The 57,061-nt window shown below is 40.5% G+C and carries 58 protein-coding genes and 5 tRNA genes (1 of these 63 cut by a window edge); 33 read left to right on the plus strand and 30 right to left on the minus strand.

Features of this window, described 5'->3' with window-relative positions; genetic code table 11:
* Window positions 1–114: 114 nt before the first annotated feature.
* Complete coding sequence (locus C1E24_RS02535) at window positions 115–1,002, minus strand: AraC family transcriptional regulator (protein WP_138478462.1); 888 nt, start codon at window positions 1,000–1,002, stop codon at window positions 115–117.
* Window positions 1,003–1,158: 156 nt separating this feature from the next.
* Here C1E24_RS02535 and exaC point away from each other — a divergent pair, with 156 nt between their 5' ends.
* Window positions 1,159–2,679: an acetaldehyde dehydrogenase ExaC gene (exaC, locus tag C1E24_RS02540; protein ID WP_138478463.1), complete on the plus strand. Its 1,521-nt coding sequence runs from the start codon at window positions 1,159–1,161 to the stop codon at window positions 2,677–2,679.
* Window positions 2,680–2,765: 86 nt separating this feature from the next.
* Here exaC and C1E24_RS02545 read toward each other — a convergent pair whose 3' ends face one another.
* From C1E24_RS02545 to C1E24_RS02555, 3 genes are all read right to left on the minus strand, one after another.
* Window positions 2,766–3,680 (minus strand): M14 family metallopeptidase, encoded by a 915-nt coding sequence (locus C1E24_RS02545; RefSeq protein ID WP_138478465.1) that lies wholly within the window; start codon window positions 3,678–3,680, stop codon window positions 2,766–2,768.
* Between the two features lie 101 nt (window positions 3,681–3,781).
* Window positions 3,782–4,189 (minus strand): hypothetical protein, encoded by a 408-nt coding sequence (locus tag C1E24_RS02550; protein ID WP_138478467.1) that lies wholly within the window; start codon window positions 4,187–4,189, stop codon window positions 3,782–3,784.
* An 87-nt stretch (window positions 4,190–4,276) separates the two neighbouring features.
* Complete coding sequence (locus C1E24_RS02555; RefSeq protein ID WP_240721923.1) at window positions 4,277–5,131, minus strand: hypothetical protein; 855 nt, start codon at window positions 5,129–5,131, stop codon at window positions 4,277–4,279.
* Window positions 5,132–5,283: 152 nt separating this feature from the next.
* On the opposite strand from C1E24_RS02555, the gene C1E24_RS02560 reads away from it, so the two are divergent.
* A complete protein-coding gene (locus C1E24_RS02560) occupies window positions 5,284–5,676 on the plus strand; it encodes a hypothetical protein (protein WP_138478468.1) in 393 nt (130 codons plus the stop codon).
* 4 nt (window positions 5,677–5,680) lie between these two features.
* On the opposite strand, the gene C1E24_RS02565 is transcribed toward C1E24_RS02560, so the two are convergent.
* Window positions 5,681–6,691, minus strand: a complete 1,011-nt coding sequence (locus C1E24_RS02565) for a GlxA family transcriptional regulator (RefSeq protein ID WP_138478470.1) — start codon at window positions 6,689–6,691, stop codon at window positions 5,681–5,683.
* Between the two features lie 113 nt (window positions 6,692–6,804).
* Between C1E24_RS02565 and C1E24_RS02570 the strand changes: the two genes are divergently transcribed.
* Window positions 6,805–8,706 (plus strand): beta-ketoacyl synthase N-terminal-like domain-containing protein, encoded by a 1,902-nt coding sequence (locus C1E24_RS02570; protein ID WP_138478472.1) that lies wholly within the window; start codon window positions 6,805–6,807, stop codon window positions 8,704–8,706.
* A gap of 136 nt (window positions 8,707–8,842) precedes the next feature.
* On the opposite strand, the gene C1E24_RS02575 is transcribed toward C1E24_RS02570, so the two are convergent.
* Window positions 8,843–10,033 carry a class I SAM-dependent methyltransferase gene (locus C1E24_RS02575; RefSeq protein WP_138478474.1) on the minus strand — a complete coding sequence of 397 codons (1,191 nt, stop codon included), beginning with the start codon at window positions 10,031–10,033 and terminating at the stop codon, window positions 8,843–8,845.
* Window positions 10,034–10,126: 93 nt separating this feature from the next.
* Between C1E24_RS02575 and C1E24_RS02580 the strand changes: the two genes are divergently transcribed.
* The 9 genes from C1E24_RS02580 (at window position 10,127) to C1E24_RS02620 (ending at window position 19,339) form a co-directional block, all read left to right on the plus strand.
* Entirely contained in the window at window positions 10,127–10,771 is a 645-nt protein-coding gene (locus tag C1E24_RS02580) for an HD domain-containing protein (RefSeq protein WP_138478476.1), read from the plus strand.
* 233 nt (window positions 10,772–11,004) lie between these two features.
* Window positions 11,005–12,015: a LacI family DNA-binding transcriptional regulator gene (locus C1E24_RS02585; protein WP_138478478.1), complete on the plus strand. Its 1,011-nt coding sequence runs from the start codon at window positions 11,005–11,007 to the stop codon at window positions 12,013–12,015.
* A gap of 246 nt (window positions 12,016–12,261) precedes the next feature.
* Window positions 12,262–12,504: a YdcH family protein gene (locus C1E24_RS02590; protein WP_138478480.1), complete on the plus strand. Its 243-nt coding sequence runs from the start codon at window positions 12,262–12,264 to the stop codon at window positions 12,502–12,504.
* 323 nt (window positions 12,505–12,827) lie between these two features.
* Window positions 12,828–13,739: an N-acetylglucosamine kinase gene (nagK, locus tag C1E24_RS02595; protein ID WP_138478482.1), complete on the plus strand. Its 912-nt coding sequence runs from the start codon at window positions 12,828–12,830 to the stop codon at window positions 13,737–13,739.
* The gene (gene nagA, locus C1E24_RS02600) at window positions 13,739–14,863 is read left to right on the plus strand and encodes an N-acetylglucosamine-6-phosphate deacetylase (protein ID WP_138478483.1); all 1,125 of its coding nucleotides are present in this window, start codon (window positions 13,739–13,741) and stop codon (window positions 14,861–14,863) included. Before nagK ends, nagA begins: the two co-directional genes overlap by 1 nt.
* Before the next feature lie 65 nt (window positions 14,864–14,928).
* On the plus strand, window positions 14,929–16,056 hold the full coding sequence (nagX, locus tag C1E24_RS02605) for a transmembrane glucosamine N-acetyltransferase NagX (protein WP_138478485.1): 1,128 nt from the start codon (window positions 14,929–14,931) through the stop codon (window positions 16,054–16,056).
* A 248-nt stretch (window positions 16,057–16,304) separates the two neighbouring features.
* Window positions 16,305–17,099: a glucosamine-6-phosphate deaminase gene (nagB, locus tag C1E24_RS02610; protein WP_138478487.1), complete on the plus strand. Its 795-nt coding sequence runs from the start codon at window positions 16,305–16,307 to the stop codon at window positions 17,097–17,099.
* 121 nt (window positions 17,100–17,220) lie between these two features.
* Window positions 17,221–18,141 carry an NAD(+) diphosphatase gene (nudC, locus tag C1E24_RS02615; RefSeq protein WP_171040737.1) on the plus strand — a complete coding sequence of 307 codons (921 nt, stop codon included), beginning with the start codon at window positions 17,221–17,223 and terminating at the stop codon, window positions 18,139–18,141.
* Window positions 18,142–18,169: 28 nt separating this feature from the next.
* Window positions 18,170–19,339: a cystathionine beta-lyase gene (locus C1E24_RS02620; RefSeq protein ID WP_138478489.1), complete on the plus strand. Its 1,170-nt coding sequence runs from the start codon at window positions 18,170–18,172 to the stop codon at window positions 19,337–19,339.
* Between the two features lie 99 nt (window positions 19,340–19,438).
* On the opposite strand, the gene C1E24_RS02625 is transcribed toward C1E24_RS02620, so the two are convergent.
* Both C1E24_RS02625 and C1E24_RS02630 read right to left on the minus strand, forming a co-directional pair.
* Window positions 19,439–20,587, minus strand: a complete 1,149-nt coding sequence (locus tag C1E24_RS02625; protein WP_138478491.1) for an RNA polymerase sigma factor — start codon at window positions 20,585–20,587, stop codon at window positions 19,439–19,441.
* On the minus strand, window positions 20,584–21,534 hold the full coding sequence (locus C1E24_RS02630) for an alpha/beta fold hydrolase (RefSeq protein ID WP_138478492.1): 951 nt from the start codon (window positions 21,532–21,534) through the stop codon (window positions 20,584–20,586). Before C1E24_RS02630 ends, C1E24_RS02625 begins: the two co-directional genes overlap by 4 nt.
* Window positions 21,535–21,662: 128 nt before the next feature.
* On the opposite strand from C1E24_RS02630, the gene ybaK reads away from it, so the two are divergent.
* A complete protein-coding gene (gene ybaK, locus C1E24_RS02635; RefSeq protein WP_138478494.1) occupies window positions 21,663–22,130 on the plus strand; it encodes a Cys-tRNA(Pro) deacylase in 468 nt (155 codons plus the stop codon).
* Window positions 22,131–22,178: 48 nt separating this feature from the next.
* Entirely contained in the window at window positions 22,179–23,402 is a 1,224-nt protein-coding gene (locus C1E24_RS02640; RefSeq protein ID WP_138478496.1) for a hypothetical protein, read from the plus strand.
* 88 nt (window positions 23,403–23,490) lie between these two features.
* On the opposite strand, the gene C1E24_RS02645 is transcribed toward C1E24_RS02640, so the two are convergent.
* On the minus strand, window positions 23,491–25,377 hold the full coding sequence (locus tag C1E24_RS02645) for a phytase (protein WP_171040739.1): 1,887 nt from the start codon (window positions 25,375–25,377) through the stop codon (window positions 23,491–23,493).
* Between the two features lie 846 nt (window positions 25,378–26,223).
* Between C1E24_RS02645 and C1E24_RS02655 the strand changes: the two genes are divergently transcribed.
* A tRNA-Pro gene (locus C1E24_RS02655) sits at window positions 26,224–26,300 on the plus strand.
* 39 nt (window positions 26,301–26,339) lie between these two features.
* Here C1E24_RS02655 and C1E24_RS02660 read toward each other — a convergent pair.
* Both C1E24_RS02660 and C1E24_RS02665 read right to left on the minus strand, forming a co-directional pair.
* Entirely contained in the window at window positions 26,340–26,762 is a 423-nt protein-coding gene (locus C1E24_RS02660; RefSeq protein WP_138478500.1) for a hypothetical protein, read from the minus strand.
* Window positions 26,763–26,987: 225 nt separating this feature from the next.
* On the minus strand, window positions 26,988–28,280 hold the full coding sequence (locus C1E24_RS02665; protein ID WP_138478502.1) for an anti-phage deoxyguanosine triphosphatase: 1,293 nt from the start codon (window positions 28,278–28,280) through the stop codon (window positions 26,988–26,990).
* Window positions 28,281–28,512: 232 nt separating this feature from the next.
* Between C1E24_RS02665 and C1E24_RS02670 the strand changes: the two genes are divergently transcribed.
* The 5 genes from C1E24_RS02670 to C1E24_RS02690 all read left to right on the plus strand — a co-directional run bounded on the left by C1E24_RS02670 (window position 28,513) and on the right by C1E24_RS02690 (window position 32,274).
* The gene (locus C1E24_RS02670) at window positions 28,513–29,337 is read left to right on the plus strand and encodes a glucosaminidase domain-containing protein (protein ID WP_138478504.1); all 825 of its coding nucleotides are present in this window, start codon (window positions 28,513–28,515) and stop codon (window positions 29,335–29,337) included.
* A complete protein-coding gene (locus tag C1E24_RS02675; RefSeq protein ID WP_138478505.1) occupies window positions 29,327–29,989 on the plus strand; it encodes a DUF2987 domain-containing protein in 663 nt (220 codons plus the stop codon). Before C1E24_RS02670 ends, C1E24_RS02675 begins: the two co-directional genes overlap by 11 nt.
* Before the next feature lie 207 nt (window positions 29,990–30,196).
* Entirely contained in the window at window positions 30,197–31,024 is an 828-nt protein-coding gene (locus tag C1E24_RS02680) for an AraC family transcriptional regulator (protein ID WP_138478507.1), read from the plus strand.
* Window positions 31,025–31,163: 139 nt separating this feature from the next.
* Entirely contained in the window at window positions 31,164–31,964 is an 801-nt protein-coding gene (locus C1E24_RS02685) for an AzlC family ABC transporter permease (protein ID WP_240721924.1), read from the plus strand.
* The gene (locus C1E24_RS02690) at window positions 31,957–32,274 is read left to right on the plus strand and encodes an AzlD domain-containing protein (RefSeq protein ID WP_138478509.1); all 318 of its coding nucleotides are present in this window, start codon (window positions 31,957–31,959) and stop codon (window positions 32,272–32,274) included. The genes C1E24_RS02685 and C1E24_RS02690 overlap by 8 nt, the downstream gene beginning before the upstream one ends.
* Before the next feature lie 252 nt (window positions 32,275–32,526).
* Here C1E24_RS02690 and asnB read toward each other — a convergent pair whose 3' ends face one another.
* The 7 genes from asnB to C1E24_RS02725 form a co-directional block, all read right to left on the minus strand.
* Complete coding sequence (gene asnB, locus C1E24_RS02695) at window positions 32,527–34,188, minus strand: asparagine synthase B (RefSeq protein WP_138478511.1); 1,662 nt, start codon at window positions 34,186–34,188, stop codon at window positions 32,527–32,529.
* A 217-nt stretch (window positions 34,189–34,405) separates the two neighbouring features.
* A complete protein-coding gene (gene pcp / locus C1E24_RS02700; protein ID WP_138478513.1) occupies window positions 34,406–35,089 on the minus strand; it encodes a pyroglutamyl-peptidase I in 684 nt (227 codons plus the stop codon).
* Window positions 35,082–36,104 (minus strand): DUF979 domain-containing protein, encoded by a 1,023-nt coding sequence (locus tag C1E24_RS02705; RefSeq protein ID WP_138478515.1) that lies wholly within the window; start codon window positions 36,102–36,104, stop codon window positions 35,082–35,084. Before C1E24_RS02705 ends, pcp begins: the two co-directional genes overlap by 8 nt.
* The gene (locus C1E24_RS02710; RefSeq protein ID WP_138478517.1) at window positions 36,101–36,829 is read right to left on the minus strand and encodes a DUF969 domain-containing protein; all 729 of its coding nucleotides are present in this window, start codon (window positions 36,827–36,829) and stop codon (window positions 36,101–36,103) included. The genes C1E24_RS02705 and C1E24_RS02710 overlap by 4 nt, the downstream gene beginning before the upstream one ends.
* Before the next feature lie 4 nt (window positions 36,830–36,833).
* Window positions 36,834–37,769 carry a biotin-dependent carboxyltransferase family protein gene (locus C1E24_RS02715; protein WP_138478519.1) on the minus strand — a complete coding sequence of 312 codons (936 nt, stop codon included), beginning with the start codon at window positions 37,767–37,769 and terminating at the stop codon, window positions 36,834–36,836.
* Window positions 37,769–38,416 carry a 5-oxoprolinase subunit PxpB gene (pxpB, locus tag C1E24_RS02720; protein WP_138478521.1) on the minus strand — a complete coding sequence of 216 codons (648 nt, stop codon included), beginning with the start codon at window positions 38,414–38,416 and terminating at the stop codon, window positions 37,769–37,771. Before pxpB ends, C1E24_RS02715 begins: the two co-directional genes overlap by 1 nt.
* Before the next feature lie 141 nt (window positions 38,417–38,557).
* Window positions 38,558–40,072 carry a leucyl aminopeptidase gene (locus tag C1E24_RS02725; protein WP_138478523.1) on the minus strand — a complete coding sequence of 505 codons (1,515 nt, stop codon included), beginning with the start codon at window positions 40,070–40,072 and terminating at the stop codon, window positions 38,558–38,560.
* 220 nt (window positions 40,073–40,292) lie between these two features.
* Here C1E24_RS02725 and msrA point away from each other — a divergent pair, with 220 nt between their 5' ends.
* Both msrA and C1E24_RS02735 read left to right on the plus strand, forming a co-directional pair.
* Complete coding sequence (gene msrA / locus C1E24_RS02730) at window positions 40,293–41,489, plus strand: peptide-methionine (S)-S-oxide reductase MsrA (protein ID WP_240721932.1); 1,197 nt, start codon at window positions 40,293–40,295, stop codon at window positions 41,487–41,489.
* Between the two features lie 172 nt (window positions 41,490–41,661).
* Window positions 41,662–42,693, plus strand: coding sequence for a sensor domain-containing diguanylate cyclase (locus tag C1E24_RS02735; protein WP_138478527.1), 1,032 nt, complete (start codon window positions 41,662–41,664; stop codon window positions 42,691–42,693).
* Window positions 42,694–42,725: 32 nt separating this feature from the next.
* Here C1E24_RS02735 and C1E24_RS02740 read toward each other — a convergent pair.
* From C1E24_RS02740 to C1E24_RS02755, 4 genes are all read right to left on the minus strand, one after another.
* A tRNA-Val gene (locus C1E24_RS02740) sits at window positions 42,726–42,802 on the minus strand.
* 13 nt (window positions 42,803–42,815) lie between these two features.
* Window positions 42,816–42,892: transfer RNA gene (locus C1E24_RS02745), tRNA-Val, on the minus strand.
* A 102-nt stretch (window positions 42,893–42,994) separates the two neighbouring features.
* Window positions 42,995–43,996 (minus strand): DUF3080 family protein, encoded by a 1,002-nt coding sequence (locus tag C1E24_RS02750; protein WP_138478529.1) that lies wholly within the window; start codon window positions 43,994–43,996, stop codon window positions 42,995–42,997.
* Window positions 43,974–45,323 carry an MATE family efflux transporter gene (locus C1E24_RS02755; protein ID WP_138478531.1) on the minus strand — a complete coding sequence of 450 codons (1,350 nt, stop codon included), beginning with the start codon at window positions 45,321–45,323 and terminating at the stop codon, window positions 43,974–43,976. The genes C1E24_RS02750 and C1E24_RS02755 overlap by 23 nt, the downstream gene beginning before the upstream one ends.
* 137 nt (window positions 45,324–45,460) lie before the next feature.
* Here C1E24_RS02755 and C1E24_RS02760 point away from each other — a divergent pair, with 137 nt between their 5' ends.
* Complete coding sequence (locus tag C1E24_RS02760) at window positions 45,461–46,090, plus strand: riboflavin synthase subunit alpha (RefSeq protein WP_138478533.1); 630 nt, start codon at window positions 45,461–45,463, stop codon at window positions 46,088–46,090.
* Between the two features lie 18 nt (window positions 46,091–46,108).
* Here the strand turns inward: C1E24_RS02760 and C1E24_RS02765 are convergent, their stop codons facing one another.
* Together C1E24_RS02765 and C1E24_RS02770 are read right to left on the minus strand one after the other, a co-directional pair.
* Window positions 46,109–46,312: a CPXCG motif-containing cysteine-rich protein gene (locus tag C1E24_RS02765; protein WP_138478534.1), complete on the minus strand. Its 204-nt coding sequence runs from the start codon at window positions 46,310–46,312 to the stop codon at window positions 46,109–46,111.
* An 81-nt stretch (window positions 46,313–46,393) separates the two neighbouring features.
* The gene (locus tag C1E24_RS02770) at window positions 46,394–47,251 is read right to left on the minus strand and encodes a fructosamine kinase family protein (RefSeq protein ID WP_138478536.1); all 858 of its coding nucleotides are present in this window, start codon (window positions 47,249–47,251) and stop codon (window positions 46,394–46,396) included.
* Between the two features lie 157 nt (window positions 47,252–47,408).
* Between C1E24_RS02770 and C1E24_RS02775 the strand changes: the two genes are divergently transcribed.
* Entirely contained in the window at window positions 47,409–48,101 is a 693-nt protein-coding gene (locus tag C1E24_RS02775) for a DUF445 domain-containing protein (RefSeq protein WP_138478538.1), read from the plus strand.
* Between the two features lie 69 nt (window positions 48,102–48,170).
* Here the strand turns inward: C1E24_RS02775 and C1E24_RS02780 are convergent, their stop codons facing one another.
* Complete coding sequence (locus tag C1E24_RS02780) at window positions 48,171–48,536, minus strand: DUF3718 domain-containing protein (protein ID WP_138478540.1); 366 nt, start codon at window positions 48,534–48,536, stop codon at window positions 48,171–48,173.
* A gap of 599 nt (window positions 48,537–49,135) precedes the next feature.
* On the opposite strand from C1E24_RS02780, the gene C1E24_RS02785 reads away from it, so the two are divergent.
* The gene (locus tag C1E24_RS02785) at window positions 49,136–50,518 is read left to right on the plus strand and encodes an amidohydrolase (RefSeq protein WP_138478542.1); all 1,383 of its coding nucleotides are present in this window, start codon (window positions 49,136–49,138) and stop codon (window positions 50,516–50,518) included.
* 9 nt (window positions 50,519–50,527) lie between these two features.
* Window positions 50,528–51,766 (plus strand): amidohydrolase family protein, encoded by a 1,239-nt coding sequence (locus tag C1E24_RS02790; protein WP_138478544.1) that lies wholly within the window; start codon window positions 50,528–50,530, stop codon window positions 51,764–51,766.
* Window positions 51,767–51,830: 64 nt separating this feature from the next.
* Here C1E24_RS02790 and C1E24_RS02795 read toward each other — a convergent pair whose 3' ends face one another.
* Genes C1E24_RS02795 through C1E24_RS02815 form a run of 5 tightly spaced genes read right to left on the minus strand, consistent with a single transcriptional unit; the run spans window position 51,831 to window position 53,857 of the window.
* A complete protein-coding gene (locus C1E24_RS02795) occupies window positions 51,831–52,160 on the minus strand; it encodes a TusE/DsrC/DsvC family sulfur relay protein (protein ID WP_138478546.1) in 330 nt (109 codons plus the stop codon).
* A gap of 1 nt (window position 52,161) precedes the next feature.
* Window positions 52,162–52,428, minus strand: a complete 267-nt coding sequence (locus tag C1E24_RS02800) for a hypothetical protein (RefSeq protein WP_138478548.1) — start codon at window positions 52,426–52,428, stop codon at window positions 52,162–52,164.
* Complete coding sequence (tusC, locus tag C1E24_RS02805) at window positions 52,425–52,784, minus strand: sulfurtransferase complex subunit TusC (protein ID WP_138478550.1); 360 nt, start codon at window positions 52,782–52,784, stop codon at window positions 52,425–52,427. Before tusC ends, C1E24_RS02800 begins: the two co-directional genes overlap by 4 nt.
* Window positions 52,781–53,134, minus strand: coding sequence for a sulfurtransferase complex subunit TusD (gene tusD / locus C1E24_RS02810; RefSeq protein WP_138478552.1), 354 nt, complete (start codon window positions 53,132–53,134; stop codon window positions 52,781–52,783). Before tusD ends, tusC begins: the two co-directional genes overlap by 4 nt.
* A 54-nt stretch (window positions 53,135–53,188) precedes the next feature.
* Entirely contained in the window at window positions 53,189–53,857 is a 669-nt protein-coding gene (locus C1E24_RS02815) for a Bax inhibitor-1/YccA family protein (protein WP_130253620.1), read from the minus strand.
* Window positions 53,858–54,121: 264 nt separating this feature from the next.
* Here C1E24_RS02815 and C1E24_RS02820 point away from each other — a divergent pair.
* The 7 genes from C1E24_RS02820 to prc all read left to right on the plus strand — a co-directional run.
* A tRNA-Ser gene (locus tag C1E24_RS02820) sits at window positions 54,122–54,212 on the plus strand.
* A 40-nt stretch (window positions 54,213–54,252) separates the two neighbouring features.
* Window positions 54,253–54,343: transfer RNA gene (locus C1E24_RS02825), tRNA-Ser, on the plus strand.
* Between the two features lie 155 nt (window positions 54,344–54,498).
* On the plus strand, window positions 54,499–54,873 hold the full coding sequence (locus C1E24_RS02830; RefSeq protein ID WP_058029961.1) for a hypothetical protein: 375 nt from the start codon (window positions 54,499–54,501) through the stop codon (window positions 54,871–54,873).
* Between the two features lie 131 nt (window positions 54,874–55,004).
* Complete coding sequence (locus tag C1E24_RS02835; protein ID WP_138478554.1) at window positions 55,005–55,463, plus strand: GAF domain-containing protein; 459 nt, start codon at window positions 55,005–55,007, stop codon at window positions 55,461–55,463.
* Window positions 55,463–55,741 (plus strand): hypothetical protein, encoded by a 279-nt coding sequence (locus C1E24_RS02840; RefSeq protein ID WP_130253618.1) that lies wholly within the window; start codon window positions 55,463–55,465, stop codon window positions 55,739–55,741. Before C1E24_RS02835 ends, C1E24_RS02840 begins: the two co-directional genes overlap by 1 nt.
* A 14-nt stretch (window positions 55,742–55,755) precedes the next feature.
* Window positions 55,756–56,409, plus strand: a complete 654-nt coding sequence (gene proQ, locus C1E24_RS02845) for an RNA chaperone ProQ (RefSeq protein WP_138478556.1) — start codon at window positions 55,756–55,758, stop codon at window positions 56,407–56,409.
* A gap of 10 nt (window positions 56,410–56,419) precedes the next feature.
* Window positions 56,420–57,061, plus strand: partial view of a carboxy terminal-processing peptidase gene (gene prc, locus C1E24_RS02850; protein WP_138478558.1) — the start only. The gene runs 1,395 nt beyond the window's last position; the window shows 642 of its 2,037 coding nt (coding positions 1–642); its start codon is at window positions 56,420–56,422; the stop codon falls past the right edge of the window.

The raw sequence follows: 57,061 nt of genomic DNA on the forward strand, positions 1-57,061 counted from the left end.
GCAAGGCTAAAATTTTGCTATTTAGTTGTTCTAAATAAGAAATTTTTAACGAAGCTAGCGTCAGTTTTAGTCCTTCAAAATGATTGAGTATTATTGAGGATTGGTATACTTTAGTTAGTTCTTTTGAAATGCCTTTGGAGAAACACCAAAGGCATTTTTGAATGTACGGCTAAATTGACTGGTATGATTGAAGCCTAAATCAAACCCTATTTGGGTAATACTTTTACCTTTTTTAAGCAGCTCTTTGGCCTTTGACAGTCGCCGTGTTTGCAGCCACTGTTGCGGGGTCATGTTTAAGCATGACTTAAAGTAATTAAAAAATTTACTGCGACTCATACAAGCAATTTTACACAAAGTATCGATATCTAGAGGCTCGCTCAAATGATGCTCTATGTATTGAACGACTTCTGTAATTGGGTCTTGATGATTATGCAAGCTTGCGCACTTTAAAATAAGTTCGCGAGTTTGCTGAGTGAGCAATCGTGTCACCAATTCATTCAGTGCTAAATCAATCAAAAATCCGCGTTGATCTCCATTTTCAGTAAATAAATGCACCATACGGTCGAGTAATGCCTGAGTTTGCCAATTGTGCTCGACATGGACGAGTTCATTTTGATAAGCCACTTCGATACTAGTTTGATTTTGTATATTAAGCTTTTGGGCAATATCAGCCAGTTTATCAGAGTTAATTTCAATGGCTAAGCAGGTTGTGGGTGTTGGCCCTGATGCGTCAGGAAAGTCAATATGGACGGTTTGGTTTGGTGCAAGTACAAAGCTTTCATTAGGCAAAAAATCATGGTGGTAATCACATGTTTCTACATGCATCACCTTTTTGCCTTGTAGCATACCGCAAAACAATACATTGCTTGATGATAAGGGCACATTAAATGCGCTTTCATAAGTGTCATAAATACTCAATTGCGCGTCATTTGAATCAAAGCTGAGCTTATTCTCTACCAATTTATCAATGTGTTGGTGCCTAGCTTGTAAATCAAAGCGCATATCTGTTCCTTATGAATATCAAGACTGAGAGTTAAGCAAAAAATACCTAGAGTTAATTTTTTAAGCCTCCTTTCGCTTAATGTCAATTCAATCGGCTCAAAAATAAACACATAACTGAAGTATGAGCCGGGCAACAAGTTGATAGAAGAGGACACTATGATTTATTCAAACCCGAATACCCAAGGCGCAGTCGTTAATTTTAAAGATAAGTATGACAATTACATCGGTGGTGAGTGGGTTGCTCCCTTAGATGGTGAATATTTTGAAAACAAAAGCCCTGTGAACGGAAAGGTGTTTTGCCAAGTGGCACGCTCTAAAGCAGCAGATATCGAGTTGGCACTCGACAAAGCACATGAAGCAAAAGAGGCGTGGGGCACAACCAGTGTCACTGAGCGCAGTAATATTTTACTGAAAATTGCTCAGATCATTGAAGATAACAAAGAGTATTTGGCCGTTGCTGAAACTTGGGATAACGGTAAAGCCGTACGCGAAACCCTCGCCGCTGATATTCCACTAGCAGCAGATCATTTTAGATATTTTGCTGGCTGTATTCGAGCGCAAGAGGGCAGTATTGGCGAGATTGACGAGCACACCGTGGCCTACCATTTTCATGAGCCGCTAGGTGTAGTTGGGCAAATTATACCCTGGAACTTCCCGCTATTAATGGCCGCTTGGAAATTAGCCCCAGCTCTGGCTGCGGGTAACTGTGTTGTACTAAAACCTGCAGAGCAAACGCCTACCTCGATCATGTTATTAGTTGAACTGATCGGTGATTTATTACCTGCGGGTGCTTTAAACGTGGTGAATGGTTTTGGTAAAGAAGCAGGTGAAGCGCTCGCGACGAGCAAACGTATTGCTAAAATTGCATTCACGGGTTCAACCCCTGTTGGTTCGCACATCTTGAAATGCGCTGCCGATAATATCATTCCATCGACCGTTGAGCTTGGTGGTAAATCACCAAATATCTTCTTCAATGACGTGCTCGACAAAGACGATGATTATTTAAGTAAGTGTATTGAAGGTGCGGTATTAGCTTATTTCAACCAAGGTGAAGTATGTACTTGTCCTTCGCGCTTATTTGTCCAAGAAGACATTTATGACGAGTTTATTGAGCGTGTTAAGGCACGAACAGCGCAAATTAAGCGTGGCAACCCATTAGATACAGAAACCATGGTTGGCGCGCAAGCCTCTCAGCAACAGTTCGATAAAATCTTAAGTTATATCGAAATAGGTAAACAAGAAGGTGCGGAAGTACTGTTCGGTGGTGAAGTTGAGCAATTATCTGAAGAGTTTAATTCGGGTTATTACATTCAACCAACCTTGCTTAAGGGCAATAATTCAATGCGAGTATTCCAAGAAGAGATTTTTGGTCCAGTTATTTCACTGTGTACGTTTAAAGATGAAGCTGAAGCATTAGAGCTGGCGAATAGCTCTGAATTTGGCTTAGGTGCGGGTGTTTGGACCCGGAACATGAATCGCGCCTATCATTTTGGTCGCAAGATTGAAGCCGGACGTGTATGGACAAACTGCTACCACATGTATCCAGCGCATGCGGCATTTGGTGGTTATAAAAAGTCAGGTGTGGGTAGAGAGACGCATAAAAAAGCGTTAGACCATTATCAGCAAACTAAAAACCTATTAGTTAGCTATAGTGAAAGTCCACTCGGTTTTTTCTAAACAGTCAGCTATTCAATTGGTTATTTAGATATCACAATGCAAAGGGGCAAGTAGCGCAATGTTAAATTGCGCTACTTTTTTGTCTATTAATCTTCGATTGATTTTATGTAGTTTAAAGCACCAACGACAGAAGCTACTTGGCCTTGTACACAAATTTCATCATTTGCAGTTGGGCTATCAGGGTAAACTTCGGTTGTCGTTACGTACTCTGCGTCTGTCATACCCATACAAAGGCCGAGTTTAGTACCGTCATAGTTGATCACACCGAATTGCTCAATTGGCACACCAATTAACTTACCATCTTCATCAGCTGGGGCGATGTGGGTGACTTTTTCTACTTCTTTGATAATCGCAGTTTGGAACGAGTATTGCGGCTTTTGAGTATGACCAACTAAGTAAAAACCATCAGGAATATTCCAATTATCATGACTGACACCATCACGCGCTGCGAGCGCTGGTCGAAACTCAGAATTGTCGGTGTCTGTGGTTTCATGTAAATCGACATGACACAATAAATCATCAAACCTAGCGACATAAGCCATAGCTTGTTTTGACTCAGCAGCTGGACTGTCAGCATAAAATGAGCGGTTTGGATCAATCGCCTCTGGGTTCCAACGGTTGATTGTTTCATAACCCCAAGGACTAATACATGGAAGTACCACTAGATTGAAATCAGCTTGGTAATGTTTGCCCTGTGATTTTATGAACTCAATCGCACCATGTACACCACTGGTTTCATAACCATGTACACCACCTGTCACTAAAACAGTAGGCTTATTGTCAGAAAAGTCACGAGACTTTATCGCATACAATTTATATTCATGTTCACCGTAATTAAGTTCGCCATATTGCTCAACGTCATACTCGTCAGCGAGTGCAAGTATTTTAGTTTCTACTTCTTGTTGGTAACTACGCTTAATTACTTGTGCTGCAAGCCACTGTTTTTTTTCTGCTTCTTGCCATGGTTTACCAGGCGTGCCAATTGGGTATGCGGTTGTCATAATCTTCCTCGGTGAAAGTTTTTTGCCATCCTAGTGATAAAGCTGGGGTCAGTAAAGTAATTAAATCTAATTGCACACCATCTGAACACTATTACAGCTGTTTATTTTGCAAAGTAACCAAGTTGCGCTAGTCGATTTTTTTGCTGCGATGTTAATTTGCAGCTAAATAAAAAAATACTTCTCTGCTCAAGTTGTACATGTGTGACTTTACAGCAAATAATGGTATGAACTTTAATTTGTTGAATTTGTTCAACAGGGACATACTTTTGAGCGCCTAAAAAGTTATAGTAGCTCAACCCATTCACACACCAAGATGACCTTCTTCGGCTCATCAAGGTTTGAATTAGTGTGACAATCACAAATAAGCTGAGGGTGAATATAAGCATGATTTCTAATGCTTCTAACCAAGCAGTAAAGTTAAAAACCGTGCTTATTGACACAAGAAGCGCAATAACGCTCGCGGCAAGAATATAAAAACCAAAATTGATTGAAGATTTAATTTCGTACATTTCTTAACTCCTACGTACCTTTTTTGTTGGCGGGCAAGTTAATGTAAGAAAATGAATAAAATATGGAGCTAATACTTAAAGCTTAAATTAATCCAGTTTTGCTTTTATTTCTTGCCAGTCTTCAACAAGTGGGTTGAGAAAACCACATTCCTTATAAGCACGCTCAATGTATCCTGATTGTCTGAGCTGCTTTAAACCCTTCTGTAGTGCTTTAAATGTTTTGTTTCCGAGTGGATGTTTTTTTGATACTACAAAGTGTCTGCTGTCTTGAAGAGCGACTTTAACGCCATCTATTGCTCGAATTTTGTAGTTTCTTCCTGTGTACTCAAAAGGCTGGGCTGGTTTGAAAGGGGCCAGCATGGCATCGACCCAGCCACTACTGACCATTTTAGCCATAACTAGCCAATCGGCTTCAATAACTAAATTTTTGGGTTTGAGCGCAGTGAGTGTTTTTACATCAGTGTGCCAGGCTTCGCTGGTCACAAAGCTAAGGTCTGTAATGCCATTCGTAAGTTTTGGTTTGAGCTGAGTTATTTTATTGGGTGCGACATATATACCTGCGTAAAACTCTCCATTACGTATCACAGGTTCAGATATGAATACATCGTTTTCGTATTGGGATGCTTCATTAAGCCAAATTGAGTCAAAACTGATCAGGAGTAGCCCGTGCTGAATAAGACGAATATTTCTCGCATCATAATCACCTAGCACAAAATCATAATCCAGATTTAGGCCTCCGAGTTTTATCGCTTTTTGTACTAGGATAAATTCAACAACATCCCTAAGGCAACTTGGGTGATTGAAATGCTCTATTGACTCGATACTTTCTTCGCCGAGCACGTGTTGAGCGTAATTATATATATCGGTTTCAATCGAAATTGGAATTTTCGCCTTGCTACTTAAAGCTGTAAAAAAGCACAAAAATAAACATACCCATTTCATAAACATGATTCATTGGTCTGTATTTGAGTTAAGTATCGTATAAGTTGAGATAAATTAAAGTGACAAGAGCAAACTAGTTCACTATCTTGTTAAGTTGATGTTATTTAAAACATTGAAAATCGTGTTTATCGAGCGCTATAAAAGGGGACTTTATGAAATTCGAACAGTTACTTAATCATCTAGATTCAGGCGTTTGCGTTGATCAATTACAAACTGAGTCTGTGGTAGATTTAGCTGTATTACTTATGTCAATTGATGGCGAGGTATGTGAAAAAGAGTTATCGGTTTTAAATCAGTGGATACAGAAGCTATGTTGGAATAGCGAGATAGAATCAGGTCTTTATATCTCAAATATGATCACCCATTGCAAAGATGTGATTGCAAAAGGTGATGCAGAGCATTTTATTCACCATAGAATGAAACATATTGTTGATGCACCCATAAAGGAGCTGGCCTTAAGATTAACGACTCAACTAGCACAGGCTGATGGCATAGTGACTGAGTCAGAATCTAATGCACTAAAAGTTATTGAAGCAGAGCTTTAATTGTTTAGTGGTTTTGAGAAAACAACTTTTTACGCACGATTTTTCTATACTCACTCGGTGTTTGATTTAGCCTTTGCTTAAATACCCGAGTGAGTAAGCCCTGAGAATTAAACCCCACCGATATTGCCACATCTTGAATTGACAGATTACTAGACGCTAATAGCTCTTTGGCATTTTCTAAGCGTATAGTTTGCAGATAATGCGCGGCCGTTTGGTCCGTTGCTGCTTTAAAACGTCGATTAAACGTCCGGTAACTTAAGTCAAATTGCTCTGCCAAATCTGAAAGGGCAATTTCAGTGTGATAATTGTTTTTTAACCAAAATTGAATCGATGCGATTAATTCATCTGGGTGTGTATCTGCATCACCTTCAAGAAAACGTTGTTCTTCATAAGGCTTTCTAATTTCATGAGAAAAGTTTTGCTGTACATGTTGCGCCGCGGCAACACCATATAATTGCGAAATCAAATGCACAATTACATCTGCGAGAGCATTCAAACTGGCTACGGTATAAATGCGCTCAGACTGAGTAATGAAAAAGTCAGGTTTCAAATCGACTGACGGGTAATTGAGCTTAAATTGTTTCGCGTAATGCCAGTGTGTTGTCGCAGGGTGGTGTTCGAGTAAACCAGATTCTGCCAAAAAGCAGACACCAGTGCCGACACCAATTATGGTCGAGCCTTGATGCCAAGCTTGATTTAAAGCCGTTGCAAGAGCTTGGTTTTTTCTAAGTACAGGTCTAGGGTTTCGCCAAATGCTCGGAACAATTATGTAGTCTTGCTCTGACAAATAACTAAAAGCCTCGTCAGGTTGTATTTGTAACCCAAGCTCATTACTGATTGGCGAGGTATCATTTGCTAACCAAGTTATTCGTAAAGGTTTAAAGTCATGTCCTAAGTATCTTTTTGCAAATGCTTCACCTGCTCTGAGCATTTCTGCAGGCAGAGAAACACTGGTAAAGAGCATGCTTGAATAAATACAAAAACCAATTTTTATCGGGTTTTCTGGTCTGACCATGCTGATTTGGCGAAAAATAAATGATATTTGGCTATTTTTGCAAAATGTAATCTAAAGTTCAAACTAGAATCGAACATATCTAAGTTGTGTGAAAATTTTAAGAACGATTATTTATGACTGCATTACCAATTATTGTCGGTATGGGTGGCATTAATGCTGCTGGCCGTACATCTTTTCATCAGGGCTATCGCCGTATTGTTATAGATAAGCTAGATCATCAAGCACGCCAAGAAACTTTCTTAGGCCTAGCAACACTCATGAATTTAGTGCGTTTCGAAGACGGTCGACTAGTAACACACACAGGCGATGAAATTTCAACTGAACAAGTCGAAGCGAAATTTGGTGAGCAGATTAAAGCGGGTACTTTGATCCGTAAAATAGAAAAAGAACATTTTGATTGTGATGCAACACACTGGCAACAAAAGCTAACTATTAATGCGAATGATGAGGCGGGACTAAAGTTCACTTGTCGTAAGCGTGATTTACCAAACCCAGTACCTGCCTCTTGGCAAGTTGAAGAACTAGACGCAAAAACAGTCAATGTGGTTGTGCCTGATTCTTTAGAAGTAAAACACGATAGCTATCGTGATAATCCAATCAAAGCGGCGGGTCAATTACCAACCGGCTTTGATCCGGCATCGCTTTATAACAGTCGTTATCAACCTCGTGGTTTACAGGCTACTATTTTTGCCGCAACCGATGCAATACGTTCAACGGGTCTTGATTGGGATACCGTCATGAACAGTGTTGAACCAGACAAAATTGGTACTTATTCAGCATCAGTCGCTGGTCAAATGCAGCAAGAAGGTTTTGGTGGTTTGATCCGCTCTCGTCAACAAGGTGATCGCGTAAGTACAAAACAATTGGCACTGGGTTTAAATACCATGTCGACAGACTTTATTAATGCTTACGTTACAGGCAGTGTTGGTACGACGTTCACAACATCTGGTGCATGTGCAACTTTCTTATATAACTTACGTGCAGCTGTTAATGATATTCAAGCTGGTCGTACACGTGTTGCGATTGTAGCGAGCGTAGAATGTGCGTTAACGCCGGAAGTCATTGAAGGTTTTGGTAACATGAGCGCATTGGCAAACGAAGAAGGTCTTCGTAAGCTCGATAATACAGAAAACGTTGACTACCGTCGCACAAGCCGTCCATTTGGTGATAACTGTGGTTTCACAATCGGTGAAGGCGCTCAGGTTGCGATCTTAATGGACGATGCCTTAGCACTAGAGCTTGGCGCAGAGGTGATGGGTTCGGTAGTCGATGTGTTTGTTAATGCTGATGGTATCAAAAAGTCAATCACGGCACCTGGCCCGGGTAACTACATTACTATGGCTAAGTCTGTTGCATTAGCTGAGCAAATTGCGGGTGCTGACGCGATCAAAGAGCGTAGCTTTATTTTAGCTCACGGCTCAAGTACACCGCAAAACCGTGTAACTGAATCACTGATTTATCACAAAGTAGCAGAAGCGTTTTCAATTAATGGTTGGAAAGTGGTTGCTCCAAAGGCATACGTAGGGCACACCATTGCGCCTGCAAGTGGTGACCAACTCGCGCTAGCACTGGGTGTATTTAGTCACAACATCATGCCAGGTATTACAACGATTGATAAAGTGGCTGACGACGTGCACGCGGAACATTTAGATATTCGCAATGAGCACTATGAATGTTCACCGATGGATGTGGCATTTATCAACTCAAAAGGCTTCGGTGGTAACAACGCAACAGCAACGGTATTTTCGCCAAACTTTACCAATAAGTTGCTAGCGAAACGCTATTCTGAACAGCAGCTAAATTCATACCAAGCAAAGTTAGAGCAAACAAAGCTTGCTCAAGCAGACTACCAGCAAGCCGCTGACAATGGCCAATATGAACTTATTTATCGCTTTGGCAACGGTATGATTGATGAAAATGAGCTTGTACTGAGTCAAGATAGCTTAAGTTTACCTGGCTTTGATAAAGCAGTATTACTAAGTACAAATAACCAATATGGTGACTTAAGCGAATAAGCTTAAGAAGAAAAGAATGTTAAGCAAACTTAGGCGCTCTGGGATGAGCGCCTTTTTTATGTCTTGAATATAAAAAAAGGCCACTCTGTGGCCTTAGTAACTAGTTTATCCAATTTTGCTCTAAACTCTATCTACACTAATAAACCTTACAAATAAGGCCTTTAAGGTAGAAACCTTCAGGGTAGTTACCCGCGATAGGGTGATCGGCTGCTTGGTTCAAACGCTCCATAATCAGCAGCTCTTTACCCGCATCAAGGGCTGCGTCAGCAACAACCTTTTGGAACAGGTTTTGCTCCATTAAGCCAGAACAAGAGAAGGTAAGTAATGTGCCGCCAGGCTTCAGGATTTGCATTGCGATCATATTAATATCTTTATAGCCACGACATGCGCCCGTTAGTTGTGCTTTGCTCTCAGCAAACTTAGGAGGGTCCATCACGATAGTATCGAATTGACGGCCTTCTTCACGGTACTGGCGAAGCAGCTTAAATACATCTTGTTTAACGAACTCAGCACGTGACAAATCAAGGTCATTGTGCTCTACATTTCTTTTTGCAGTATCAAGGGCTGGTTGTGATACATCTACGTTAATGACGTTCTTACAGCCGCCACGTAGCGCATATAAACCAAAAGTGCCCGTGTAGCAGAAGCAGTTTAAAACCTCTTTGTCTTTAGAGAAACGTTCAAGCGCTGCACGGCTATCACGTTGGTCCAGATAAAAACCGGTTTTGTGACCGTTTAAAATATCAACTTCAAGCTTTAAGCCATTTTCTGTAATGACAACAGGCTCAGTCGGCGCATCACCCCAAAGTGCACCAGTGGTTTTTTCTAGGCCTTCTTTCTTACGTACGTCAACGTCAGAGCGCTCATAAATGTGGCAATCAGGAAAAAGCTCACGAAGTGCTTGAACGATATCGCCTTTATGGCGCTCTGCACCCGCACTTAATAGCTGACATACAATGTAATTGTCGAATTTATCAATGGTGATACCGGGTAAGCCATCAGACTCTGCTGCGCTTAAGCGAAAACCGCTTAAGCCGCCTTCTTCAATAACTTGACTTCGGGCATCAAAAGCACGCGTTAAACGACGTAAGAAAAAATCTTTGTCGATGCTTTCAGATTCATCAAAGCTCCATATACGTGCTCTAATTTGAGAATCAGGACTATATGCAGCAGTAGCAAGAAATTTACCTTCATTAGAGTAAATTTTTACGGTATCACCCAGAGCAGGTTTACCTTTTACTTTTTTGATGGCTTTGGAGAATATCCAAGGGTGTTTACGTTTTAATGATTTTTCTCTACCAGGCTGCAAGTACACTGCACAAGACATGAATTTTTCCTAACTTAATTGTATGCTGGGCATTTTAGTTAAGCGTTTACAAACATACAATGTTGATCAGCGAATTATCCGGAGAGTAGGGCATTGAATAACGATAAATTAGCGTCTTTAGAACAAAGTTGTCGCAAATTTGTACAAGCATTACCCATAGCCGATGCGGGACATGACCTAGCGCATGTGCAAAGGGTTGTTACAGCTGCAAAGCTATTAGCTGAAAAAGAACAAGCAGATTTACAAGTGGTGGTTGCTGCAGCATGGCTTCACGACTGTGTGGCAGTCGCGAAAAATAGCCCTCTGAGGAGCCAAGCTTCAAAATTGGCAGCTGACAAAGCCATCGACTATTTAAAAAATATCGACTTCTCAAGTGAAAAGTTGTCTGCTGTGCATCACGCCATAGTTGCGCACAGCTACAGTGCGAATGTGGAAGCTGAAACACTTGAAGCTAAAATTGTTCAAGATGCAGATAGGCTAGATAGTTTAGGGGCAATCGGTGTTGCACGCTGTTTTACCGTTGGCGGTGCGATGCATCGAAGCGTTTATAATGTTGACGATCCATTCTGTGAAAATCGAGCGCCCGATGATTATTCATATACCGTTGACCATTTCTATAACAAACTCTTTAAATTACCTGAAGTTATGCACACGTATGCAGGAAAGCAAGAAGCTGAATCTAGGGTGTTGTTTATGAAGGAGTTTATGGAAAAGTTAGGGCAAGAAATAGGCAGTTAAAAATAGTCAATTGAAAAATTTTATTGCGCAAGTCTGACACCGGTGTCATAATGTCGGCGTTTTATCATTTTGTTGTCAAAACGTGTTGGCTGCCCATGTATGTGGGCAGCATTTTTTTAAAATAAATGATAACCCATTAATCAAAGAATTCTAGATTGATATTTCTTTCGTTCAGGATGAATTGCAGTAGAGGTTGAAGTGCTTACTCCCTCGAATGTAGAGCGGGAAACCAGATGAAGAAAGTAACAATAAATAGTGTTGCAGAATACGCCGGTGTATCGAAAAAAACCGTTTCACGTGTATTGAATAATGAGCCCAATGTTAGCCCGGCAACACGTGAAAAAGTATTAAAAGTTTTCAAAGAACTTGATTACACACCGAATCCTATCGCCAGAGGCCTTGCTCGCAATCGCAGCTTTATCATCGGCTGTTTGTACGATAACCCCAGTAAAAGTTATATCACACGTGTACAAAGTGGTGCTTTAGAAGCATGTCATAAACATAATTACAACTTGCTTATACACCCATGCGAACTGCGTGGCGAAGCGCTCATTGAAAATATTGAACACCTACTAACAACGTCTCGCCTAGATGGCCTAGTTCTCACGCCGCCATTTTCTGATTCACAAGAATTAATCGAATTTCTGCAAAAGAAAGGTATTAATTACGCACGCGTTGCATCTGCAATCGAAGATGAAACGTCAATTTCAGTCAGAAGTAACGATGAACAAGGTGCTTTCGAGATCACAGAGCATTTGATTTCTTTGGGTCATACCCGAATTGCATTTATTAAAGGTCACCCAGATCACAGTGCCACAGAGCAGCGTTTCTCGGGGTATCAGAAAGCGCTTGCAGAGCACAATATTGCATTCGATGCAGAGCTGGTGGCTGAAGGTAACTTCAGTTATCACTCAGGTGCTGATAGTGCAAAAGAAATTTTAGATTTACAACCAAGACCGAGTGCGGTGTTTGCATCGAATGATTACATGGCAGCAGCGGTGTTAAAATTGGCGACACAATCAAAGTTGAATGTACCAGAAGATATTTCGATAGCGGGTTTTGATAACGCACCGATAGCCCGTCATATTTGGCCTGGGTTAACAACAATCGCACAGCCTGTAGAAGAGATGACGCGACAAGCTGTTGAGCAGTTGATACTTCAGATAAGCGACCCTGATGTAGAAAAAACGCAGACCACACTTGAAGCTAAGCTTATCGTAAGAGAATCGACATCTAAGCTATAAACCTTTTTCAATTTCTTTACTTGCCCAAGCCTAGCGGTTCGCTGTTAGGCTTTTTTCTTTTTTGACAACATTTATAGCTCATAAATCAAATTAAAAATTCTGTTTTAATCTCCTTATAAAACCGTTTTATAAATGTGTATTAAAACTTGTGCTAGATCAACATTCAGCATGACTGCAGGCGTACTATGAAAGTGAGCCAAGCATCAGGTTTGTTTGGAAAAATGACAACTTAAACAGGACTTCATTATGATTATTGATCGCCACAGCTTAGCTAAAGAGTTACCTGAATTTAAAGAAAAAATCCACGAACTAAAAATGAATGATCGACATTTTGCGCGCTTATTTGATGATTACCATAATTTAGATCATGAGGTGATCCGCATTGAAGAGGGGGTTGAAAACACCTCAGATGACTATCTTGAGTCACTCAAAAAGCAACGATTGCATTTAAAAGACCAACTTTATTCTATTTTGAAAAGCGCATCATAAAAGTTTTCACAATAGAAGGAGTAGCCTGCTGCTCCTTTTTAAGTCTTTCTTAATAACATAAAAGACCTCATACCAGTTGAATATCCCTATAGTTATTAATGTTTTATATTTAAAAGCACATTTCTGTCTGTTGTTAGACTTTGGTTTCGGTGACAAAGAGATTCTTTTGTGCAATATTAGAAATTATCAATTTCGAACATTTTTCTGAAAAATTTAATGACAACGCTGTCATTTTGTGTGTAACATTAAATCAACATGAAAAAATGCTCTGCCAAATAATCACAAACTATTTGAGCAATACGTTACAGATCAGGGGTCGCTAAATGATGGCTAAACAGGTTGAACAAGACCAGTTATTTATTGGAATAGATGGTGGTGGTACAAAATGTCGTGCAACTATCTACTCTGCTACACAAGGGGTGTTAGGTACTGGGTTAGGTGGTCCTGCCAATCCATTACATGGTCTTGAGCGCACATTAGAGTCAATCATGGTATCAACTCAGCTAGCCTTACAAGATGCGGGTCTTCGTGTTGAACAGGTGCATGACATAGTAGCCGGCCTTGGCTTAGCGGGTGTGAATATTCCAGGTCTTTACGATAAAATCATGCAATGGGACCATCCTTTTAAAGAAATGTATCTTACAACCGACTTGCACACAGCGTGTATTGGTGCACATGACGGTAGTGATGGCGCAGTGATTATTACAGGCACAGGCTCATGCGGTTTCGCTATAGTAAGCGGTGAAACAGTCAATTATGGCGGTCATGGTTTTGCGCAAGGCGATATGGGCAGTGGTGCATGGATGGGTCTAGAGGCGGTCAAAGCAGTACTTGTAGATCTTGATGGCCTCGGGCCAAAAACCGTTTTATCAGACACGTTAAAGCAACATTTTCATGTCACAGACGCAATGGGGATCGCCGAGCAAATGGCAGGTCAACCTTCAAGTGGTTATGCGAAGTTAGCACGCCACGTATTTGCAGCTGCAGAGCAGAACGATGAAGTCGCATTGCAAATTGTTAAACAAGGTGCCGAATATATCAGCAACCTTGCGAAAAGATTATTAGAAATTAATCCACCGCGTTTATCTATGATCGGTGGTTTAGCTGAGCCGCTAAATAAATGGCTAGATGCTGATATTGCAAAGCTTGTTCAGCAGCCAAAACAGCCTCCAGAAATTGGCGCTATCTATTTTGCGATGGAAAGCACCCAGTATGAAATTAAAAAGGTGAACTAATGAGCCTGCAAATTTACAAAGCCAAAAGGCTTTTTGATGGTGAGCAATTTCATCATGATGTTGTTTTCTCAGTAGAAGACGGCAAAGTTAGTTATAACGTTTCGGCTGAAAACGCCGAAGTAATTAATCTCGATGGCCTAGTCGTACCAGGCTATATCGACGTTCAAGTAAACGGCGGTGGTGGGGCATTTTATAACGCTGAGCAAACCACGGCCTGCCTTGAGAAGATGGTATCGGCACATGCGCAATTTGGTTCTACTGCGCTTATGCCAACTCTGATCACAGATAAAATTGAAGTGATGCAAGCGGCAGCAGATGCGATGGCAGCTGCCATTGAAAGCAATCAAGCTGGTGTAGTGGGGATCCATTTTGAAGGTCCACACTTGTCTCATCCGAAAAAAGGCACGCACAGCGAGCAGTTTATTCGACCTATCACTGAACAAGAATTCGATATTTATGCGCGTCAAGACTTGGGCATAAAGATGGTCACTTTAGCGCCAGAGACAGTGCCTCTAGCTGATATAGAACGCTTAATTAGCTTAGGCGTTAAAGTGAGTATCGGTCACTCAAATGCAGATTTTGAAACAGCTAACACTGCGTTAAAAGTGGGTGCTGATGGTTTTACTCATTTATTCAATGCTATGTCTGCGTTTACTTCACGTGAACCGGGTGTTGTTGGTGCAGCTTTATGGGATGACAACAGCTGGTGCGGTTTAATTGTCGATGGTCATCATGTTCATAACACGTCTGCTAAATTAGCGATCCGCTCTAAACAGCGTGGCAAAATCATGTTAGTAACAGATGCGATGCCGCCGGTTGGCACTGACGATACTGAATTTGCTTTCTTCGACGGTCGTAAAGTAATTCGTACTGGTGACCGTTTAAATTCTACAACCGGTGAACTGGCTGGTAGTGTATTGGATATGGCAAGCGCAGTACGAAATACAGTTGATTGGTTAGACGTCAGTCTACCAGAAGCGCTTCGTATGGCATCGCTTTATCCGGCGCAATATTTGGGCTTAAACAGCAAAGGTCATCTGAGAGAAGGGGCAGATGCAGACTTTGTGCACCTTGATGAGAATTTATTTGCACAGGCAACGTATATCGCTGGTGCTCAGATTTAACTTTCCCTGAGGAAAAAACCCCGCTGCAGTATAGCGGGGCTTTTTTATTTGTACTGGAATAAAATATGACAACAAAAACACAAAAAAAACGATTAGCATCTTTAGATGCACTCCGAGGCATGGATATGTTTTGGATTTTAGGCGGCCAAGGTATATTTGCCGCTTTATTTGTTTTAACTGGCTGGCAGGGATGGAAAGCATTTGAAGTACACACAGTGCATAGCCCATGGCATGGCTTTACTTTTTACGATTTAATATTCCCGTTATTTATCTTTTTATCTGGTGTTGCCATGGGCCTGGCCCCAAAGCGTATTGATCACCTTCCTTTTAACGAAAGACGCCCGTTATACAATAAAGCACTCAAGCGATTGTTTTTACTTATGGCATTTGGTGTTCTGTATAACCACGGTTGGGGCACTGGAGCACCATTTGCGTTTGAAGAAGTACGTTATGCTAGTGTGTTAGGGCGAATAGCTATCGCTTGGTTCTTCTGTGCTTTATTAGTTTGGCATTTTAGCTTACGTGTTTTAGCTTATTCAGGCCTTGGTATTTTAATTTTCTACTGGGTACTACTTTGCTTTATACCTGTGCCGGGTGGTGTCGCAGGTGACTTATCTGCAGCAGGTAGTTGGAATGCATGGTTTGATAAGCACCTTTTACCTGGTATTTCATATCAAAACCGTGTAGTTGACCCTGAAGGTATTTTGTCGAGTTTGCCAGCGATTGTGAATGCGATTGCCGGTGTATTTGCAGGACAACTGATTGCAAAAGCCAATGAGCGCGGTGAATGGAAAACCTGTGGTATGTTATTCGGCGCAGGTGTTGTAAGTTTAGTGCTCGGTTGGACATGGGACTTACACTTCCCAGTTAATAAAGAGCTTTGGACCAGTTCATTTGTATTGGTAACAGTGGGGTGGAGTGCAATTTTACTTGCTGTTTTCTACGCAGCAGTCGACATTTTAAATGGTCAAAAGCTGGCTTACCCGTTTGTCATCATTGGTGCAAACTCAATCATTATCTACCTAGCGTCATCTTTAGTTGATTGGGAGTACATTAGCCGCAGTGTGTTCGGTGGTGTGGTAAACGCAGCCCCAAGTGAATGGCAGCCGGTATTGGCGGTCACTGCGCTGATGGCGGTGCAAATGTTAGTACTACACTGGATGTATCGTCGTAAGATCTTTGTTAGCGTTTAATTTCAAACCTTGATTATTTACTTATGCAAAAGGCTCATATTAATGGGCCTTTTTGTTATAAAAAAATACAAGTTTTTTTTCACTTTTACTTTACAAGCGCTCAATTAATGATAATAATGACAGCGTTGTCATAATGGTACAGCCTAATAAGATTATCCCGATTAGGTTTTGATCTGGCGCTTATTTTGATTGCACGCGAAGTAAGCCCAGATCCCATTTTTTCTTTTCTTCTACAACGAGCCAAAACCATGCAAATAGTAATCTTAAACGACGCCAATGAAGTTGCAGCTTATGGCGCAGATATCTTTACAAAACAACTACAAAAGAAAGCAGAGTCTGTGTTAGGTTTAGCGACCGGTTCAACACCAGTAGCGCTTTACCAAGAACTAATTCGTCGTAACGAAGCAGGTGAAATTAGCTTTAAAGATGCGACAACATTCAACTTAGACGAATACTTAGGTCTAGATGGTTCACACCCACAAAGCTACCGTTATTTTATGAACGAGCAGTTGTTCAACCATGTAGACATCGACAAAGATAAAACTCATGTACCACCGGGTGATGCGAAAAATCCTATCACTGCGTGTCAGGAATACGAAGGTCATATTGCCGCTGCCGGTGGTATTGATATTCAACTATTGGGCATTGGTCGTAATGGTCACATTGGTTTCAACGAGCCGTCTTCAGGCTTAACGTCGCGTACACGTGTTAAAACATTAACCAAAGCAACCATTGATGATAATGCGCGTTTCTTCAAAGAAGATGAATATCAACCACATTTATCTATCACTATGGGTATCGGCACTATTATTGATGCTAAAAAAGTGGTGCTTCTAGCGACTGGTGAGAACAAAGCTGAAGCGGTTCATGCAATGATTGAAGGCCCGTTAACAGCAGCTTGCCCTGCATCTGCATTACAAATGCACCGTGATGCGGTTATCGTGATTGATAAAGCTGCAGCTAGCAAGTTAAAAGACATTGAGTTTTATCAGCACATCGAAGCTGAAAACCAAAAGCTTCAGGCCTATTTAGCCTCTTTGTAGTATCGCAACTACATGTTTTAAAAGCCCGTTAGGGCTTTTTTTTTGCAAATTTTACGGCTTATTTATTTAGCTTAGAGTGTCTGTGTGTTAGCTTAAGCTCAAATCACGCAAAGGAGTGAATATGCTTCATTACACGCAGATGAGTTTAGACAGAGCGTCGCAACAACGCAAAGATAGCAATTGGCTAAACACGCAAAAAACGACCAACAGCCGATGGCTTTTAATTTACCAAGATAAAAACTTATTTAGCGCTGATTTACAAAAGCTTCAGCTATTACTCTGGTCGTCAGTCGCACACCTAAATACCGATGATGCCGTGTATATTGGCCATCAAAACGAATTACACTATTTTGTGTTAGATGTGTCGAATATAGACCCTGATGAAGTGAATGATTTATCAGCGGGTGGCACATTTGAAGATATGCGTAAAGTTGGGCCAAAACTAAATGGTTTTGAAGCATCTATCGGCGTACTCGCAAGGGGCATGTGCTATTGGCATAAAACCCATGTTTTTTGTGGCCGTTGTGGCACGGCAAATAAGCCTTATGAGGGCGGGCATGCACGTCGTTGTCAAAATGGTGAATGTCGTCATATTACATTCCCACGAACTGATCCGGCGGTGATTATGTTAGTGACCCATACCTTTGACGATGGCATAGAGCGTTGTTTGATGGGTCGTCAAGAAAGCTGGCCAGAAGGCGTATATTCAACGCTCGCAGGTTTTGTTGATCCAGGAGAATCACTAGAGCAAGCGGTACTGCGTGAAGTAGAAGAAGAGTCGGGCATTATTGCAGAAGATGCGCAGTATATCGCATCACAGCCATGGCCTTTTCCGTCGTCATTAATGCTGGGCTTTATTGCCAAAGCGAAAACCACAGAGATCTCTGTGGAACAAGATGAATTGCAAGATGCTAAGTGGTTCTCAAGAGCAGAATTAAATACATTCGCAGAGTGGGGCGATGATACGCCTGGGTTTAAACTTACCCGAAGAGATTCAATTTCACGTTATTTAGTTGAATATTGGCGCGCACTTGGCGAATAAAACAAGTTAAAAATACCAAGGTTTAACAATGAAAAAGAACACTCAGATTGTCAGTGCTGGCAGAAAAAAACAATATACCCAAGGGGTCGTAAACCCAGTTGTGCAACGTGCTTCAACAGTCGTATTTGATACCGTAGAAGAAATGCAAACCGCCATTAAAGAGCGTGCTGATCGCACCTTATTTTATGGTCGTCGTGGCACAAATACTCACTATGCGCTACAAGATGCCATTACGGAACTTGAAAATGGCGCAGGTTGTGCACTTTATCCATCGGGTGCCGCAGCCATCAGTCAATCTTTATTGTCTTTTTTGAAAGCCGGCGACCACTTATTAATGGTTGATAACGCTTACGAGCCGACACGTGATCTATGCGACAAGATTTTAGCTGGCCTTGGGATCACGACTACGTATTATGACCCAACGATTGGCGCAGGCATCGAAGCCCTTATTCAAGAAAACACTAAAGTGATTTTCTTAGAATCTCCGGGGTCAATCACCATGGAAATTCAAGATGTGCCTGCACTTGTTGAAGTTGCGAAAAAGCATAACATCATCACTATGCTAGACAATACCTATGGTAATGGTTGGCATTTTAGACCATTGAACTTTGGCGTTGACGTCAGTATTCAAGCGGCTACTAAATACATTGTTGGTCACTCAGATGTGATGATGGGCGTGGCGGTTGCAAATGAAGCCCATTGGCCGACATTGCGTGAGCACTCTTATTTGTTAGGTCAATGTACGTCTGCTGATGATGCTTACTTAGCATTACGTGGTCTTCGTACTATGCCTGTGCGTTTAGCCCAGCACGAAAAAGCGGCTATACAAGTCGCACAGTGGTTGTCTGAACACGAACTCGTTGATCATGTACGACACCCAGCATTTGAAACTTGCCCGGGGCATGAGTTCTTTAAGCGCGATTTTGATGGCAGCAACGGTTTATTCTCGTTTGTTATGAAAGAGGGCAACCTCAAATCAATCAATGCGTTTTTAGATGCATTGCATCATTTCAAAATGGGTTTCTCATGGGGTGGCTACGAAAGCCTTGTCACTGCCAATAAAACCATGGCAAAGCTGCGCTCAACAACAGGGTGGGAGCACGGCCCGATTATTCGCCTACATATAGGTTTAGAAGATGTTGAAGACTTAATCGCAGATTTAGAGCAAGCACTGAAGGTCTATAAAGAGAATTTGTAAGGTTCGATTAGTAAATTGAAACAGATGTATGAAAATGCGACTTAATGTCGCGTTTTTCTTTTTACATCGCGCATCTTTCTATTCTCAAATAGAATAAACTCATAAAACCAATCTGCCCGAGCCAATTAACCCCATCACTAAACCAAAGCCGCCGCTGGCAAACCCAAGCACCAGACCAATTCGGCCAAAAAGCTTTTGCCATTTAGGGCGGCACAAAAAAGGCTTAGCTGCAATTTCACTGTCACTCATATTTTGTTGATCTAACATAACAATGTTTTGACCTTGGAAGATTTGCAAGCCAAGAATCAATGCAAATGCCGAGTAAACAAGGGTTGGCATAATCCAGCCCGAGCTAAATGAATAACTCATAACGAATAGCACCCCAAACACAAACGTGGTGATTAACATTCTGGTTCTCATAACTTTAAGTATTGCTTTTGTCTGCTCAGTCTTTGCGTACTTAATGGGATACTTCATGCTATAAAACACCGCAAGCATTGCAGCAAAAGCCCCAATAAAAGCGCCACCTAAGACCGCAAAAAGCTTCAATAATGGTGAGCTATACGTTGTATTGGTGACCAGTGTTGCCGCAGCAACTGGCGCACTTGGGGCGACCAAGCCTAAAGCAACAGCTGGGGTAATCGTCGAAATTGCCAATGTACCAAAACGATTTAAATATTGAGACTTAAGCTTCTTTCGGCTTCTTGATAACTGCTGACGTACTTTTTCCTCAGAGATATCTAATAATGCAGCGACTTGCTTGCTAGATTGCTCTTCTCGGTAGTACAAGATTAAAATCTCACGGCTCTCTTCTGGTAAAGCTGAAACAAGTTGATTCATCAGCATGACTTGTTCATCTTTTAGTAAATCACTATCAGGACAATCATGGTGAGCAAGTAACTGCTCAAGTGATTGCTCGAGTGACTCATCATTGTCAGATACTAAGTTCGACTTTTCTCGCAATACGTTTAAAGCTTTATAACGAGCAGTTTGGCGAAGCCAAGGTAAAAAGCTGTGATCGTTTTTTAACTTATCGAGGTTTTGCCATGCATTGATAAATACTTGTTGCGCTACATCTTCACTCGCATGCACGTCCTTCGTGATAGCGAGCGCAATACTGCAAATGAGTTGTCGACATGCTTTGTGAAGTGCTTCAAAGGCATTTACATTACCTTTTCGTGCATGCGACACATATAAAGCAATACTGGTACTGTCTTTCATGTCTAGTTTATACGCTAATGTATTCATGATTTATCCTTAATGAATGCCGTAACTTGGTCGTTTAGCCATTTAGGATCATCATACATAATAAAATGACGAGAAGTTGTATTCATTTTGACTACAGCATTGGGTAGATTTACGACTTGCTCTTTGTATAGTTGTTCAACGCCTTGTTTACGCGAGTTATCGTTAAATCCACCCGATGCACCCAGAATAAGTAAGTCCGCTTTTATTTTAGCCAGTGATGGTCTTAAATCATTGCTCATTAAATAGTGCATAGCTTTGCCAACGGTTACCGGATCAGATCGTTCAGCCATATCAATGATATGCTTTTGGTGCCTAGGCTGAGTGGCTTGAATAAATATACCGCTTGCTGTTTGCTTTGCTAGTTGCGCTTGAGTCATTGATTTGTGCATTAAAAGTATGCGTTCAGCTTGGTGGCTAAGTGAAGCTGGGGTCGTTTGATTAGTGCCAGTGAATATCGGACCAATATAGGGAAGGCCATCTACTGAAACGACCTTACTAACAAGCTCTGGCTTTTCTAATGCAATCGACATAGCTAAAAAGCCTCCCAAACTATGGCCAATTAGAATTGTTTTATTTGCTACAGCATTTGAAGCTTCTGACTTGCGATTCTTTTCAGTAATAAAATCAATTAGCTCGTTTTGTAACTCGTACATCGAAAAGTTTGTAGGTTTTTGACTATCGGCAAATCCGCTGATTGAGATCACATGAACGCGGTGTTCATCTTTGATTGCGTCTAGGGTGCTTTGCCAAACTTCTCCGTTAGACATAAGACCTGGGATCAGAATGATATTGGCATTATCTGCTTGGCTATTTCCGAATGATTTAACAGTAAAGTGATTATGCGCCCATACTTGTGCGCTATTTAATGCTGCCGCAATAGCGATGAACAAAACAATCAATAGGCTTAATTTTGTAGGTTTATTTGGTTTGTAGTGTGACTTAATCATAGTAGCTCCTGTTGGTTATATAACTAAGTCACTTGAGCGGATCAAAGTGTGACAACTTTTATTAAATTTATTTGTTATCCAAAGTAACAGCGGTTAAATTGCAACAGTTAATTAAAAGGATTAAAGCCATGACTCCAGCGATTTTACTCGCCAGAAAAAACAAAATTCCATTTAGCGTACACGAGTACAAGCACGAGCCAAACGCGCAATCTTATGGCTTGGAGGCGGCCGAAAAGCTAGGTTTAAACCCATCTCAAGTATTTAAAACCCTAGTAGTTGAAACTGACAGCAAACAACTTGTGGTCGCAGTTTTACCCGTTAACCAACAACTGAACTTAAAGTCTTTGGCAAAAGCCGTCGGTGCAAAGAAAGCAGCCATGGCTGCACAGCAATTAGTCGAGCGTTCAACAGGGTACATTTTAGGTGGCGTTAGTCCATTGGCGCAAAAGAAACGCCTTGCCACCGTGATAGATAGCTCAGCCAAAACTTTTGAAACCATTTTTGTGAGTGCAGGGCGCAGAGGCCTCGAAATTGAATTGGCGGCAGCTACTCTATGTGAATTAACGCAAGGGCAGTTTGCAGAAATCAATACTTAATTCAGTCTATCCAGAAAACTGATATTTATAAGTATAAAGGAATGTTGCATGCTTTTCTCAAATGAAGAAATGAAAACAGCTTATGAAGAACTCATAAGAAAAGAAAGTCCATCGGGTGCTATATTAGGGGCATTTATTGGTTCAATACCAGCTGCATGCGTGTATTTATTAATCGAAGACATTCGCATTGCAGCAATATTATTGTTTCTCTTACCCCCATTGATTGTTGGAGTGACTGCAAAATTTTTAGGAAAAACACATAAGACCAAGCATAGAATACCAGTAGGATTAATCGCAGTCTGCCTGCATATTACTGGTTGTTTATATTTAGAATTAAATCCACTTTATTACTTATTAACTCCTTTAATATTTGGTATTAGCTTTGTCTCTGCACGTATTCATCTCAACAGAGTTGATGAGTGGGCTTTAGAATTTTTACCTATATTAGAATTTAATTCTGACTCAGATGGTAATGCTAAAAGATCAGAAGAAATAAACGCCAGAAAAGAAAAGCAACGACTAATTGAGATGGAACGTCAAAGCGATGTTTATTTTGGTATACCTTCAAACCTACCTAAAAGTTATCGTGAATTTAGAAACTTACCGACAGAAGCTAAAGGTTTTTATTTTTATTTAGGTTCAGATGGCATCGAAGTTATAGAACAATTTTTACAGTCAGAATATGTAAATCAAGTAGAGCGATTGGTTATCGGAGATTCAACTTATGCTTTAGGGTCTGGCCTAAAGTATGACAAGATAACTGAAGCAGTTTCGAAAGTTAACTTTGCAAATGTTAAAGAGCTCTCTTTGGGTGCAAGTGAACTATTTTGTAATGCTCATTGTGTTTTTGGCACCATAGGTGACATAACTAATAGTTTTACAGGTATGCCTAAATTAAAAGACTTATATTTAGGTGGGGCCTTTGAATTACATAAACCTCTTTATTTTCCTGAGTTAGAAAGGTTAACTATTCAACTTAATGATTATTATACGTGCGTAAATGGTGGACCGATTGCACAAGCTACGTTAGATAATCTTCTTAAATCTCGTTTTCCAAAACTTAAAGAAGTTGAAATAGATTTAGAACGCTTTGAAGAAGACAAAGAATATACATTTGTAGATTCATTTTTATCTGAATTACAAACACCTAATCTAACTCAATTAGAAATTTACGGTAGTTTTAAATCTGGAGAGTTCGAGCGTATAAATCATTTGGTAAAAATAAATAATAAGCAGGTTAATCTTACGCTAGCTGAAAGCAAGTATGAGTGAGACGCTTCTTCTAGCATCTCACTTAGACATGTGAGCTTTTATATTGACTCAAACATTGCAATGTTGGTCTGCACTGTATTTTTAGAAGCTACTTTGCGACTTTATTTAAGATCCAATCTCTTAACAAACTGCCATCAACAAGCTTAAAGTTTTGTGTGCTTTTAGGCATTACATTATGACCATCTTGAACAACTAATAGGCCATTCGGGAGGGCTTCACCAAGATAGCTGCTTGTTACTGCCAAACCATCGGTTTCTGAAGCACCATCGATCATGCTCGCCCAGTTTACGCCGACTTCAAAAACACCCAAAAATTCATTGTTATTGTCTACGGCATATACCGCAAAGCGGTTATTACCTTGGCTAGATACAACAAGGTATTGTTTGCCGTTTAAACGATATAAGCTCATGCCTTCAATATCGGCTTCGATTTGCTCATTTAAACCGGAGATCAACTTGTCGGGCTGGTTACCTTTAAGGTCTTTTAGCCATACACCCGTTGACTCTTCACCATAAAACAAGCGTTTATTCGCATCATCGCTTACACAGCCTTCAGGTTGACTAGGTACTGTCCATTCTAGAGTTTTCTTGCCTGTTACTTTTTGCTTATTAAATGCAATCTCGTATTTTTGAAAGCGACCATCGGTGTCATTAATCCATACCGCCAGTTCATTATCGTATTGTCCCATACATAAACCATATGGATCAGCCAAGTCTGTTTCAATATCGGCAAGCAAAGTAGGGAGCCCAGATTTTTGATCGATTTTAAATAGGCTGATGTTTTTATTGGTTCGGTTACTGGCTGCTGCTATATCAACAACCTCACCATTGAATTTAACGCCGTAACGAATATCGACATTGTTTACTCGACCAACAGGTAAAGTTTTTACAAGGTTGCCATTAAGATCGTAAATGTTGAGTCCTGACTTTTTATCAGTACCATAAACGAGGCTGTTTGAAGGCGTTGTGCTATTAATCCAAATTTCAGGATCATCTGCGGCGTCACCATGAGATGCAACAGAGGTCGTTTGTGCAAAGGGGAGCAGATTGGCAATCGGTTGCTCATTCTTCTTTTTCAAAGGTAACTTATGTTTGCCCATATTGATTTTGATATTCTTAGATGTCTCATCATCGAAGATATAAGCAATTAAGTTTTTGTCAGAGCGGTGAAGCTGAACGGTTTTTGGCGCTATGTCTTTGGGCAGCTCATTAGGTTTGAACGCCTTACTACTTTGGTTAAGTAGCCAAAGCTTGCTTGTACTTGGTGACACCACAGACACATCACCCGAAGCGGTGGTATCTAAGTATTCTACTTCGAGCCCCTCAGCAAGCTGTAAAAGCTCGCGAATAATTTCAAGCTCAGGGTTAGTCGAGTACTGCCAAACGCCAATATTTTCTTCTGCGATATAGAGTGATTCGGTGAGGTCATTCACTGCACAAGACTTCATATTAAGGCCCGCTGCAAAATGTCGAATTTCACTTAATTGCCAATCAGTATCGTTTGCGGTATTTAGCGCCATTTGACTAACGATGCCGTTTACATCAACAGTGAATAACTCAATATGCTCAGATGAAGAACCCAAACACAGTGCATCAAATGCTGTTTTATCTGCTAAAAGCTCATACGCTTTTTCAATACGATTCCGTTTAAAATCAACTTTAATGAGCTCGATATTGCCGGTGTTTTTGTTTAGGGTAGATAACACTCCGAGAGACTTAGAGTTTGGTAGCCACCTAAAGTCTAAATGTTCAGACTTAGAGTTAATTGTCGATAAAGCATTACCTTGCTCATCGAGTAAAGCGATACCGTGCGCTTCACTCACCGCAAGTTGTTTATGGTTAGTATGTGCGACATCAATAGGCGAAATAAACTCAGACTCGGTTAGCCATTGCTTATTAGTCTGTGAAGCATTGGCAACCTCACTACAAAGTAATCCACCAATCAGCCAAGATAATTTTAAATATGTGTTTGTCATGTTGAGCTCTAAAGCTGTTACTAAATCATTGCGGCAGACAGTAACGATGAAAAATGACATAAATGTTTCAGTTGTCTTTATGCAAAGTGTCAGCAGGGCACTTTAAGGCCTTTAAGCATCTCATTACGAACTTTTTGAGCTAATTTGACCCCTAAAAAAGGCGTTTAAAACTTTGCTGCGAAATGAAATGAGGAGCAATTTAAGAAAAGTCACTTAATGCACATTCTTGTATGAGCCAATAAGACCCTTAGGCAAATCTGCATGATAAATAGAGCGCTTTAATAGACTATCTTACATGTTGCAGCTTGAAGTGATTTTATTAAATTTAAGAGAATAGGTGTCTTAACAGAGTATCACTATGAGAATACATTACCTTGAAATCGTTACCCCAGATGTTGAAGCGTGTGTAAAGCGTATGAGCACTCACAGAACGCAAGTTTTAGCCAGCCAGATGCAATGTTAGGCGGTGCTAAAACAAGTCTTTTACAGGATGGTAGCATTCTTGGTGTAAGCGGGCCCTTAAGAGAAAACGAAACGCCAGTAGTTAGGCCATATTGGTTAGTCGACAATATAGAGGCACTGTTAAGCATGTTGAGGCCCAAGGCGCTGAAATAGCTATGTCGCCTATGGAGATACCAGAGAAAGGCAAGTTTGCAATTTACATAATAGGTGGCATTGAGCAAGGATTTTGGGAGTTATAACCTCCAGAGAAACTTATTCTTTATTTATAAACTCTGGGATTGGATCAGTTAAGCACCTTCAAATTGAAATAAAGAACACAAAATGTTCAAACAATCCAACAGGTTGTTGCCTTTTAAGATTAATCTTGTATAGTTGCTAGCAAGTCGGCATATAGCGCAGCTTGGTAGCGCACTGTCATGGGGTGTCAGGGGTCGCAGGTTCAAATCCTGCTATGCCGACCAGCTTTTCTCTCCCCTTTAAATATCAACGACATTTTAATACTAAACTCTTCTCTTAAAGCACCATAAAAATAGCGCAATTTGCAGCCCAGCTACACCGCTGTAAAACCACAGTGTTTCTATACCCCCTGAAATGAATATGATCATGGCGCTAAATAAAAGAAAACCACCTAAATAACCCCAATGACTGCCGTGAAAAAACTTAGTTGCAATAAAGTGAGTTGGCAAGCCGAAAATAATCCAGCCAATAATCGAAAAAATAAAGTAAAAGAGTCCAACAAAGATAATTGAGGTATAGAAGTAATATAAATCAATAGATACATAACTTGATTTGTTAGACCAAAACAGCACCATGAATGGAATAAACGACATCAAGATGGCTTTAAATATTGAGTGAAAGCTGTGTATCACTTGTTTATTATTGAGGTAAAACAGAGTTTGAGAGTTAGGTTTCATCGTCTTCATTTATTATCGCCATTAGGGCTGGTCTTGCAACAGACTGAATGAGTACACCATATAAGAACAAAAATGGCTATGATGAGTGATATACCAAGTGTCATCATTAGTTTGAGTTCTTTTGTGATGATTGTATTGATGTTGTTTCTCCACAATTTCGATTCTAAAGCTTCAATTCATAATTGTTATTTTCTTGGAGGCCCATTAAATCACAGAGCCTCAATGACTCTTCTTTTAAACCGCTCCCGCAAACAGCCTCGCATGCGTCTTTCTCGCATATTCATCAGACATACCCGATAAATAGTCGGTTAGTACACGCATTCTCGCGTTTTCATCATGTGCTTCTTCAAAGATCACTTGAGTCGTGTGTGGCAGTAGTCGCATCGGATCGCTGGCGAATGCTTTGAATAAATCCATTAACAGGTTTTGACCGCTGAATTCTATTTGCTGCATTTTGGGCTCACGGATGAGTCGCTCGTAAACGAAAATTTTCAGCACTTGCAGAATTGCTGCAAACTCGGGCTCGAGTTTCACGGTGTTTTTAAGTAACTCTGATTCAAACGCGTCGTTTTGTGTTTGCATGCTGCTGTTTACAATGAATAAGTTTACAAGCTCGCCAATGGCGTCTTTTCTGAGTGACTCATCATCTGAGAATAAGCGCTGCGTGAGTACGTCTAAGTTTTGTTTTAACCAAGGTGAATCGAGCGCTTTGAGTTTTGGCATGGCATAGTTGTGCCAATCTGAGGCTGACAATGTTTCAGTGGCAATGGCGTCTTCTAAATCGTGAACCGCATAGGCGATGTCGTCGGCCATTTCCATGATGGCGCAATCGAGCGACTTAAATTGGGTTTTATTTCTAAAGTCATCCCAGGGTTTATTTGATTGCAGTAAGTCTTTATCGGCGTCTGAGAAAGGCGCGAGTACCCAGTCAAAAATGTCTTGATCGCAGTTATAAACGCCTTTGGCTGGTAGCCAGTGGTGGGCGGTAATAAATGGTGAAGCAGGGTTGTGCTCAGCTTGCGAATGCCAAAGCTGGTTGATTAATGCCGGATATTTTATAAAGCCTAGTAAGGTGCGGCGCGTCAGATTCATGCCGAACCCTTTTGAGTAAGGCTCAAGTTTGGCGACAATGCGCAGTGTTTGGGCGTTGCCCTCAAAGCCACCGTGTTCGCGCATCATAAAGTTCAGTGCGGTTTCGCCGCCATGACCAAATGGCGGGTGGCCGATATCATGCGCTAAACATAAGGTTTCAATTAAGCTTGTGCTAGGAAACAGTGAAAAATCGGGATGGCTATTTTGTAAGTGGCGTAATAAGCCGGTACCAATTTGCGCAACTTCGAGCGAGTGGGTTAGTCGTGTACGGTAAAAGTCGTTAACGCCAATCGACATGATCTGTGTCTTGGCTTGCAGTCGTCTGAAAGCGGCTGCATGAATAATACGAGAGCGGTCAACTTGAAAAGCTGAGCGGTTATCGTTAGGTCTGTTTTTACGTTGTTCACATCGTCTTTGCTGCCAAATCAAGTCCATAAATCCTCGAGTATTCCTCATTCAGGTGTATCAAAATAATGACATAATCTCAGCGTATTTTGGGGTAATTCGCCTTTATTGGCGAATTTATATATAATTACGCGCTTTTGAGTTCATTAATAGTATACATAGTGCAGGTTACAATTGCTTTTCGCAACGCATAAAGTGTGGTGTTTAGCTGGTAACAACCCATTCATGGAAGCGGGGAATGTGCTGTTTTATCGGAGAAAAAATGCTAAGAAATTTACTTAAACTGGTTATCGCTGTGGTTGCAATTTATGGTTTGATTTATCCATTCATTCAGCCTGAAGAAGTGATTGAAGAGGTGGTTGAAGCGCCTGTTCAAAAACAGCTACCAGTAAAAAAAGTGGAAGTAGAAAAACCACTTCATGATGTAGAGTTACCAGACTTTGCAAATATCAAAGATGTGAGAGCCAAGAAGAAGGCATTCTTTGATTTCATAAAACCTCATGTAGTAAAAGAAAACCAAGCTATTTTGCAGCAACGTGCGTCGATTGAGATTGCATTAATGATGCTGCAATTTGAAGAAGAGTTGACCTCAACACAAGTTAAAAAACTAGACGATATTTTTGCTTATTACCGTTTGGGTGATGCCGACTATACAGTCGAAAGCCTACAAACTGCATTGATACATGTTGATATAATTCCAAAAGAATTGGCGCTAATGCAGGCAGCCAATGAATCGGCTTGGGGTACATCAAGGTTTGCGCGAATTGGCCTTAACTTTTTTGGACAGTGGTGTTACAAGAAGGGCTGCGGTTTGGTTCCTAAAAGACGCGCAGACGAAGCAGCCCATGAAGTTGCAGCGTTTAAGTCTGTGAGAGCCAGTGTTAAATCGTATTTTAGAAATTTAAACACCCATAATGCGTACACCGAGCTAAGAGCAAAGCGTGCACAATTACGTGCTGAGAAAAAGCCAATTGATGCAACAGAGTTGACAGCAGGCCTGCTTTCTTATTCTGAGCGCGGTGATGCGTATATTGAAGAATTAAATGACATGATCCGTCATAACAAGGCTTATTTTAATGAAGAATAAATTTTTTGCGCTCGCGTTAGCGGCTATTGGGTTTGCCCAACCAGCTATGGCCGATAACTTTGTGGTGTCTTACGATGGCTTTCACGACCGTTTGAAGGTGATCGAAAAAGGTGAGTTCGAGTTTGCCCGCGTTAATTTTTACATTGTCGATATTGCCACCCTTGAGCCGTGCAAAATTGCCAAAGGTAAAATTGTAACCGAGAACAGTGAAACTCCTTTAACTTACACTGAAGACGCGCAATTATTACTCCCTTACGACGATAAACTAGATAAAGATAAAGCAGTATTGGTCATTGAGCCACAAAACCCAAAGCATGATTGCCAGTTAAAGTTTCAGATTGAAGCTGAACACTTTGGGTTAGAAAATTTAACCAAAGCTGACATTTATCAGCTTCATCATGAGTTTGATGAACTGTTATCGGACTTATCTGGCTTCTTTGTAAGTAAGTTAATGAGCTTTTTATTGCCATCGCAAAAAGGGATCTCAGTTAAGTTTGATAATCAGGTTGCTTTCAATCAGCCGGGGGTCAGATGCGCGAATAACGTGTGTAAATTTACTGTAGAAGACAGCTGGGAAGGCGATGATTTTAAATTTACCAGTGACTCTATGAGTGCAAAGCCTGTATTAATTACACCTTGGATAGAGAAATAAGCGCTTAAATTAACGGCTTGTTTTATCGACATTGAGAAAGCGTTGAGTTATGAACTCAGCGCTTTTTTTATGGGTGTTTAACCCGACATAAAGTCGGTGCTACAGAAATGTGGTTTATAAAATAGGGCATTGAAACAGCAATTTTGTACAAAACAGATTGCTCAAATAGTGTTATAAAAGAAATACCATTATTTAGAGGCAAATCGGTTGGCAAAAGAGCAGGCAAAATATCACTACGCCGATGTATTAAACGGCCTTGAAGTGGTCGATGCACAATACGAGCGACAAACCTTTTCTAAGCATGTTCATGAAGGCTATACCATTGGCTTGATTGAGCAGGGGGCACAGCGTTTTTATCGCAGTGGGGCAAACCATGTTGCTGCTGAAAATAGCATTATTCTAGTTAATGCCGATGATGTTCACACAGGCGAAACGGCAACGGCGGGTGGCTGGAAATATAAAGCCCTTTATCCGACTGTTGAGCACTTTAATCAAATCTCTAAAGATTTAGTAAATAATCAAAGCCTCACGCCTTATTTTAAAGACTCTGTGATTGAAGATGCTCGAATAGCGGCCCAGCTAAGGTGTGTATTCGAACAGATTGAAAATGGGGCGTCTAAATTACTTATTGAAACGCTGTTATACAGCACGTTGGCACAATTGGCGTCTGGTTATGGCCGTCATATTGAAGTGGCAAAAGCAGCGAGTGTTGATGTGCAAAAACTCAAACTCGCCAGAGAGTTTTTAGACGAATATACCCAAGTTAACGTCTCGTTAGAGCAACTAGCGAATGTAGTAGGCTGTAGTAAATTTCACTTTGTGCGCCAATTTAGTCAGGCATTTGGCATTACCCCTCATGCCTACCAAATTCAGGCAAGGCTTATCAAAGCAAAGAAAATGCTTCGCGCTGGTGCATCTATTTTAGATACCGCTATCGGCTGTGGTTTTCACGACCAAAGTCATTTCAACCGCCATTTCAAAAAAGCATTGGGCACAACGCCTAAGCAGTTTCAGCTCACGTCATTAGTAGCCTAGATAATACCAACTCTAAAATAGGTTACTTAATCAAGAGGATTAGTATTAAAGCAATCGAACGAGCGCAACTTTGTACAATAAATTGTTTTGAACCCTGTTTATGCTTTAACGACGAACTATTCATCGTTGAGCTTAAAATATGGCATCATCCAAACCTTTAATGGAAGAATTAGACAAAACAGCACCTATGCAAGCTGAAAATCAACAAGGTAATTTGAGTATTATTGTGCGCGGGTTTATTGATATGTTCCCGCTCTGTGTGGCTGTGATCCCGTGGGGGATCTTATGTGGTTCTTTAGCCATTCAAGTTGGGTTGTCGCCTTGGCACGCACAAGCCATGTCTTTGTTTGTTTTTGCTGGAGCCGCGCAGTTAGCGGGGATGCAATTAATCGGCTTGGGTAGCCCTGCCATGCCGATTTTATCTTCAACATTTGTAATAAGTTCTCGCCATTTATTGTATTCAGCGGTTTTTCAGAGTTACGTGAAAGGTTTACCCTTGTTTAAACGTATCGTTTTTGCCTTCTTTTTAACAGATGAAATGTTTGCGTTGACCAACGCCTACATCGCAAAACATAAACGTTTTTGTTATGTGTATGCGGTTGCGTCTGGTATTGCCTTTTATGTGATGTGGAATCTAGCCACGCTGGTGGGCATAGTGGCGGGTAATAACATAGAGAATTTACAAGCCTATGGGTTAGAGTTTGCGATTGCGGCAACTTTCATCGCATTGGTTGTGCCAGCCATTAAAGACAAACCCGTATTGATGTCGGTATTGGCAAGTGGTGTTTCAGTGTTGGTTTTAGAGCTGTTAGCATTTGAGTATGCGTTAATTGCCTCGACCTTTGTCGGTATGTTTGCGGGTTATTATTTTGCAATAAAGAGTTCAGCAATAAAGAGTGCTGTGAGGGGCGAAGCTAAACAGGAGCTAAGTGATGAGTAACGATCTATTGATAGTATTAATGACAGTGATCACTTTCTCATGTCGATATCTGTTTTTTATGAAGTCACTTCCCATCAGTTTGAGCCTGAGAGTACAACAATTGTTGCAGTACACAGCACCATCAGTGTTGACTGCAATGTGGGTGCCGATTGTGTTTTTAGGTCATAAAACCGAAGGCGCTGCGTTTTTCCATAGTCCATTTTTGTATGCTGGATTAATTACAGTGTTGGCTAGTTTAAAAATTAAAAATACCTTGGCTGTGGTGGTTGTAGGTATGGGGTCATTTTTGATACTGAATTGGGTTTTATGATTTGAGAGTGAAAAGCGCGATATAAAATCGGCGCCTACCGGTTTGAAATTGGTGTTGGTGAACAGGGCTGTTTTACTTTCAGGCGTGAGTTTATCCCATACAAAGGTTTACAAAGCGCGATGTAAAATCGGCGCCTACAGGTGTGAAATTGGTATTGGTGAAAATGCTGGTTTTATTTGTAGGCGTGGGTTTATCCCACGCAAATAAAAACGCAGCCTTGGGCTGCGTTTTGTTTAGAGTAAAACGTAAAATTTAATACGCGTCGTTATGCACTTTTGCTGCGCGACCAGATGGGTCGGCATTTTCTTGGAATGCTTTATCCCAAGCTAAAGCCTGCGGGGTTGAACATGCAACTGATTTTCCATGTGGTACACATTTCGCAGCAGCTTCCCCCGGGAAGTGCTCTTCAAAGATTGTGCGATAGAAATAAGCTTCTTTGCTATCAGGGGTATTGATAGGGAAGCGATATTGCGCATTTTCAAGCTCAGAATCAGATACTTGCTCTTCAACAAACTCTTTCAAAGAATCAATCCAAGAATAGCCTACGCCATCAGAGAACTGCTCTTTTTGACGCCATAACACTTCATCAGGTAAATAGCCGTCGAATGCTTCACGAACGATATGCTTCTCAATGCGGCCATCTTTACACATCTTGTAATCAGGGTTGGTGCGCATGGCAATATCAACAAACTCTTTGTCTAAGAATGGTACGCGAGCTTCAACACCCCAAGCGGCCATTGATTTGTTCGCGCGCAAACAGTCAAACATATGCAGTTTTGAAACTTTACGGTTTAACTCTTCATGGAATTCTTGCGCATTTGGCGCTTTATGGAAGTATAAGTAACCGCCAAATAGCTCATCAGCCCCTTCACCTGAAAGCACCATTTTAATGCCCATGGCTTTAATTTGACGCGACATTAAATACATTGGCGTCGATGCACGTACCGTAGTCACATCATAAGTTTCAAGGTGATAGATCACTTCTCGTAGTGCATCTAAGCCTTGCTGAACAGTAAAGTGAATAGGGTGGTGCACAGTACCAATTTCATCTGCAACTTTTTGCGCAGCGGCTAAATCAGGCGAGCCTTCAAGACCGATAGAAAAAGAGTGTAGTTTAGGCCACCATGCATCTGACTCATCGTTGTCTTCAATACGTTTTGCGGCAAACTTTTGGGTAATGGCTGAAATAACCGATGAATCTAAGCCGCCAGACAGTAATACGCCATAAGGCACGTCACACATGAGTTGGCGTTTAACCGCAGCTTCAAGACCGTCTTTTACTTCCTCAGCACTGGCAGGGTTGTCTTTTACCGCATCAAATGACTGCCAGTCACGTTGATAGTAGCTATGTAGCGAGCCTTCTTTTGAATATAGATAATGACCCGGAGGAAACTCTTCGATACTGGTACAAATCGGTGTCAGCGCTTTCAGTTCACTGGCGACATAAAAGTTGCCGTGCTGATCGCGACCCGTATAAAGTGGAATAATACCAATGTGGTCACGACCAATTAAATAAGCATCGTTTTCTTCATCGTATAAGCAGAACGCGAAAATACCGTTCAGGTCGTCTAAAAACTCAGGGCCTTTTTGTTTATATAGCGCTAAAATAACTTCACAGTCTGATTCGGTTTGAAATTCAAAGTCAGTGGTTAAATTCGCAGCAAGTTCTTTGTGGTTATAGATTTCACCATTGACTGCAAGAATATGGGTTTTCTCAGGGTTGTATAGTGGTTGCGCACCACTTGAAACACCAACGATCGCTAAGCGCTCATGGACTAAAATGGCTTTATCTGATGAATAAACACCTGACCAATCTGGGCCTCGATGTCGTAGCTTTTTAGACATCTCAATTGCTTGTGTTCGCAACTGAGCGGGATCTGTCTTAAGTTCTAGTACTCCAAAAATAGAACACATAATTACCTCATTCCTGTTAATTGCTGTCTGCGCATTGCCTGTTTTGTCAGGCATAGTTAAAGAATTGTAAAATTGCGCAGGTACAGTCTCTATAACTAACAGAAAATTTTAGTTAAGTCACATAGATAATTAGGCTTAAAATGAATTTTTTATGTCAAAGCTGGTGCAATAGCAAAGCACTATTGCACCAATATGAAAAAGAGGGTGAATTGCGTGATTAATGTGTGGTACCAGCGGCTACTTTGAGATCAGGTTCGCTTGAAAGTCCATTTTTTATCAATAACTTGAGTGCATCAACAACTGTTGTTTGACTCATGCTTGGTGCACCACCGTGGTGCACAGCTTGCTCTGGCAAAAATGGAATATGGATAAAGCCACCTCGGATTGATTTGTCATTCTCACCAAAATGGCGCGCTATATAATGCAGTAAGCCAAACATCACATGGTTACACACATAAGTGCCTGCCGTATTTGACACTTCTGCTGGAATGCCTGCTTCTATTAAGCCTTTAAACATGGTTTTAATGGGCAGCTTGGCAAAATATGCCGCAGGTGCATCATCAATAATGGTGGTATCGACTGGTTGATTACCCGCATTATCAGCAATGCGCGCATCATCTATATTAATGGCGATACGTTCTATCGAAATATGAGAGCGGCCGCCAGCTTGACCGATGCACAAAACAAGACTGGGCTGATGTTTTTCTATCGCTTGATATAGGTGTTCAAGGGAGCGCCCGAACTCACAAGGTAGCTCTACACATTCAACCTGGTGGTCATTAATGCTTTGACCATGTAATTGTTTTACTGCTTGCCATGATGGGTTAATACTTTCGCCACCAAAGGGTTCAAAACCCGTCAGGAGCACGGTCTTTAATTCGACCTTGGTCTGTTTAGTCATTAAAGATCACTCCGTACATTAAGAAAATATTGATAATGAGTAATGCAATGGCCGTTGGGATCTGCACTTTGATAACTTGATATTTGTCTTTTAAATCAAGCAGTGCGGCAGGCACAATATTAAAATTCGCAGCCATAGGCGTCATCAGCGTACCGCAATAACCAGAATACATACCTATGGCAACAAGCGGTGCGGCTGCGGCGCCATGGCCTTCAATTAAAAACGGTAGGGCAACACCCGCAGTCATCACAGGGAAAGCCGCAAACGCATTGCCCATGATCATGGTAAATAGCGCCATACCAACACAGTACAACACGACTAACATGAAGCGGTTATCTGGCGAGATAAATAGCTTTACAAGGTCTTGAATCGCAGTGCCGGTGTTGGCTACGATAAAGACACCACCTAACATGGCGAGCATTTGCGGTAAAATGGCCGCCCAGCCAATTGAATCAACCAAACGGCGTGATTCAGAAAGTGCTTGAAAAGGCGAGCCTGAGGTAAAACGCCAAGCAACAATCAGTGCTACACCACATGCAAGGGTGAGTGAAGCAAGCGTCACATGCTTTTGGTCAAATAAATACACCTCAGCAATGTTCACATTACTTAAAAGCAAAGTACAAATTACAGTAACCACTGGAATTAATACCGCGGGCACAAACAACTTATTGCCTATTCGCTTGGCATCATGTTCAAGTTGCTCTTCTGATGGCTGGTGGTAAGAGCCCATAGAAACTTTGCCAAAGCCAGCAAGTAAGGCAATGGCGATGACACTAAAGCCAACCCACTGATAGGTGAGAGACTCGCCGATTAAATTTATTGAGAGGTCGCCAAATAAAAACACATTACCAAACAAGAACCAAAATAGGGCTGTGGTGTATTTTTGAGGGTGTTGTTTATCTTGTAGGGTTTTAACCACTAAAAACATCACAACAAAGCCAATCAAAAGATAGATGTTTTCAATTGAAATAATGGCTGTGCTGTTAACTGCAGTGTCATTTACTGGCGCACTCATGATAATGCCCCCTCAGCGTTTTCTGTTTGCTGTGATTTATGCTCTGCGATGAGGTTTCTAATTTTTGCTTCAAAGCGCGCTAGACGGAATAGGTGAACGATTAAAGCGGCGATTGCAGTTGGAATAGCCCAAAGACCAATATGCAGAGGCTCAATGCCCGCAATGCCATTTTCTTTTAAGAACGCGTCCATCAAAAGTACAGCGCCAAAAGCGATAAAGATATCTTCACCAAAAAACACCGCAATGTTGTCGCAAGCCGCGGCATGGGCACTAATTAAATCTTTAATTGGTTTAGGCAAATCACCATGTGTATTTGCTGCGGCACCTAATGCCATAGGGGCAAGTAATGGGCGAACGGTTTGCGCTTGACCCGCTAGGCTTAATAAGCCCAAAGCCGCTGAGCATTCACGTACCACAAAATACATACTTAAAATGCGGGTTGTCGTAGCGCCTTTAATGTTAGCAATCCAAGTTTTTGCGCGTTGCTGCAGACCGTAGCGTTCTAGAATAGCTATCACAGGCAAGATAAGTAAAAAGCTAGCGAGTTGGCGGGAGTTCATAAACTTTTCGCCAAAGGTTTCGATTAAGGCGATAAAGTCCATATCCACGGCAATACCGGTGGCAAGACCTGCCGCAGTCACAACCAGCAGTGGGTTGAACTTTAAGGCAAAGCCAACCACAACGACCAAAATGCCAATCAGCGGCATATAGTTTAAATCAAACATGATGTTACTTCTTATTTTCTAATTGTTGTATTGCGATTTTGAACCGCGTTATTTCTTGTTCTTGTTTTTTCAATGCAGTGTTAGCCACATCAAAATCTACCAGCTCAAAGCGACAAGTTTTAGTTGGCGCTAATTGGCTAAAATGACGTAAGTCTGCTTGGATCACAGAGGCTATAATTGGGTAGCCACCTGTTGTTTGGCAGTCATTGAGCAAAACAATCGGGGTGCCTGTTGGCGGTAATTGAATAACGCCGGGGTGAACACCTTGCGAATCAATGCTTTTTTGGTGCGGTAACAGTGTGGGATGCTCTAAACGGGCACCCATACGATTACTTAAGTCGCTGACAGTCCATGTTTTCGATAAAAGCTGTGCCAAATAATCCTCTGGCAAGATATCACAATGTGGGCCTTTGAGTACTCTTACCACGTTTGTATAGTCAGTAGGCTTTATAGCCAGCTCTGAGCAAGGAACTAAGCTTTCAGAGAAGGGAATGACATCACCTTTTTGCAAAGCGTTTCCTTCAAAACCGCCAAATTTGGCTTGGCAGTCGGTACTGCGAGAGTTCATCACTTTCAGTACATCGAAACCATGCTCTACACATAAATAGGCGCGTAAAAACTCTGGATGACTGGCAAATTTAATGATGTCGCCCGCTTTTGCATGGTAACGCCATCCAGGGTAGAGGGCTTTTGAGTTGAGTTTTGCATTCAAGTTGCCCCCAGTGATGGCAAAATTACATGGCTGAGTAAATTCAAATTCAGATAAACCAACAGTAATTTCAATACAGGCGGCAGTTTCTATATTACCCAGTAGTGCATTGCCTGCTTTCAATGCGATTGGATCGAGTACGCCAGCTTGCGAGACACCTAAATGACGATGCCCGTGACGACCTAAATCTTGAATGCTACTGAAAACGCCGGGTTTGATCACTTTTAGCATTAGCGGTGCTCCTTAGGAATAAACCTGACAACGTCACCGGGTGCTAACAAGCTAGGCGAATCAGTATGAGGGTTAAATAAAGGTTGCTCGCATCTACCTATAAGGTGCCAACCTCCAGGGGAGCTAGACGGGTAAATAGCAGTAAGAGATTCTGCTATTGCAACACTGAGTGCAGGTACATGCGCCCTTGGCGTGGATTTTCGAGGCAACTTAAGTTGCTCTGGGAGCGATTCTAAATAACCAAATCCAGGTAAAAAGCCTAAAAATCCGACCTGATAGTCTACAGAGGCATGTAACTCGATGGCTTGTTTTTGGCTTAAACCGGTAAGCTCAGATACTTCATTTAAGTCAGGGCCGTATTCACCGCCGTAGAAGGTATCAATTAGATGTGTTTTAGGTGTGAATACTTCAGGTTCACTTTTTTCCCATAGGGTGATTAGTTGTTCTAACCAATAATCAGCTCGAGTAAAGTCATTGAGGTAGAAGGTAATAGATGAGTTGGCTGGAACTATGTCAAAAAAATCATTGGTATTATATGCGGTTTGTGCGAGCGCAAAGATTTTTTGTCGTACTTCCTGAGTTATTAATCCGTCAATTGATAGAACTAATGCTTGTTCACTAAGTTGATAGCATTGCACGCAGGTCATGGTTGTTCCGATTATTATATTTATTTTCTTATTGTGTCATAACAGGCAAGTATTGAGTACCTTAGCGATTCACCAATACAAAAAAGCCACATCTATAAATGGATGTGGCTTTTAGATAAACTGTTTTAACTGAAGCAGTTATTACTGCTTGTTAGTTAAAAGCCAGTTACTTAGCATACGAACACCATAACCTGTGCCGCCTGCTGGGATTTCATCTTTTGCAGAGTTAGTTAACGCATTACCCGCGATATCGATGTGTAACCAACGTGTGTCACCAGCAAAATGTTGTAAGAATGATGCTGCAGTTGTTGCACCTGGACCACCTGAACCAATGTTTGCGATGTCAGCAATTGGTGACTTAAGCTTGTCTTTGTAGCCTAACGGTAAACGCCATACAGGCTCATTTACTTGCTTACCAGCAACAGTGATTTGGTCAACTAGCGTTTGGTCATCAGAGAAGATTGCAGAGTAACGGTTACCTACTGCACGGATCTTAGAGCCTGTTAGTGTTGCTACATCAATCATGACCTCTGGCTTGTAGTATTCACGTGCATACCACATAGCATCACTTAATACTAAACGACCTTCAGCGTCCGTGTTTAATACTTCAACACTAATGCCTTCAGCTGTGCGAAGCACATCACCTGGTGCGATTGAGTTTTCTGACACCATGTTTGCAGCCATACCCATAACCGCAACTACGTTTACGTCTGCTTTGCTTAGTGCCATTGCTTTAACAGTACCAAGTACCGCTGCAGCACCTGCCATGTCAGATTTCATGCGGTTGATAGATGAACCCGTTTTGATGCTGTAACCACCTGAATCGAATGTAATACCTTTACCAACAAGTGCGATTGGTGTGCTGTTATTACCTTCATAGTGTGCAACTACTAGACGTGAACCGTCTTTAGAGCCACGGCCAACACCTTCAAGTGCACCCATGCCAAGCTCTTTAAGTTTTGCAGGTTCTAAAATAGTAACCTTAACGCCGTATTGCTCAAGATCTTTTGCCGCTTTTGCGAAATCAACAGGCGTCATTTCAGTTGGTACTTCAGACGTTAGGTCACGTGCTAAAAATACACCTTTTTCGATGTTTGCTAGTTGCTCGTACGCTTTCGCTGTTGCTTTTTTATTAGCTACATCGAAGTTGTAAGTCACGTTAAATTTGTTTGGCTCTTTTTTGTATAGTTCAAACGTGTAATCACGTAAATTTGCACCGTGTGCAAGTTGTGCAGCAAGGTCAGCGTTGCTCACTGCGCCTTTTACATCTTCAAACGCGATTGTCGCTTTATCTACTTTTTTACCTTCAAGTTTAGCGTGTAAGTTAGCACCAAGCTTAGCCATTTTTGCTGAGTCAAGCTTGTCTTCTTCACCTAAACCAACCACCAAGATGCGGCCGTAATCGCTGTCAACTGGCGCGATTACTTCTAATGTTTTACCGTAAGCACCTTTGAATTCAGCTGTTTTGATAGCGCGATTAATTTGTTTTTTGGTATCTCTATCTAAGAAATCAAATTGTGTTGCTGCTTCGCCTGCTTGGAAAACAACAAGCGCATCACCCTTGCTTAATTTAGAGTTGAAATTGAAGTCTGCTGCAAATGCGCTTGAAGCAGAAACTGCTAACGCGATTGCACTGATCTGTGAAACAAATTTCATAGTACATTCCTAGATAAATAATTTGTTGGCTTTTTACATTAAATTCGAAAAAAAAGACACTCAATGTCGTTAAATTTACGAGTTTAAACGGTGGATGAAAGTAAATTCACATCCACAAGGTCATAGTTAATATGTTTCAAGCACATTTTAGGTCAAATAAATGAAAGTAATAATTACGATTTTGTCTACGTTGCTATTTTTTCCTCTATTTTCAAATGCAATGGATAAAGACAATGCAACTTCGCATATTCAAACATTGGTGCTGGGTTCGGGATGTTTCTGGGGAGCTGAAAAAGGCTATGAACAGTTAGAAGGGGTCTTAGACGCTGAGTCTGGTTATGCAGATGGCCGTGGTTTTAAAGCCACCTACAAAGAGATCATCAAACGTAAACGACGTTTTGATGACAATAATTATGCCGAAGTCGTGAAAGTTACTTACAACGCCAATATGCTCAGTACACGCGCATTGCTTGAACATTTTTTTGAAAAGCACGACCCAACGCAAGAAAATCGCCAAGGCAATGACATTGGTACTCAGTACCGTTCAATTATTTTGTATAACACACCTGAACAGCTTTCAGTGATTAATGAAGCAAAAACAGAGTTTCAGAACTTATTAAGCAAGGCTGGGTATGGAGAAATAAAGACCCAAGTGAAACCGCTTGAGCAGTTTTATCGTGCCGAAGAATATCATCAAAACTACATTGCTAAAAACCCGAACGGGTATTGCCCTGATCATTCTACTGGCGTGACGTTTAAGCAAACAAAACCAAGTAAAGTTGATAACAGTTCATTGCTGGTGGGTAAGCAAGTGGTGATCATTGATTCTCGCAATTACTGCCCATATTGTGAAAAACTGAAATCTACCGTACTAAACGACTATCAAGGCACAATTCCTTTAACCTATCGCTATGCAGATCAACTTGAGCGTTTAGTAGTTCGCTCTGCGACTTGGGCAACCCCTACCATTTTATTTTTTGAAAATGGCAAAGAAGTGGCTGGTTTTCAGGGGTATATGACTCGTGAAGACTTTTATCAAGCGCTGGGTGCATTTAAATTGGGTGAGTCAGAAGCCTATGAGGTTGCTTTTCAAAAAGGAACTGACAGACCGTTTTGTAAAGAATATGACTTGTTTAAGAAAACAGGTGAGGGCGTGTTTATTGACAAACTAAGCGGTGCGCCTTTGTTTGAAACATCAAAACGGTTCAACTCAGGTACAGGTTGGTTGTCGTTTACTCGTCCTGTAAAAGACAGTGTGACTTATCATGACGATCACAGCTTTGGTATGAAACGAATTGAAATACGTTCTAAATCTAGTGGTATTCATTTGGGTCATGTTTTTAAAGGCGAAGGTCCAAGAGGGCAAGATAGATACTGCATTAACGCTACCGTATTAGAGTTTATAGAAAAAGTTTAAATTTGACTTTAAACTACAATTAACTAATTCAGTGTCATATAGAACATGTTTATGTTAAATGATGCAAAAGTGCACTATTTTCCATTGTTTAGCGTATACTTTAATTGTAGAAAATATGTGAGTTAGGGCATGGTGCTATTCGCAGGTTATTAATTAGTTAGATGGTGTAGTTTTGGACCAAACTTTATTTCTATTAACAGTTCATAGGCAATTTAATCGTCTTTTAAGTGATTTAGCATTAAGCTCGGACATTGCTCCTTTTCTCAAAGAAGTGATCGGAACAGTAGAGCAATTTTTGCCTGGCTGTAAAGTTTCTATTCTAACTTTAAATAAAGAACACAATACACTCCACAGTGGTGCTGAAAATAACCTACCAGACTTCTATAACGATGCCATTGAAGGCGTTAAAATAGGCGAAAATGTGGGAAGTTGTGGCGCAGCAGCATTTTTAAACAAGCCAGTTATTGTCGAAAATATAAATTCGCACTCAAATTGGCAACCTTATTTAGCGCTTACCCAACAAGCTAATCTTCATGCATGTTGGTCAATTCCTTTCACTGACTCTTACAAAGAAGTAATGGGGACGTTTGCGATATATCATCATGAAGCAAAGTCTCCGACGGAAGCTGAAATTGAAATTGTAAAAGTAGCAGCCCTTATAACATCAGTTGCTATGGAAAAGCTGAAACTAGAAGAGCAACTAATATTTAGTGCGACACATGATGAACTCACTCGTCTCCATAACCGCGCTTTTTTAAACGAAGCTGGTGAAAACTTTTTATCACTTTGCGCCAGAAATGAAATGAATTGCTCTGTGCTATTCATGGACCTAAATAAGTTCAAACGCGTTAACGACGAACTAGGTCACAAAGCCGGCGATGAATTACTTGTTCATGTCGCTAAGATAATTCAAAAGCAAACTCGTAAAAGCGATATTTCGGCGAGGTTTGGCGGTGATGAATTTATTATCATTATGGAAAATACATCAGAAGATGATGGTGAATCAGTAGCAAAGAGAATTCACCACGCAATTATGGACAGCGTCTCTGAAAAAATTCTAGCGTTAAATTTTGGGGTGAGTATAGGTATTGCCAAAATGTCTACGTATGAGCAATTATCTTTGAAAAAGTTAATTCATATTGCTGATGTAGCTATGTATTTTGCAAAACAAAATGATTTAGGAGTTTATACAAAAAGGGTGTAAATGCTAGTTTTACTGGAAGTTATTTAGAGTGTTGGTACAACCGAGTGGATTCGAACCACCGACCCCTACCATGTCAAGGTAGTGCTCTAACCAACTGAGCTACGGTTGTATAAAGGAATAGTTGGTACAACCGAGTGGATTCGAACCACCGACCCCTACCATGTCAAGGTAGTGCTCTAACCAACTGAGCTACGGTTGTACAATGCTAGGAAGTTCCTAAGCAACGGCGGCTAATATATAGCGCTGAAATAAAATGTTCAAGCGTTGAAGCTAAAATTTTGTTTAATTGCAGTTTTTTTGTTCATAACGGTCTAATGTCACACGCTTTATAAAAATTTTGCCACCATATAACGTGCTCTTTGCTTGTTTGTTTTAATTGGTTAAGTAACGAGTTCTTACTTTCAACATCGACTAACTCTGACAGTTCCGAATGTGTTTGCCACAATTCAAACAACATAGGAGAGGTCTTTTCGAGTAGACCTGTTAAGTCGGCTTGATACCCCTGAATTTTATTTAAATAAAATTTGTTGAAAATCGTATTTAGGATTTGGGCCTCTTTTTTACTTCTGCCTTCTCTACACACAGAGTTCATATAGTCGAAACCGGATATCCAAGCGGTAGATTGTTGGTTGTATACAATTTGTAATTGGGCACTTGATAAAAGTCGTCTAATAAATCGATTTTGGTGCAACTTTTCTAACGATGTAGTGATTGACGATGCATCGATAGAGTCGTTTTTTTTACTGGCTATTTGTTTGCGTATATTCAGAAGGTTATCTAACGCTTCTAAAGCACTAGCACTGCTGTATTGATTGCTGTCTGCAGGAAGAAAGTCACTAGTAAGCTGCAATAAACCTTTTAATTCAGCTTCATTGAAAAGCATATAATTAAATTCGCTCATTAGGTTTTGCTGCTTTTCTACAGCTGCGCTTTTAAGTGTAGCTTTTAGCGACTCATCTTTGGTTAGCGGGTCATTTAGGCAATCATTAGCAAGTTTAATGAACTGAATTTGATACTTTAGACGCTCACTGGCAACTTGCGTTTTACCTAGCTGATTGTTTCTTTTTGCAACTAAATTAGATAGCTTGCAGTGCCCTAGCGAACCTAATTCGAGTATAGAAATTTGAAACTGCGATTCAAGCTGAGATATAACAGGCACTTGGATATTTTTTAATACTGGCTTGTCAGGTGCATCTCCTAACACGGTATTTAAACGGGCTTTGTAATCTTCATTTATATCAACAGCGTGCTCAGTACACGCTGATAGAATAAGCAAACAACTAATCAGTAACCATTTTTGCAAGACGAGACCTCACACTAAGTAAGAGTAAACAGGCGGCAACAGATAAACCAAGGATAATGCCAATCCAAAACCCTTTCGCGCCCATTGGTGCAACCAGCCAATTTGTTTTTGCCAGCACATAGCCCAGCGCGAAGCCAATCAACCAATAAGAGACAAAAGTGATACCCATGATAGGCTGAGTATGTTTAAGGCCTCTGAGTACACCGCTGGCTGCAACTTGAAGGGCATCTGGTAACTGATAAAAACAAGCTAAGATGATGATCCCCATTGCCAACTGAGCAACTTGTTCGTTTTGAGTATACAAGTAAGTAACTGGCTCTCTAAATATAAATGTAACGAGTGCGACAAAGAAAGCGATCATTGCCGCTAAGCAAAAACTCGTAAAAATGGCCGTTTTAAGTTGTGTGTATGCTTGTTGGCCTGAAAGGTTACCAATACGGATCGCAATGGCCATAGAGAGACTTAAAGGCATCATAAATAATACGGCAGTAACACTCGCAGCAATCTGGTGTCCAGATACCATAATGGCACCTAAATCAGCAATAAATAGTGGAATACATGCAAATAAAGTGACTTCAAAAAAGGTCGCCATTGAAATTGGAAAACCAAGTTTAGTCAGATAAAACATGGATTTAAAGTTAGGTTTTTCAAAGCGGCTTACCAGCCATCGGCCTTTCAGTTTTTTGCTATTGAAACTATAGATAATTTGGCTCAACGCCATCGCACATGCGACTAGACTTGTAGCGACACCACAGCCAGCAGCCCCCATCGACGGCATGCCTAACTTTCCGTATATAAAAATATAGTTAGCTACTATGTTTACCAACAGCCCGATAATACTGATATAAAAAGTCACCTTAGTCAGCCCAATGCCTTCTGAAACGTTTCGGTAAACGTTAAACACCAAAAAGCCAAGAACACCCCATTTTACATACTCAATATAAGCTTGCGAGGTGCTAATAATTTCAGACTTTGCACCAAGTTTAGAAAAAATATAAGGGGTAATAAGAGGGAACAGAAATACTAATGCACTTAATATAGCAACTAAAAATAAGCTTTGTTGAAAGTAGTGTTTTATCCCTTTTTTGTCTTTAGCGCCATGGCAGTGAGCAACCACGCTGGTCAACGCCAATAAGATCCCCTGCAAAGAAAAAATAACCGGGTTTAATACCCCAGTTGCAATCGATAAAGCTGCGAGGTCATTGGCACTAACTTGTCCGGCCATCATGGTGTCTACCACAGACATTAAAACAAGAATGATCTGTGCAAAAAATACAGGTATGGCAAGTTGTAGAAGGCGTTTGGCTTCCCAAAGACTAAATTTCATAAGGTACGACGGTAAAAACCCTAATTCTAATCTGGTTATAAACCATAAGCTATTAAAAGAGATAAATAACTTAAATGATCGCTTACTGCCGTTATTTCGTTCCTGTATGATTGCCTTATTACGATAGAGGAGTATTCATGTTTACAGGCATTATTCAAACAAAAGCAAGTGTAATTTCAACAAACCTTAATGGTGGTGTACTCAGACTGGTATTGTCAGTTGGCTCTGAATACTTACAGCATCTTGATTTAGGTGCAAGCATTGCCATAAATGGATGTTGTTTAACGGTTGTAAGTTATGAATTAAATCCGCAAGATGTAGTTGGCCAAGTGGTTTTTGATGTGATTGAAGAAACGCTGAAGTTGACGAATCTTGGTGAGCTAAAGCGTGGCATGTTTGTAAACTTAGAGCGTTCGGTAACATTTGGCACTGAACTCGGCGGCCATATCGTGTCGGGTCATATTCACTGTACTGCTGAAATTGAAGATATTGTTGTGAGTGGCAATAACTGCAAAATCTTGCTTGATTTACCTAAAGCGTGGTTGAAGTACATAGTGTATAAAGGGTTTGTCTGTATTAATGGTGCAAGCTTGACGGTTGGAGAAACGACTGATACCGGGTTCTGGCTACACTTAATTCCAGAAACCTTGTCGATCACCAACCTTGGACTTGCACAAGTAGGCGATAAACTTAATATCGAGGTTGATCAGCAAACCTACACAATAGTAAATACAGTAGAAAATTATATGCAAAAGCATATTCAATAATGGTTTATACGAACAGATCTAAAAGATCTGTTCGTCATCGCTATCTACATGTAGCTCTAATTTATTTTGTGCATAGTCAATATGCATATTCAAGTGAATGGGGTTGCAACACGCAGCACAATCTTCATACATATCTTGATCGCCTTCGCTTGCATCTAAACTGACAAATACATGATGGCCACAATGTGGACAGCTAATACGTTGTTGATATAAAGACTTCATGGAAGCCTCCATAAATCAAAGAATGTAACTTAAATATAGCAGCTGTCATGAGAATTACATTGTTGTTAAAATTTGTATAGTTTAGAGCTGTTCAAGTATGTGTTTTATTTTCTCTTTCGATTGGTTTATGTAATCACCAGAGAAACGGTTAGCTAACACTAAAAGTGGGTAGAGTTGGTAAATATCTTTTAAGATAGGCGATAAATTAATTGCAGAGACTGACTGATACCCAGCATAAAACTGATCAGGCAATGTAGCGAATAGTTCGGCTGTTGCAATATCAACAAGCTTATCACCGTAATAGCAAGCTGGGTCAAGCAACATGGGCTTACCATGATAGAAACGAATATTTCCTTTCCAAAAGTGACCATGTAATAAAGACGGTGTAATGTGATGAGGGATATGGGGTTTTATGATATGCACAAATTCATCAATGTCGACCAGTTTTATTGCCTGTTCTGATAAGAGTTGCAGTTGCCAGCCAAGCCGTTCTTCACCAAAGAATATGTGCCACTTCTTATGCCAATGATTGGGCTGAGGTTGGTCAATAACGTAGTTATCTTCATCTGAGCCAAACATTTCTTGCTCACACTTTATGTGCATTTTTGCTAAGGTTTGCCCGCATAAATACCAATTATCCTGAGATGTTAAATCTTCAAGAAACTCTAATACGATAAATGCAAACTCTTTTGAGGTGCCGAGGGTTATTGTGTCTGCAATGATGAAATCAGAATCTCTGGTGAGGGTATCTCTGGCGTGCTTCTCAGCTTCGAAAAGTTCAATTTGCTCTATTGGGGCAACTTTGACTAAAAAGCAGTGGTTATCATCAGAAATCTTATAGTGCTTGAAAGCAGAGTGTGTAGTAATTGCGTGTTTTTGGGTTAATTCAAAAGAGGTATGAATGGCCGCGGAAACTTGTTGTTTGACACATTGCCACATAAGACAGCTCAGCTTTTTCGATTTGAATACTAAAACTATGGTTTAAATTTCAAATAACTCAATAAAAGCAAACAAAAATATCCATGATATTTGTGATTGAATCTGTATTTTGCGCAAAAGCATAGTTACAATCCGTGTCCTTAACATGGGAGGACAAATGAATAAGAGCTACATCACTAACATAATTGCATGTCTATTGGTTTTTATTGGCTATTTTTACCCTCAACCGATTTTATTTTCAGTTGGTATATTTGCTTTGTCTGGTGCAATGACAAACCTTATTGCAATCCATATGTTGTTTGAAAAAGTCCCTTTTTTATATGGCAGCGGGGTTATCACGCTGAAGTTTAAAGAATTTAAAGCATCTATACGTTCGCTCATTCTTGAGCAATTCTTTACCAAAGAAAAAATAGAATCGGTATTAGAAAGTCAAGGTGACGTAAATCTCAAACCTGTTATTGAGAAAGTAGATTTAGGCCCAGCCTTCGATAAGTTAGTCACTGTGATTGAAGGATCTCAATTTGGTCCGATGCTAGGTATGTTCGGCGGAAAAGAAGCCTTAGAGCCAATGCGTGAGTCATTCACTGAGAAGATGCAAGGGGCGATTATAGAGATTACCGAAGAAGAAAAATTTAAGCAGTTATTAAAAGACGAACTATTTAGCCATGGTGGCTCAGATAAAATTTTCTCCACCATTGAAAAAGCAGTCGATGGTAGGCTTGCTGAGTTAACACCTGTGATGGTGAAAGACATTATTCAAAATATGATCAGAACTCATTTGGGTTGGTTAGTTGTTTGGGGCGGTGTATTTGGCGGATTGTTCGGTTTAGTCGCTGCGCTTTTAGGTTAGAGAATAGAATGCGTCAAATAAGATAATTTGACGCATTTTGTTCGTAAAGCATATAAATCATACCCGCAGTTATCTTGAACCAGCAACAACAAGTACTTTCTGATCGCGTTTAGCTGCTAAGTCTCTAATGGTTGTGACAGTATTCAAATCAAGGTTGAGAAATTTAGCACTGTTTTCTAAATCATAAGTTGCGGCAAATTTAGCGACGCTTAAATCATTACAGGTTAACTTGTTTACTAGTGAGTGCTTTTTAATGCGCACATCTTTCATTGTTTGCGAGAGTGCTAGTTTGTCGTCTTTCGCAACTGCCATACATAGTTGAGTGCCAATTGAGTTGTCGGCAGCTGTAAATTCGGTTGCATTTGCATTAGTTGCTACAAATGTTGATGTTGCTAGAAGTAAAGTTACACCTAATGTAGTTAAAGTATTCATCATTTTGCTCCATGTGTTTATGAGATACAGGTTTAGTATTACCTGTTCTCGAACAGAATGCTGTAAAACAAAATCGACAGAATGTAATGAAATGTGTTTTATGTTTCCGTTTGATTAACTTGTTGTTTTATCAGTTTTTTATCTTTCAGATATGTAAATGAGACACAGAAAAAAATTGTAGATATTTCATTGTTAACAGCCTGTTTTCAAAATTTGTACCTTGTATTATCTGAAAGTATTTATTTGCAACGGTAAATGGCAAAATGTGTCATTTACGACATACTTTTCGGTAATTCTTACAACTCATTTTTTAAACCTTTTTTGTAATACCAATCCTCAATAATACTTAATCATTTTGAGGGACTAAAACTGACGCTAGCATCGTTGAAAATTTCTTATTTAGAACAACTAAAAGGCAAAATTTCCGCCTTGCTATCGACAAGTTTTATTTGCTTCAAAATAGATCACTTAATTAAGAGGATTGGTATAAGCTAGTTATATGGCGTAAAAATGTAATATTTCATCGTAAATCATTGAAGTGACAGTTAGACACGTCGTAACCTATTAATGACAAACTAAAATCAACAAACTGAGATAACCTTATGCAAAAATTTGCAATGTCTACGGTTGTACTTGCACTTGCTGCAGCTTTATCTGGATGTCAGGATAAAGGCCCGCAAAAAGAGTTTGTATCAATCGAAAAAAATCCATATCCGAGTACTTATAAGCCAGTATCTAATAAATCAGTGTTAATTACTGATGCCACTGTACTTACCGGTACGGGTGAGCGTTTAGAAAGTGCTGACGTATATATTGTTGACGGTAAAATTCAACAAGTAGGTAAAGACTTAGCTGTTCAAGCTGACACTACAGTAGATGCAGCTGGTAAATGGGTAACACCAGGTATCATAGATGTTCACTCACATCTTGGTGCATATCCAAGCCCGTCTGTTGAGTCACACCAAGACGGTAATGAAATGATCAGCCCGAACACTGCTGAAGTGTGGGTTGAGCACTCGGTATGGCCACAAGATCCTGGTTTCAACCGTGCTCGTGAAGGCGGTATTACTACGCTTCAAATCTTACCAGGTTCAGCTAACTTATTTGGTGGTCGTGCTGTAACACTTAAAAATGTGCCAGCACATACCATGCAGGCAATGAAATTCCCTGAAGCACCATACGGTCTAAAAATGGCATGTGGTGAAAACCCGAAACGCGTTTATGGTCGTAAAGGCGTTGCGCCATATACACGTATGGGTAACATGGCCGGCTACCGTCAAGCTTGGATTGAAGCAACAGAATATAAAGCGGCTTGGGAACAATATGAAGCTGCTTATAAAGCTGGTTTGAACCCAACAGCCCCTGAGCGTGATATTAAGTACGATACGTTACGTGGTGTATTAGACGGTGAAATTTTAATTCATAACCACTGTTATAAAGCAGAAGAAATGGCGATGATGATCGACCTATCTAAAGAGTTTGGTTATCACGCTGGTACTTTCCACCACGGTATTGAAGCGTATAAAGTCGCTGACTTACTCGCTGAAAACGGCAACTGTGCGGCGCTTTGGCCAGATTGGTGGGGCTTCAAGATGGAAGCGTATGACATGGTCCAAGAAAACGTGGCTATCGTTGATGCAGTTAAGAACTCATGTGCTGTTGTTCATTCAGATTCAGACACGACAATTCAGCGTCTAAACCAAGAAGCTGCAAAAATCATGTACACAGCGAACCAAAATGGTTTCAATCTAACTGAAGAGCACGCCATTAAGTGGATCACTTACAATGCAGCTAAATCATTAGGTGTTGCAGATAAAACAGGTTCACTTGAAGCGGGCAAACAAGCTGATGTTGTAATTTGGGATAAAAACCCGTTCAGCGTATACAGTAAAGCTCAAGAAGTTTACGTTGATGGTGCAAAAGTATATGACCGCAACGACGAAAAGTATCAAGCAGTCAGTGACTTTATGTTAGGTCAGCGATAGGAGTAAAGCATGAAAAAGTTTAATTTATCTTTGGTAACAGGTGCTTTACTTGCGAGCTCGGCAGCATTTGCACAAGTTACGGCAATTACGAATGCCACAGTTCATACTATGACTGATAAAGGTGTACTTAAAGACGCCACAGTACTAATCGAAGACGGTAAAATCATTGCGATTAATCCATCATCAGTATCAGCAGACGTAACAATCGATGCGCAAGACAAAATCTTAACGCCTGGTTTCATTGGTTCAATGAATCAAGTGGGTTTGGTTGAAGTGGGAGCCGTTTCACGCTCAAACGATGGCTATGACAAGAAAGCGAGTGCAATGTTTGATGCAAGCACAGCATTCAACCCGCGCTCTTCGTTAATTCCTTATGCGCGTAAAGGTGGTCTAACACAAAACGTGGTTGTACCACGTGGTGGTGAGAGCATTTTCTCAGGTTTAAGCTTTGTAACAGACCTTACTGGTGACTTTGAAAGTGTTACAGCTACAGAGACAGCCTTGATTGTGCGCTTAGGTGCAAAGAGCAGTGGTTCTCGTGCAGTGTCTTTAAAGCAGCTAGTTGACAAACTTGAAGGTCAACAAAAGAAATTAGCTAAGAAAGACAAAAAAGAGGATAAGAAAGACGAGCCTAGTAAAGAAGAGCAGGTTTTAACAAAAGTTCTTAAAGGCGAGCTACCTGTTATTACTAAAGTATCTCGTGCATCAGACATTTTAGAGTTGTTAAAGGTTAAAAAGCAGTTTGGCTTAAACCTAGTGCTTTGGAATGCTGAAGATGCGCCTTTGGTAAAAACTCAGATCTCAGAAAGCAACACGCCGGTTATCTTAAGCGCGGTTAGCAATTTACCTAGTGACTTTGATTCGCTTCACGCAAGTCTTGAAACAGCGGGTGAGCTTGAAAAAGCGGGTGTTAAAGTTCTTTTAGCAGTGGGTTCAGACTCAAGCCATAACGTATATCAACTTCGTTTTGATGCGGGTATTGCTGTTGCAAATGGCATGAGCCATGACGGTGCATTAAAAGCAGTAACAAGCAATATTGCAGATGTATTTGGTCTGAATGCAGGTAAAGTAGCGAAAGGTCAACGCGCTGATTTAGTTCTTTGGAGCGCAGATCCATTTGAATTCAGCACAAGTATTGAATCAATGTGGATCAACGGCGAAAAAGTGAACACGAATGATTCACGCCACGATAAGCTACGTGATCGTTACAATACTCCTTCAGATATGCCGCGAGCATATACTAAGTAAGGTATTAAAATGAGAAAGGGCTGATAATCAGCCCTTTTTTTATAATTAAATTTTGATTAGATGCTTAAATGCACCGCGCAGGTTTTGGTAAACCGGCTATTTTGGTCGCTTGTTTAGCTGGACCTTTTGGAAATAGTTTGTATAAATACATACTATTGCCTTTATCTTCACCAAGCACTTTGGCCATGGCTTTCACGAGCATACGGATTGCAGGGCTAGTGTTGTACTCTTCATAAAAGTCTCTGACAAAACGCACAACTTCCCAGTGAGCTTCTGATAGCTCGATATTTTCTTCAGCAGCAATAATAGGCGCTAATGCTTCGCACCACTGTGTGTGGTCAAGCAAGTAACCTTGCTTATCGGTCTCTATTTGGATGTTATTAAATTCAATCATATTACCAATTTACTGTGTTGTTGGTGGTGATTAGCTCGACCCATGTTGAGTCGTCAACTAAGTTAACAGCGTTTGAAGTTTCAATATTTCGAAGCTCAACACAAGTTTTTAATAAATAAATATTCTTCACTTGTAGTGACGTAAACGAGCGCCAATCAAAGCAAGCATCACCGGTTAATAAAACCTGGTTAGCGTTATTTTGGAGCAGCGCAATTGTTGTAGCACTATATTTACTGAATGGCTTTGAGAAAATATGAACAGTACTCATGATAAAACCACCGTATGATCTTGCTTAGAAATTAGTGATTGCTGCTTTTCTAAAGAGAGTGAGGTGACCTCGATACTTAAATTATCGGAAGTCATCGCATACTTTTTAAGGCTTTCAGCACACACATAGACTTGTTCAACATCATAGATTTCAAGCGTCTTAAGGGTTTTAAAAAAATCTTTTAAACCTGAATTTGAGAGATTGTAGCCGGCTTTTAAAGCTAAAACAGCATCATCTTTAAATAACCAACTGATGTTTTGCTCAATGGCTGCAAAAATTAAGCACGTATCCAATGATTCGCGAATATGCATTTTATCGAAAGGGGCTTTATTGCTGATGACTAAGATATTCTTCATTTGAATTGCACCCATTTATCAGCTTTTGCTGCCAACATTGAAAACTCAGCCAGACCTGCGACTTTAAAGCTACCCGTGTTATCAATATCAATACCACGTTTTTCTGCTGCTGTTACACACAGTAAAATAGGGATGTTTAAAGTGTGTAATAATTGCCAAGTCTCTACAAGAGCAAACTCGTCACTAGCGAGTTGAATATTTTGGTTGGCGTGATACACACCATCTTGGTACAAGAAAATACAATCAATCTGATGACCAGCTTGTAAAGCAGCATCAACAAACCGTTTTAAAAGGAATACATTGTGGTGATCATCAACACCAGAATGCAGTGACAAGACGAAATTGCGCAAATTTTTCTCATAAAAAAAGCCCCAGATGGGGCTTATTTTAACAAAACTTATGACTTAGTCATCATTTGACATGCCAAGAAGTTGAAGTAGTGATACGAACAGGTTGTAGATGTTCAGGTAAAGACTTACCGTCGCCATTACATAGTTTGTTTCGCCACCGTTAACGATACGGCTAGTATCAAATAAAATCATACCTGACATCAGCAATACAACCGCAGCGTTAATAGCCATAAACGCAACTGAACTACCAATGAAAAGGTTTACTAGGCTTGAGATTACAACCACGATTAAACCAACTGTTAAGAAACCGCCCATGAACGAGAAGTCTTTTTTAGTTGTTAACGCGTACGCTGAAAGACCGAAGAAAATCAGAGCTGTAGAACCTAGAGCTTGAGTAATAAGTAGGCCACCATTTGGCATTGCTGCATAGTGAGCAAGTAGAGGACCTAAACCAAAACCCATAATACCAGTGAAAAGGAATACTAGACCGATTGCTGATGATGAATTGGCTTTTTTCTGAATTACGAAGATCAAACCAAAACCAATCAACGAGCAAACCAGGCCAGTGAAGCGTGGTAATGCCATTGTCATTGAAATAGCGGCCGTCACTGCACTAAATGCCAGTGTCATAGCCAGTAGGAAATAAGTATTTTTTAAAACCTTGTTCGTTTCAATTGTCGACATTACCGGTTTAGCGGCGCCGTACGAATGATTGAATGCCATGGTTAAACTCCTTAAATGAAACAAATGTTCCGATAAATGAACTACCTAAGAGTATCAAGTCTTATAAATGTGGGCAAATATAGTTATTCAAATACCCGATCGGTTTTTTTTGGGTCAAACACAATAAAAACCTGATTTCGATATACTGAATGACCATTTTCGCTGAAATAACAAACGTTGTGTCCTTTTTTTGCTCGGTTAAACAAAAAGTTGAAAAAAAAGCTTCACAACTGCCTCAGCTTTCCCTATTATTCGCCCCGCTGCGGAGAGATGGCTGAGTGGTTGAAAGCACCGGTCTTGAAAACCGGCATACGTTAATAGCGTATCTAGGGTTCAAATCCCTATCTCTCCGCCACTAATTTTGACTTTTTGAACAATCAAAAAGTTCCGACTTCGGAGAGATGGCTGAGTGGTTGAAAGCACCGGTCTTGAAAACCGGCATACGTTAATAGCGTATCTAGGGTTCAAATCCCTATCTCTCCGCCACTTATTCATAGAATAAGTAAGCCGCTAGATTACTAGCGGCTTTTTTTTTGCCTTTCATTCACTCACTTGGCTAGAGCTTCGACTAAAGTCCACTGGTTATTTGTACGTTTTCATACACTCTCTAATTCATACAATAAAAAGAAGGGTGAGATTCAATGAAACAACAACTGGCTAAAAGTGTGGCAATGTCACTACTGGCTCCTGTAATTGTAGGGACAACGTTAGGGGTATACTACGCACTGAGTGTAGAAAGTGGTGGAGCAAAAATGTTTTTTTCTTTATTGATGAGCGCCATTGCTAATGCGCATATAGTCGGCCTTTCAATGGCGTTACTCGTCGTGCCTGGTTATATGCTTATGTATAAATATAATAAAGTTCAATATTCAGGTGTTTTGACTCTAGGGATGCTTGGCGGGGCCTTATTTAGCTTCTTATTTTCAGCTTCAGCAGGTATGGTATTTTTAGTTAATACAGTGATGGCTGCACTTGCTTCAGGTCTGTTTTTATATGGCTTAAGGCGCTTTAATTAACGCGCAGCCTGAAAACTAACCAATTAATGCTCTGTTTTTCAGTTTATTAACAGTTTTTATGCTGAAAAGGTTTTAATTCTTAACGCTAAAGAGTACCTTAAGCATTTGAACATTTTATTTTGATGAGTCGAATGCAAAAAACAGACTTCTATCAATCTTTGGCCAAGCAGGCCGAAGGTTTGATCAGCGACGAAAAAAACGCAATCGCTAATATGGCAAATCTAAGTGCTTTGCTTTTTACATCTTTAGAAAACGTTAACTGGGCAGGTTTCTACTTAATTGATACGCCTGATGAGTTAGTGTTAGGGCCTTTCCAAGGTAACCCTGCATGTATCCGTATTCCGGTTGGAAAAGGAGTATGTGGTACTGCAGCACATTCGAAAAGTACACAGCTTGTTGAAGATGTACACGCTTTTGCAGGTCATATCGCCTGTGATGCAGCATCAAATTCTGAAATTGTAGTGCCTGTTTTTAAAAACGGTGAAATATTTGGCGTGTTAGATATTGATAGCCCACTGCATGCTCGCTTTGATTTAGATGACCAAGCTGGTTTAGAAAAAATTGTGAAGATTTTTGAGGCCACACTTTAGTGAAAGACCTTTTAAATGTACAAGATTATCTTTTTGCCATTCATGATGTAGGTGATTGGGAAGGAGAAGAAGAGCAGGTAGCTGAAACCTTAAATGAATTAATTCATTTTGCATGGGATATGCTACCTGATGATTTAGATTGTGAAACAATCGACAACTTGATTAACGGCATCTGGGAACATCTTCGTGGTGATTTAGCGCTTATTGAGGCTGAATTTGAAGAGTTAACAGATTGGGTTACTCACTATATTCATTCATCACTAGATGAACAGGTATAACAAATAGGTTAAACATGGAAACCACAAACAAGCTAAAAGACATTAATGAAGTATTGGAGTTCTTATTCAAAGAATTTCCTAACTGCTTCAAGAAAAAAGACGGCATCAAACCGTTAAAAGTTGGTATTTTTAAAGACGTTGCTGAACGTATCGAAGGCTCAGAAGTTGTAAGTAAAACGCAAGTTCGTCAAGCACTTCGAAAGTACACTTCAAACTGGCGTTATTTAGAAGCCGTCACTAAAAACGAATTCCGCGTTGATCTAGATGGTAATGATGCTGAAAAGGTGGAACAAGAGCACATTGAACATGCTCAAAAAGCACTTGAAGAAAGCCGTGCGAAAATGGCTAAACGTAAAAAGCCTCAGCGTCCTCGTCAACAAGACGGTGACACAAAATCTTACAAAAAGAAACCGCATGGTCAGTCACGTTCTAACGACAAAGGCGCTAGAGTTAACAAGAAGCCTGCAGCTCAACAAGCAAAACGTAGCTCAGGAAAAGTTGAACCTTTGCCAGCTTCTGAAGTCAAGGTTAATAACAAAGTAAAAGTTAAACTTGGTCAGGCCCTTGTTAATGCGACCATTACTGAAGTAAACAAAGACGAAGTTCATGTTGAACTAGTAACTGGTATGCAAGTTAAAACAAAAGCTGACAGCTTATTTATCGTTTAAGGAGTAGTGTATGAGTAAAAAGTTTTCGCTCATTCCCGTTGTCGCTGCACTCATCTCTAGTGCTTCTTTTGCTGCAGTTGATGCTGTTACAGCGAAGGATATTCCCGTATTAAAGCAAGAGGCTCAGCATACAACAGCAAGTAAAAGGGTGACTAACTTATTTACTCGACAGCATTACAAGCGATTTAGCTTCAATGACGCGCTGTCAGAGCAAATTTTTGATAGATATGTTGAGTCTTTAGATTTCAGTAAGTCTATCTTTTTGCAATCTGACATTGCGCGTTTTGAAGCGAACAAAAAGCAATTTGACGATGCCCTTATGTCAGGCAAACTTGATTTTGCTTATGACTTATTCAACTTAAGCTTACAACGCCGTTTTGAACGCTTTCAATACGCCATCTCGCTGCTAGATAAAGAAATGACTTTTGATAAAGAAGATGCATTTTACTATGACAGAGAAGAAGCTGAGTTTGCTAAAACACAAAACGAGTTGAATGAGTATTGGCGTCAACGCGTAAAATCTGATGCGTTACGTTTAAAACTGACAGGCAAAACGTGGCCTGAAATTAAAGAATTACTGACTAAACGTTACAACAATGCGTTAAAACGTTTAAGTCAAACCGACAGTGAAGATGCATTCCAAGTCGTGATG

It is taken from the genome of Pseudoalteromonas phenolica, assembly GCF_005876835.1.
In the GTDB taxonomy this organism is placed as follows: Bacteria; Pseudomonadota; Gammaproteobacteria; order Enterobacterales; family Alteromonadaceae; genus Pseudoalteromonas; species Pseudoalteromonas phenolica_B.

Bases quoted from the DNA above. Each gene is read 5' to 3' on its own strand.
- C1E24_RS02535 (WP_138478462.1), bottom strand. From the start codon at position 1,002: ATGCGCTTTGATTTACAAGCTAGGCACCAACACATTGATAAATTGGTA.
- exaC (WP_138478463.1), top strand. From the start codon at position 1,159: ATGATTTATTCAAACCCGAATACCCAAGGCGCAGTCGTTAATTTTAAA.
- C1E24_RS02545 (WP_138478465.1), bottom strand. From the start codon at position 3,680: ATGACAACCGCATACCCAATTGGCACGCCTGGTAAACCATGGCAAGAA.
- C1E24_RS02550 (WP_138478467.1), bottom strand. From the start codon at position 4,189: ATGTACGAAATTAAATCTTCAATCAATTTTGGTTTTTATATTCTTGCC.
- C1E24_RS02555 (WP_240721923.1), bottom strand. From the start codon at position 5,131: ATGAAATGGGTATGTTTATTTTTGTGCTTTTTTACAGCTTTAAGTAGC.
- C1E24_RS02560 (WP_138478468.1), top strand. From the start codon at position 5,284: ATGAAATTCGAACAGTTACTTAATCATCTAGATTCAGGCGTTTGCGTT.
- C1E24_RS02565 (WP_138478470.1), bottom strand. From the start codon at position 6,691: ATGGTCAGACCAGAAAACCCGATAAAAATTGGTTTTTGTATTTATTCA.
- C1E24_RS02570 (WP_138478472.1), top strand. From the start codon at position 6,805: ATGACTGCATTACCAATTATTGTCGGTATGGGTGGCATTAATGCTGCT.
- C1E24_RS02575 (WP_138478474.1), bottom strand. From the start codon at position 10,033: ATGTCTTGTGCAGTGTACTTGCAGCCTGGTAGAGAAAAATCATTAAAA.
- C1E24_RS02585 (WP_138478478.1), top strand. From the start codon at position 11,005: ATGAAGAAAGTAACAATAAATAGTGTTGCAGAATACGCCGGTGTATCG.
- C1E24_RS02590 (WP_138478480.1), top strand. From the start codon at position 12,262: ATGATTATTGATCGCCACAGCTTAGCTAAAGAGTTACCTGAATTTAAA.
- nagK (WP_138478482.1), top strand. From the start codon at position 12,828: ATGATGGCTAAACAGGTTGAACAAGACCAGTTATTTATTGGAATAGAT.
- nagA (WP_138478483.1), top strand. From the start codon at position 13,739: ATGAGCCTGCAAATTTACAAAGCCAAAAGGCTTTTTGATGGTGAGCAA.
- nagX (WP_138478485.1), top strand. From the start codon at position 14,929: ATGACAACAAAAACACAAAAAAAACGATTAGCATCTTTAGATGCACTC.
- nagB (WP_138478487.1), top strand. From the start codon at position 16,305: ATGCAAATAGTAATCTTAAACGACGCCAATGAAGTTGCAGCTTATGGC.
- nudC (WP_171040737.1), top strand. From the start codon at position 17,221: ATGCTTCATTACACGCAGATGAGTTTAGACAGAGCGTCGCAACAACGC.
- C1E24_RS02620 (WP_138478489.1), top strand. From the start codon at position 18,170: ATGAAAAAGAACACTCAGATTGTCAGTGCTGGCAGAAAAAAACAATAT.
- C1E24_RS02625 (WP_138478491.1), bottom strand. From the start codon at position 20,587: ATGAATACATTAGCGTATAAACTAGACATGAAAGACAGTACCAGTATT.
- C1E24_RS02630 (WP_138478492.1), bottom strand. From the start codon at position 21,534: ATGATTAAGTCACACTACAAACCAAATAAACCTACAAAATTAAGCCTA.
- ybaK (WP_138478494.1), top strand. From the start codon at position 21,663: ATGACTCCAGCGATTTTACTCGCCAGAAAAAACAAAATTCCATTTAGC.
- C1E24_RS02640 (WP_138478496.1), top strand. From the start codon at position 22,179: ATGCTTTTCTCAAATGAAGAAATGAAAACAGCTTATGAAGAACTCATA.
- C1E24_RS02645 (WP_171040739.1), bottom strand. From the start codon at position 25,377: ATGACAAACACATATTTAAAATTATCTTGGCTGATTGGTGGATTACTT.
- C1E24_RS02660 (WP_138478500.1), bottom strand. From the start codon at position 26,762: ATGAAGACGATGAAACCTAACTCTCAAACTCTGTTTTACCTCAATAAT.
- C1E24_RS02665 (WP_138478502.1), bottom strand. From the start codon at position 28,280: ATGGACTTGATTTGGCAGCAAAGACGATGTGAACAACGTAAAAACAGA.
- C1E24_RS02670 (WP_138478504.1), top strand. From the start codon at position 28,513: ATGCTAAGAAATTTACTTAAACTGGTTATCGCTGTGGTTGCAATTTAT.
- C1E24_RS02675 (WP_138478505.1), top strand. From the start codon at position 29,327: ATGAAGAATAAATTTTTTGCGCTCGCGTTAGCGGCTATTGGGTTTGCC.
- C1E24_RS02685 (WP_240721924.1), top strand. From the start codon at position 31,164: ATGGCATCATCCAAACCTTTAATGGAAGAATTAGACAAAACAGCACCT.
- C1E24_RS02690 (WP_138478509.1), top strand. From the start codon at position 31,957: ATGAGTAACGATCTATTGATAGTATTAATGACAGTGATCACTTTCTCA.
- asnB (WP_138478511.1), bottom strand. From the start codon at position 34,188: ATGTGTTCTATTTTTGGAGTACTAGAACTTAAGACAGATCCCGCTCAG.
- pcp (WP_138478513.1), bottom strand. From the start codon at position 35,089: ATGACTAAACAGACCAAGGTCGAATTAAAGACCGTGCTCCTGACGGGT.
- C1E24_RS02705 (WP_138478515.1), bottom strand. From the start codon at position 36,104: ATGAGTGCGCCAGTAAATGACACTGCAGTTAACAGCACAGCCATTATT.
- C1E24_RS02710 (WP_138478517.1), bottom strand. From the start codon at position 36,829: ATGTTTGATTTAAACTATATGCCGCTGATTGGCATTTTGGTCGTTGTG.
- C1E24_RS02715 (WP_138478519.1), bottom strand. From the start codon at position 37,769: ATGCTAAAAGTGATCAAACCCGGCGTTTTCAGTAGCATTCAAGATTTA.
- pxpB (WP_138478521.1), bottom strand. From the start codon at position 38,416: ATGACCTGCGTGCAATGCTATCAACTTAGTGAACAAGCATTAGTTCTA.
- C1E24_RS02725 (WP_138478523.1), bottom strand. From the start codon at position 40,072: ATGAAATTTGTTTCACAGATCAGTGCAATCGCGTTAGCAGTTTCTGCT.
- msrA (WP_240721932.1), top strand. From the start codon at position 40,293: ATGGATAAAGACAATGCAACTTCGCATATTCAAACATTGGTGCTGGGT.
- C1E24_RS02755 (WP_138478531.1), bottom strand. From the start codon at position 45,323: ATGAAATTTAGTCTTTGGGAAGCCAAACGCCTTCTACAACTTGCCATA.
- C1E24_RS02760 (WP_138478533.1), top strand. From the start codon at position 45,461: ATGTTTACAGGCATTATTCAAACAAAAGCAAGTGTAATTTCAACAAAC.
- C1E24_RS02765 (WP_138478534.1), bottom strand. From the start codon at position 46,312: ATGAAGTCTTTATATCAACAACGTATTAGCTGTCCACATTGTGGCCAT.
- C1E24_RS02770 (WP_138478536.1), bottom strand. From the start codon at position 47,251: ATGTGGCAATGTGTCAAACAACAAGTTTCCGCGGCCATTCATACCTCT.
- C1E24_RS02775 (WP_138478538.1), top strand. From the start codon at position 47,409: ATGAATAAGAGCTACATCACTAACATAATTGCATGTCTATTGGTTTTT.
- C1E24_RS02780 (WP_138478540.1), bottom strand. From the start codon at position 48,536: ATGATGAATACTTTAACTACATTAGGTGTAACTTTACTTCTAGCAACA.
- C1E24_RS02785 (WP_138478542.1), top strand. From the start codon at position 49,136: ATGCAAAAATTTGCAATGTCTACGGTTGTACTTGCACTTGCTGCAGCT.
- C1E24_RS02790 (WP_138478544.1), top strand. From the start codon at position 50,528: ATGAAAAAGTTTAATTTATCTTTGGTAACAGGTGCTTTACTTGCGAGC.
- C1E24_RS02795 (WP_138478546.1), bottom strand. From the start codon at position 52,160: ATGATTGAATTTAATAACATCCAAATAGAGACCGATAAGCAAGGTTAC.
- C1E24_RS02800 (WP_138478548.1), bottom strand. From the start codon at position 52,428: ATGAGTACTGTTCATATTTTCTCAAAGCCATTCAGTAAATATAGTGCT.
- tusC (WP_138478550.1), bottom strand. From the start codon at position 52,784: ATGAAGAATATCTTAGTCATCAGCAATAAAGCCCCTTTCGATAAAATG.
- C1E24_RS02815 (WP_130253620.1), bottom strand. From the start codon at position 53,857: ATGGCATTCAATCATTCGTACGGCGCCGCTAAACCGGTAATGTCGACA.
- C1E24_RS02830 (WP_058029961.1), top strand. From the start codon at position 54,499: ATGAAACAACAACTGGCTAAAAGTGTGGCAATGTCACTACTGGCTCCT.
- C1E24_RS02835 (WP_138478554.1), top strand. From the start codon at position 55,005: ATGCAAAAAACAGACTTCTATCAATCTTTGGCCAAGCAGGCCGAAGGT.
- proQ (WP_138478556.1), top strand. From the start codon at position 55,756: ATGGAAACCACAAACAAGCTAAAAGACATTAATGAAGTATTGGAGTTC.